Source organism: Pseudonocardia lacus (genome assembly GCF_018531445.1).
Lineage (GTDB): Bacteria > Actinomycetota > Actinomycetes > Mycobacteriales > Pseudonocardiaceae > Pseudonocardia > Pseudonocardia lacus.
In genome coordinates this window covers 1-55,228 of sequence record NZ_JAHDTH010000029.1, presented here as the reverse complement: position 1 = coordinate 55,228, position 55,228 = coordinate 1, and the positions used below count along the sequence as shown (strand labels likewise).

The window sequence follows — 55,228 nt, the reverse complement described above, 5'->3', positions numbered from 1 at the left end:
GGCAGCAGCAGCACGACCCGCGCGGCGTGCTCGGTGGCCAGCCCGCCGTCGCGGGCGGCCCGGTCGGCCGCGGCGCGCAGCAGCTGGCGGCGGGGGACGCCGTCGGCGGAGAGCACCAGCACGACGTGCGGCACGCGCAGGTCGAGCCCGCCGGAGCGGCGCGCCCGCCGGTCGAAGGTGGCCCAGTCGGGCTCGCGCTCGGCCAGCAGGTCGTCGATCAGTTCGCCGCGCACCCGCTGCTCGGCGGTGGAGACCTGGCGCTCCATCAGCTGCAGCAGGGCCGCGGTCTGCGCGGCCCGCTCCAGGGTGCGCAGGTCGGCGTCGGGCGGCTGGCCGTCGGCGACCAGCACGAGGTGGCCGAACGACTCGCCGCCCGCGCGCACCGGCACCGTCCACGTCCCCGGCGCCTCGGGCGCCTCGCGGGCGCCCAGCTCGGCATCGACCGAACCGGGGTGCGGGACGGGCGTGGGCAGCTCGACGTCGCCGGCGACGGCCGAGACCGCCCCGTCGGCGCCGACGGCGGCGACGCCACCGCCGAGCATCCCGGCCACCGTGGCCACCAGCTCGCCGATGTCGGCCCGGCGCAGGGCCAGCGGCATCAGCTGCTCGTGCGCGTCCGCCGCCCGCTCCAGCGACCGGCCCTGGCGGGCCAGCTCGTCGTTGGCCTCGCGCAGCCGCTGCGCGGCCGCCTCGGCGTGCCCGAACAGCCGGGCGTTCTCGATCACCACCGACGCGTGGTCGGCCAGCGAGGTCAGCAGCTCGACCTCGGCGTCGTCGAAGGCGCGCCGGTAGCGGTTGGCCACGAACAGCGCCCCCACGACGTCGTCGCGCACGCGCAGCGGCACCCCGGCCATGCTGACGATGCCGTCCTCGACGACGGCGTCGGTGACCGTGGGATCGCGGTCGAGCCGCGGGTCGGTCAGGTAGTCGGCGGTGGCGAACGGCTGCCCGGTGGCGATGATCCGGCCGCCGACGCCGCGCCCGAGCGGCTGGCGCACCGACTCGATCGCACGGGTGACAGTGCCCAGGGTGATCCGCATGTAGACGTCGCCCGCCGCCGGGTCGCGCAGGGCCAGGTAGGTCGCGTCGGTGCCGAGCAGCTGGCGCGCCCGGCGCACGATCGCCTCCAGCACCTCGTCGACGTCGCGCAGCGTCGCGAGGTCGCGGGCGGTCTCGACGAGCGCTGCGGTCTCCTTCTCCCGCCGCTTGCGCCGGGCCAGCAGCTCGCGCACCCGGCCGGCGCGCCCGATCGCGACCAGCATCTCGTCGCGCTCGGGGCCGGGCTCGCCGGCCTCGACGATCTCCGCGAGCTGGTCGAAGGCCTCGCTGGGGGCCTCGGTGGCCAGCAGGTGCAGCAGCCGCGCCATGGTCTGGTCGGGCGCCGGGGTTCCCATCCCGCCCAGGATCACGCTCGCCTCCCACGCCCGACGACTGCGCCGGACCCAGCCACGTTAGGTCATCCGAACGCCGTCCAGCACCCGTGCGGTGGGACGGGGACGCACGCGCCTCCGTCCCACCGGCCCCTCACACCGGGAGTCCGGCGCCGTTGCCGAACTTGGCCGCCACCCGCTCCTGGCTGACCTTCGGGGTCCAGCGGTCCTCCTCCTCGCCCCACACGTCGCGCAGCTTGGGGATCACCTGGGTGCCGAACAGCGTGTTGTTCTGCGCGGCCACCTCCTCGGGCAGGTCGCCCACGTGCATGCAGGTGATGAGCTGGCCGATGCGCAGCTCGGTGGCCAGCTCGCGGACGCGCTGCTCCACCCGCTCGGGGGTGCCGGCGATGATGTAGCCCAGCTCGTCGTACTCCCAGAACGACAGCTCGCCGCGGGTGGCCTTGAGCCGCTCCTCGGCCGACTGCGTCTTGGCCCGGGTCAGGTTGGCCTTGATCGCGCTCGGCGTGTTGTACCCGGGCGGGGTGGCGAACTCGATCGCGGTCGGGTTCTGCCGGTAGAAGTACTTCACCGCGTCGGAGTACTGCCGCTCGGCCTCGGCCTCGCTGTCGGCGGTGCAGATGATCTGGGTGAACGCCATCCGGTTCGGGTTCATGTCGGCGCCCTGGGACTGCGTGTAGTCCCAGAACCCGCCGACGATCGGCGCCGCGCTCTGCTTGCCCGAGAACGACAGGTAGCCGTAGCAGTAGTCGTTGTCGTTGACCACGTCCCAGGTCTCCGGGCTGCCGCTGCCCGGGATCCAGATCGGGACGTCGTCCTGCACCGGGCGCGGCCAGGTGTTGACGTAGCGCAGCTGGGTGTACTTGCCGTTGAAGGCGAACGGCTCGGGCTCGCGCCAGGCCCGCAGGATCAGCTCGCGGGCCTCGTGGAAGCGCTCGCGCAGCTCGATCGGGGGCACGCCGTAGGAGAACGCGGTGTCCATCGGGGTGCCGAACACGATGCCGGCGATGAGCCGCCCGCCCGACAGCGCGTCGAGCATGGCCATCTCCTCCGCCACCCGCACCGGCGGGTTGTACAGCGCCAGCGAGTTGCCGCACAGCGTGATCGCGGCGTTCTCGGTGGTGGCGGCCAGTACCGCGGCCAGCAGGTTGGGCGAGGGGGTCATCGCCAGCGAGGTCTGGTGGTGCTCGTTGAGCAGCAGCGAGTCCCAGCCCAGCCCGTCGGCCTGCTGCATCAGCCGCAGGTACATGTGGTAGTCCTCGCCGACCTGCGTCGGGTCGGCGACCGAGGCCGGCGGCGTGACCCACGAGCTGCGCACGGTGTCGCCGAAGTCCTGCGGCAGCTTCGTGTAGTAGTGCTGGGCGAACCAGTGGAACTTCACGGTCAGTCCTCCACGTTCCCGACGAGGTGGGTGGCGGGGGTGCCACCGAGGTTGACCACGTCGGCGCCCAGCGCCTTGCCCTCCGGCGAGCCCAGCCCGGCCTGCATGGCCGCGGCGTCGGCGAAGTACAGCTCGGCGAGCAGGTGGTAGGGCGGCGCGGAGCCGTCCGGGCCGGGGCCGAAGCGGGTCACCTCGACCCGCTCGATGCCCGGCACCTTGCGGGCCAGCGGCACGTGCGTGCCCAGGTAGTGCGCGTCGAACGCGGCGACGTCGGTCGGGGTGTCGTACAGCACGGTCAGCTTGATCATGTTCTCTCTCCGGGTCGGGGGGTCAGCGGGAACCGGCGGTCATCGCGCCGCCGTCGACGCGGTAGACCTCGCCGTTGACGAACGCCGACTCGTCGGAGGCCAGGAACAGCACCATGTTGGCGATGTCGAAGGGCTCGCCGACCCGCGGCGCCGCGACCCCGGCCAGCGCCGCCTCCGGCAGCTGCGGCACCGCGTCGAGCAGCTGCTGGGTGCGGATGACGCCGGGGGCGACGGCGTTGCAGCGCACGCCCTGCTTGCCGTGCTGGGCGGCGACGAACCGGGTCAGCCCGATCACCGCGGCCTTGGTGGTGCCGTAGGCGGTGAGCGCGGCGCTGCCGCGCATCCCGCCGACCGAGGCCATGTTGATGATCGACCCGCCGCCGTTGGCGACCATGTGCGGCAGCGCGTGCTTGCACACCAGGAAGATGCTGCGGACGTTGGTGGCGAACGCCCGGTCCCACATCTCGATGGTGGTGTCGATGACCGAGCCGTCGGTGAACCAGGCGTCCGGTCCGACCAGCGCGGCGTTGTTGTGGATGATGTCGACCCGCCCGTGCTGGGCGATCACCGCGGCGACCAGGTCCTCGATCGACTTCGGGTCGGTGGCGTCGAAGTGGACGGCCGTGGCGGCGTCCCCGATGCCCTCGGCGGTCTGCTTGGCGCCGTCGAGGTTGATGTCGGCGATGACGACCTGCGCGCCCTCGCGCGCCAGCGTGCGCGCGGTCTCCGCGCCGATCCCGGCCGCACCGCCGGTGACCAGCGCGATCTTGCCCTCTACTCGGCCCATGGTGGCTCAGCCCTTCAGGAAGTCGGTGACGGCGGTGACGAACTCGTCCTCGCGCTCGACCATCGGGTAGTGGCCGGCCCGCTCGATCGGGGCCAGGCGCGCGTCCGGGATGAGGCGCACGAACTCCTCGGCGTAGGCCAGCGGCAGCAGCCCGTCGGAGGTGCCGTGCACGACGAGCGTCGGCGCGTCGATCAGCGGCAGCCGCCTGCGCAGCCCGCGGTCGGCGATCGGCCACATGAACTTGGTGGCCGATCCCAGGTTCTGCGCGGCGAACAGGATGGCCGCGTGCGGGTCGTCGGGGTCGGGCTCGAAGTTGGTCGGCTCCGACTTGGGCGCCTCGCCGTGCCACTTGGCCGCCTTGACCTCGTCGGCGGCGCCGAACGGGTCGGGCGCGGGCTGCTCCTCCAGCCACAGCCCGAACGCGTTGACCAGCACCAGCTTGCGCACCAGGTGCGGGGCGACCACGGCCAGCTCGGCGGCGAACATCCCGCCCAGCGAGTGCCCGACGACGTCGATGCCGTCGACGCCCCACGACTCCACGAGCTCGCGGTAGAACAGGGCGACGTCGAGCACGTCGGTGAACGACTCGACGCCGGTGGAGCGGCCGTAGCCGGGCTGCTCGGGGGCCAGCACGCGCCGGTCCTCGGCCAGTCGCCGCAGGAACCCTGCGCCGCCGGGGTGGCGCTCGTAGCCGTGCAGGTAGAGCAGCGGCTCGCCGCTGCCGGACTCCCACACCTGCACGTCGAACCGGCCGACGTGCGGGATCTCCAGGGTGGTCACGTGTCTCCTCCTAGCGGGGACGGGATCGCTGTGCTGTGCGCGTGGACGCTGTGCGCCGGGACGCGGGGTGCCGCGGCGGCCACCTGCTGCCGGCTGGCCGGCGGGGTCCACGGGTCGTCGTAGGAGGCCCACAGGTCGCGCAGGTACGGCGCGACCCCGGTGCCGAACAGCTCGTTGTTCATGGCGGCCACGTCCTCGGCGAGGTCGCCCATGTGCATGCAGGTGATCAGCTGGCCGACCCGCAGCTCGACGGCCAGCTCGCGCAGCCGCTGGCGCACCCGCTCCGGGGTGCCGGCGACGATGAAGCCCAGCTCGTCGTACTCCCAGAACGACAGCTCGCCGCGGGTCGCGCGCAGCCGGTCCTCGGTCGAGACGCCCTTCGCCCGCTCCAGCACCTCCCGCTGGGAGGCCCGGGAGGTGTAGCCGGGCGGGTTGGCGAAGTGCAGCGGGGCCCGCTGGCGGGTGAAGAAGTAGCGGACCGCGTCGCCGTAGAGCCGCTCGGCCTCGGCGTCGGTGTCGGCGACGCAGACCAGCTGGGTGAAGGCCATCCGGTTCGGGTTGGGTTCCAGGCCGCGCTGCTCGACGCGGTCCCAGAACCCGCGCACGATCGGGCGGGCGTTGGCCAGCCCGAAGAACGACAGGTAGCCGTAGCAGTAGTCCTCGTCGAGCACCAGGTCCCAGGTCTCGACGCTGCCGGTGCCGGGCACCCAGATCGGTGGGCGCGCCTGCACGGGCCGGGGCAGCACGTTGACGTAGCGCAGCTGGTTGTACCGGCCGTTGAAGGAGAACGGCTCCGGCTCGGTCCACGCCCGGGTGATCAGCTCGCGGGCCTCGTGGAAGCGCTCGCGCAGCTCGGAGGGCGGCACGCCGTAGGCGAACGCGGTGTCCATCGGGGTGCCGAAGACGAACCCGGCGATCAGCCTGCCCCCGGACAGGCAGTCCAGGTAGGCCATCTCCTCGGCCACCCGCAGCGGCGGGTTGTACAGCGCCAGCGAGTTGCCGATCACCAGCAGGGCGGCGTTCTCGGTGGACGAGGCCAGGCTGGCGGCCAGCAGGTTGGGCGAGGGGGTCATCGCGAACGTGGTCTGGTGGTGCTCGTTGACCGCCAGCCCGTCCCAGCCCAGCCGGTCGGCCTGCTGCATGAGACGGATGAACATCCGGTACATCTCGCCGGCCCGCTGGGAGTCGACCAGGCTCGCCGGCACGTCGACGCCCGCGCTGGGGTGGCGCTGCGGGTAGGTCGCGGGCAGCTCGGGGTAGGTGGCCTCGGCGAACCAGTGGAACTTCACGCCGACCGCCTCAGAAGTCCGGCCCGAGGCCGCCGATCGGCGGCATGCCCGAGTGGGCCCACAGCCCGCCGTCGGCCACGATGTGGCTGCCGGTGATGAACGACGACTCGTCGGAGGCCAGGAACAGCACCACGTTCGCGATCTCCTCGGCCCGGCCGTAGCGGCCCATCGGGATCGCGTCGCGGATGTCGTCCCAGATCCGCGGGGCGGCGTCGTGCAGCCGGTCGATCGGCGGGGTGGCGATGGGGCCGGGGCACACGGCGTTGCAGCGCACGCCCTTGCGCGCGTACTCGATCCCGGTGACCCGCGACAGGTTCACCACCCCGGCCTTGAGCACGTTGTAGGCGCCCAGCCCGAAGTCGCCGGCCAGCCCGGAGACCGACGCGGTGTTGACGATGGAGCCGCGCCCGGCGGCCAGCATCGGCACCAGCGCCAGCTTGATCGCGTACCAGTAGCTGGTCAGGCCGACGTCCAACGAGCGGCGGAAGCCGTCCAGCGTCAGGTCGCCGATCCGGCCGGACTCGAACGAGACGTGGTTGTTGTGCAGCACGTCGAGCCCGCCGTGGGTGTCGACCGCGAACGCGACCAGCTCCTCCAGCGCGGTCGGGTCGGAGGCGTCGGCGTGGCGGAAGTCGATGGTGGCGCCGCTCGCGGCGATCTCGTCCGCGACCGCCTTCCCGGCCGCCTCGTCGATGTCGGCGATCACCACGCGCGCTCCCTCGCGGGTGAACGCGCGGGCGGTGGCCGCGCCGATCCCGGAGCCGCCTCCGGTGATCAGGGCGACCCTGCCGTCCAGGCGCATGGCTGTCCTCTCGGTGCTGGCGTGAGTGCTGGCGTGAGTGCTGGCGTGAGTGGTGCGGGAGTACCGCCGGGAGCGGAGCTCGACCGGCCGGTAGGAGAAGTCTGCGATCGCGGCGGGCGGTGGACAACGGTGGGATGTCCACACCCGCGCCGGATCTCGTGGACGTCCTCCCACCCCGTCCGCCGCCCCCACCGGAGTTCAGGAAAGCCACGTTCCTGCCCTCAGCGGGCAGGATCGTGGCTTTCCTGAACTCGGGGGCGGGGTCAGCGGGCGGGGTGGGTGGGGATCAGCCGGCGGTGACGCCGACGCCGCGGAAGGTCGGGGCGTAGGCGGGCTGGTAGCCCTCCGGGAACACGGCCTTGTCGGTCCAGGCGCTCGGCGGGAAGTGCGCGTGCAGCGGGAACGACTTCCGGATCTTCTTCTCCTCCTCGATCATCCGGTGCATCGCCGGCAGCCGCTCCTCGCGGGTGGCGCCGGTGAGCGCGTCCAGCCAGGCCTGCTGGAACTCCGGCGTGGTGGTGTTCCACGGGTTGGCGAACTGGCCGGGCAGGCTGGCCTGGTAGACCGTGGTCGGGTCCTGGAAGGGCGCCCCCATGCCGGGGAAGGCGTTGCCCTCCTGGCGGGCGTAGAACGTGGTGGGGGTGGTGGGCGACTCGATGACCCGGGTGCTGGCCCGCAGCCCGACCTCGGCCAGCATCGGGACCAGCGCCTCGGCCACCGCGCGGTGGTCGTCGAGGCTGGGCACGAGCATCTCGAAGTCGACGCCGTTCGGGTAGCCGGCCTCGGCGAGCAGCTGGCGGGCCTTGGCCGGGTCGTAGTTGTACTGCGGGTCGTCCGGGGTCACCGCCGGGTCGTAGGCCCAGTACTCCGGGGGCATGTACTGCGCCACCGGCTGACCGATGCCGAAGAAGACGCCGTCCACGATCGCCTGCCGGTCGACGGCGTGCTCCATGGCCTCGCGGACGCGGATGTCGTCGAAGGGCGGCTTGCCGGTGTTCATGTACATCGACATGATCGACAGGCTCTTGCTCGGCGCGGAGTTGAGCCCGGCCGCGGCGGCCTGCTCGGCCTGCGACGGGTCGAGGTAGGTCAGCTCGGCCTGCCCGGTCTGCAGCATGTTCATCCGGGTCGGCGCCGAGGTCTGCACGTAGATCTCGTAGTGCGCGGCCTTCGCGGCCTCGGGGTCCCAGTAGTTCGGGTTGCGGTCGTAGCGGCTGACCTGGCCGGGGATGAACTCGGCCAGCGTCGCCATGCCGGAGCCGACGGGGTTCTGGTCGAGGTCGGGGTTGGCCAGCGCGGCGGGGCTGATCATGGTGCCGGCGGTGCCGGAGAACAGCGCGGGCAGGTTGCCGCCCGGGCCCTTGAGGTTGACCCGCACCGTGGTGGGGTCGACGACCTGCACGTCGTTGACCCGGGCCAGCGCGCCCTTGAGCGTGCTGCCCTCCATGGTGATCGCCCGGTCCAGGTTGGCCTTGACCGCGGAGGCGTCGAACTTGGTGCCGTCGATGAAGGTGACGTCGTCGCGCAGCGACAGCACCAGCGCGGTGTTGTCGTCGACGAACTCCCACTTCGTGGCCAGCTGCGGGACCAGCTCACCCGCCTCGTCCTCCATGATCAGCTGGTCGTAGACCAGCCGGAAGAAGATCATGTCCCAGGGGTTGGCCGACTTGTGCGGGTCGAAGGTCGAGGGGTTCTGCACGAACACGTAGCGGAACGTGCCGTTGGGGTCGATCTCGCCGGTGCTCCCGCCCCCGCCGCCGGAGCGGGCCCCGCCGCCGCAGGCGGCGAGGGCCAGCATGGCGAGCACGGCGAGCAGGCTGACCAACAATCGAGGGCGCGAGCGCAGTCTCGTCTGCGCTGACGGCGGTGCTGTTCTCACGGGTGTCTCCAGGGTGTGCGGATCGGTCAGTCGGTGAACTGGCCGCCGGCCGGGTGCAGGATCTGGCCGGTCATGAACGACGACTCGGCGGAGGCGAGGAACAGGCAGGCCGCGGCCTGCTCCTCGGGGGTCCCGTTGCGGCCCATCGGGGTGATGCTCATGGCCTGGCGGTGCGCGGGGCTGTCCTCGGGGACGTCCCACATCGGTGTGGTCGTGTAGCCCGGGCCGACGGCGTTGACCCGGACCCCGGTCCTGGCCAGCTCCAGGGCCATGACCTTGGTGAGCATCCAGACGCCGGCCTTGGACACGCAGTACGGCGAGGCGCCGGCCAGCGGGATCTTCCCGGCGGTCGAGGCGATGTTGATGATCGATCCGCCGTGGCCCTGGGCCAGCATCTGCCGGGCGAGCGCGCGGTCGGTCTGCAGGACGCCGATGACGTTGACGTCCATGACCCGGCGGAAGGCGTCGGTGGAGACGTTGACGACGTGCCCGGCGTCGCTCTCCACCCTGGCCTGGCGCTCGGCGGCGTTGGCGGCCGAGGAGATGCCGGCCGAGGCGACCCCGACGTCGACCCGCCCGAACTCGGCGACGGCGGCGGCGACGAGCGCGTCGCAGTCGGCCTCGCTGGTGGTGTCGGTGCGCACGTAGTGGGCGCGCCGGCCCGCTTTCTCCACCAGCGCAACGGTCTCGTCGCCGGGGGCGAGGTCGCCGATGACGACGTCGGCGCCCTCCTCGGCGAACCGAACGGCGGTGGCCCGGCCGATCCCGCTGGCCCCGCCGGTGATGACGGCGACCCGGTCCTGCAGTGCTCCTGCCATCCCGTGCTCCCTGCTGTCGGTCCCTGTTTGTCCACGTGGACGATTGCGGTGCGGCGCCGCGGGCGTGCTGCCCGGGCCGGTCGGTCAGCCGGTGAACTGGCCCCCGGCGGGCAGCAGCAGCTGCCCGGTGGTGAACGTCGACTCCGCCGAGGCCAGGTGCAGGCAGGTGGCCGCGATCTCGGCCGGTCGGCCCAGCCGGTTCATCGGCGTGATGCTCATGGCCGAGGCGAACGCGGCCTCGTTGTCCTCGATGCCGTCGATCATGGGCGTGGCGGTGTAGCCGGGGCCGACGGCGTTGACCCGGATGCCGGTCCTGGCCAGCTCCAGGGCCATGACCTTGGTGAGCATCCAGACGCCGGCCTTGGACACGCAGTAGGGCGAGGCGCCGGCCAGCGGGATCTTCGCCGCGCTGGAGGCGATGTTGATGATGGAACCGCCGTCGCCCTGGGCCAGCATCTGCCGGGCCAGCGCGCGGTCGGTCTGCAGCACGCCGATGACGTTGACGTCCAGCACCCGCTGGAACGCCGCGACGTCGAGGTTGACGACGTTCGTCGCGCCCTCGGACGCCACCCGGGTCTGCACGTTGCTCGGCCCGGCCGCGGTGGCGATGCCGGCCGAGGCGACCCCGACGTCGACCCGCCCGAACTCGGCGACCGCCGCGTCGACGAGCGCGTCGCACTCGGCCTCGCTGGTCGTGTCGGTGCGCACGTACAGCGCCCGCCGGCCGGCCTTCTCCACCAGCGCGACCGTCTCGTCGCCCGGCGCGAGGTCGGCGACGACGACGTCGGCGCCCTCCTCGGCGAACCGGGCGGCGGTGGCCTGCCCGATGCCGCTCGCGCCGCCGGTGATGACGGCGACCTTCCCCTCCAGCTTCCCGTTCAGCGCTGTCCCCATGTCTCCTCCTCAGAACGTGAGCACGAGCCGGCCGCGCACGCCGCCGGCCTCCAGCCGGCGGTGCGCCTCGGCGGCCTCGGCGGCGGGCAGGGTGTCGGCGACCCGCGGCGTGAGCCGCCCGGCCAGCACGAGCTCGGCGAGCCGGGCGATGCCGGCGCCGTCGTGCAGGTGGTCGCCGACCCTGACCGGGTGGATCCGGATGCCGCGCTCGGAGGGCCCGGGCCAGAACCGCACGGTGGCCAGCGCCCCGCCGTCGCGGACGATGCCCAGCGCCGCGGCGTCCAGCACGGCCGCGTCGATCAGCCCGTCGACGCCGCCGGGCACCGCCTCGCGGAACGCGGCGACCTCCTCGGCGGCATCGCGGGAGGCCGGCACGACGACGTCGGCGCCCAGGCCCTCGACCAGCGCGCGGTCCGCGGGCTTCGCGTCCGCGACCACCCGCAGCCCGGCCACCTTGCCCAGCTCGATCGCGTACCCGCCGACCGCCCCGGCGGCCCCGGTGACGCCGAGGGTGTCGCCGGGGGACAGGGCGAGGTGCGCCAGCGCGGAGACGACGGTGAGCCCGTTCATCGGCAGCGTCGAGGCCTCGGCGTCGGACATCGGGTCGGGCACGGCGGCCACCGCGTCGGCGGGCACCACGACCTTCTCCGCGTACGACCCGCCCTGCGGGCGGCGCGGCATGACGATGGCCATCACCCGCTGCCCGACGGCCCACCCGGCGCCTTCCCCGACCGCGTCGATGACGCCGGCCAGCTCCATGCCGGGGATCCACGGCGGGGCCAGGCCCTCCTTCGGTCGCGGCCCCGTCAGCCGGTACATGGTGTCGGTCGGGTTGACCGCCGTCGCCGTCGTGCGGATCCGCACCTCACCCGGGCCCGGCTCGGGCACCGCCAGCTCGAACCGCTCCATGACCTCGCAGCCGCCCGTGCGGGCGAAGCCCACGGCCACCATCGTCCCGCTCACGGGATCACCACCACCTTGATCGAACCGTCGACGGCGTGCTGGGCGGCGAACGCCTCGGCCACCCGGGCCAGCGGCACCCGGTGGGTGACCAGGTCGTCGACCCGGACGTGGCCCTCGGCCAGCAGCCGGAAGGCCTCCGCGGCGTCGTCGGCGGTGTAGGCGAAGCTGCCGCGCAGGCGCAGTTCCTTCTGCACGACCGTGTTGACGTCCAGCGGGGGAGTGCGGCTGGTCAGCCCGGCCACGACGATCGTGCCGGCCGCCCGGGTGACCGCGGTGGCCAGCTCCAGCATCGGCAGCGCCCCCGAGCACTCGACGACGGTGCCGGCGTTCCCGCTGCCCAGCTGGTACGGCGAGGTCGACGTGCCCCAGCGGTCGAGCAGCCGGGCCTTCAGGGCGTCGACGCCGTCGCGGGCGTCCAGGACGGTGGCGCCCGCGGCGGCCCCGGCGGCCAGCCGCGGCGGCGACACGTCGATGCCGACGACGTCGGTGGCCCCGTAGGCGAGCAGCGCCCGCAGCGCGCACTGGCCGATCGAGCCCAGCCCGGTCACCAGGATCGGCTCGTCGAGCGCCGCCGAGCGGACCGCGCGCACCGCGACCGACAGCGGCTCCAGGAACGCGCCCTCCTCCAGGCTGAGCCCGTCGGGCAGCCGGAACACCCGCCGGCCCAGCAGTGCGCGCGGCACCAGTACCCGGTCGGCGAGCCCGCCGCCGGCACCGTGCACCGGGGCGGCGCACAGGTTCGTGTTCCCCACCGCGCACTGGGCGCACCCGCCGCACGGGCCCATGGGGTTGACCGCCACCCGGTCGCCGACGGCGATGCCCCTGACCTCGGCGCCGACCGCGCGCACGGTGCCGGCGAACTCGTGGCCCATCCGGGAGCCGGGCGAGATCCACGCGCCCTCGGCGAAGGCGTGCACGTCCGAACCGCAGATGCCGCAGGCGCCCACGTCGATGACCAGGTCGGCCGGGCCGGGCTCCGGGTCGGGCAGCTCGGCCAGCCCGACCGAGCCGATGCCCTCCCACAGCGCCGCCCTCACGCCGGCACCCGCTGGCGCCGGGCCGCACCGAGCGAGCGCACCGACGCCCCGGCCAGCGTCGGACCGCTGGTGTGCAGGTGGCAGGCCACCTCGCCGGAGCCGTGGGCGCGCGTCGGCTGCGGCACCTCGGTGCGGCAGAGGTCCATCACGTAGGGGCAGCGGGTGTGGAACCGGCACCCCGACGGCACCCGCGACGGGTCCGGCGGGTCGCCGCTGAGCACGATCCGCTCGCGGGAGCGCTGGACCCGCGGCGAGGGCACCGGCACCGCCGACAGCAGCGCCTCGGTGTAGGGGTGCGTCGGGGAGTCGAAGACGCGCGCGGCGTCGCCGTGCTCGACGATCTGGCCCAGGTACATCACCGCGACCCGGTCGGAGATGTGGCGCACCACCGACAGGTCGTGGGCGATGAACAGGTACGTCAGCCCGATCGCCGCGGACAGCTCCTCCAGCAGCCCGATCACCTGGTTCTGGGTGGACACGTCCAGCGCGCTGACGGCCTCGTCGAGCACCAGGATCTTCGGGTCGGCGGCGATCGCCCTGGCGATCGTCAGCCGCTGGCGCTGCCCGCCGGAGAACTCGTGCGGGTAGCGCATCATGTACTCCGGCGGCAGCCCGACCCGGCGCAGCAGCTCACCGACCCGCTCGGCCTTCTCCTGCCGGCCCAGCTGCAGGTGCACGTCGAGCGGCTCGCCGATCGACTCGCGGATCAGCATCGACGGGTCCAGCGACGAGTAGGGGTCCTGGAAGACCATCTGCACGTCGCGGCGGGCCGCGCGCAGCTGCTTGGGCGGCAGCCCCAGCAGCTCGCGGCCCTGCAGCCGCACCGACCCCTCGGCCGGCTCGATCAGCCGCATCACCCCGCGGGCGGTGGTCGACTTCCCGCAGCCGCTCTCGCCGACCAGCCCGAGCGTCTCGCCCTCGTGCAGGTCGAAGCTGACGCCGTCGACCGCGCGCAGCGGCGGCGGCGCGGCCCGGAACGGGCGGCGCCGGCCGGGGAAGCTGACGACCAGGTCCCGGACCTGCAGCAGCGCCGTGGCGTCCGGCGCGGTGCCGTTCGCGGCGCCCTTGTCCGTGTCGACCGGGCTCACGGGGTACCTCGCAGGGTCAGCTCGGGGTGCCGCAGGCACCGGGTGGAGTGGGTGGGGCCCAGCTGCACCAGCTCCGGCGAGCCGCCGCCGGTGCAGCGGTCGTCGGCGTAGCGGCAGCGGGGGTGGAACCGGCAGCCGTCGGGCATCGCGCCGACCCGCGGCGGGTGGCCGGGGATGCTGGCCAGCTCGCCGGCCGGCTGGTCCATCCGCGGCATCGCGGCCAGCAGGCCCTCCATGTAGGGGTGGCGGGGCTGCTCGAACAGCTCGGTGATCGGCGCGCCCTCGACGATCTGCCCGGCGTACATCACCAGCACCCGGTCGCAGACGTCGGCGACCACGCCCAGGTCGTGGGTGATGAAGATGACCGACATCCCGTGCTCGCGCTGCAGCTCGCGCAGCAGCTCCAGGATCTGGGCCTGCACCGTGACGTCCAGCGCGGTGGTCGGCTCGTCGGCGATGATCACGTCCGGGTGGCAGGCCAGCGCGATCGCGATCATCACCCGCTGCCGCATGCCTCCGGAGAACTCGAAGGGGTACTGCCGGTAGCGCCGCTCCGGGCTGGGCACGCCCACCCGGTCGAGCAGCGCGATGGCCCGCTCGCGGGCCGCCCGCCGCGACAGCCCCTCGTGCCGGCGCAGCACCTCGGCGATCTGGTCGCCCACGGTGAACGCCGGGTTCAGGCTGGTCATCGGCTCCTGGAAGATCATCGCGATGCGCGGGCCGCGGATGTCGTCCATCTGCTTGGGCGTGAGCGCGGTCAGGTCGTGGTCGAGCACCCGCAGCGTCGTCGCCCGCACGCGGGTCTGCCGCGCCGGCATCAGCCCGGCGATCGACAGGCACGTCACGGACTTGCCGGAGCCGGACTCGCCGACGATGCCGAGGGTCTCGCCGCGGGCGACGCGGAACGACACGCCGTCGACGACGGTCGCCCAGCCGTGCTCGGTGAGCACCTCGACGACCAGGTCCTCGACCAGCAGGGTCGTGTCGGTGTCGGTGGTCGGACCCGGGGCAGGGGACGGGGGCAGGGTCTGGGTCATGGGTGCGTCCTCCCGGACTTCCTCGCGCTGGCGGGTCACGACTCGGTGCGCTCCTCGCGGCCCAGGGCGTCGCGCAGGCCGTCGCCGAGGGTGACGAAGGTGAACACGGTCAGCGCGATCAGCACCCCCGGGAAGATCCCCAGCCAGGGCGAGCGGCCGTAGTACAGGAAGCCTTCGCGGATCATCGAGCCCCAGCTGGCGTCCGGCGGCTGCACGCCCAGCCCGAGGAAGCTCAGCCCGGCCTCGGAGAGCATCGCGTAGCCCGCGGTGACCGCGACGGCGACGGTCAGCGGGGACAGCGTGTTGGGCAGGATGTGCCGCAGGATGATCATCCCGGTCGGGGTGCCGATGCTGCGCGACGCCTCGACGAAGGTCTCCTCCTTGAGCCCGAGCACCACGCCGCGCACCAGCCGCAGGAACCGCGGGGCCATCAGGATCCCGACCGCGAACATCGCGTTGCGCAGGCTCGGCCCGAGCACCGCGACCAGTGCGATGGCCAGCAGCAGCGGCGGGAAGCTCATCGCCGCGTCGGTCAGCCGCATGACGACGGCGTCGAAGCGGCCGCCGATGTAGCCGGTCAGGAAGCCCAGCGGCACCCCGATCACCATCGCCACGGCCAGCGCCAGGCAGATCGCCAGCAGCGAGACCCGGGTGCCGACGATGAGCCGGCTGAGGATGTCGCGGCCCAGCTGGTCGGTGCCCAGTACGTGCCCGGCGGTGAACGGGTCGAGCAGCACCCCGCGCAGGTTCTGCGCGTTGGGGTCGGCGGGGGTGATGAACGGCCCGATCGCGGCCACCACCGCCAGCAGGGCGAGCACCCCGAGCGCGATCATCGCGCCGCGGTTGCGCCCGACGCGGCGGCGGAAGTCGGCCCACGCGCCGCCGCCGTGCACGACCGCCGCGGTCGCCTCGGCGGGCACCGTGCCCGCCGGCAGCGCCGAGGCGCCCGGCGCGGCCGGCGCGACGGCGAGGTCGGGCTTCGGCTCGGTGGTGGTCGGCTCGGTGGTCGGCTGGGTGGTGGTGGGGTCGGCGGGCGCGGTCGGGGACGGGCGCTCGGACGGGGTCATCGGGGCCGCACCTTCGGGTTGAGGTAGCCGTACGCGAGGTCGACGAGCAGGTTGCAGACCACCGCCACCAGCACCGCGACCAGCACGATCCCCTGGATCACCGGGATGTCGCGGGTGGTCACCGCGTTGATGGCGATCTGCCCGAGGCCGGGCACGCCGAAGATCTGCTCGACCAGCACCGCGCCGCCGAGCAGCCCGGTGATCTGCAGGCCGAGCACGGTCACCAGCGGCACGCTGGCGTTCTTCATGACGTGCTTGCCGATCACCATCCGCGAGCGCAGGCCCTTGGACCGGGCCGTGCGGATGTAGTCCTGCTGCAGGACGCCGATGATCGAGCCGCGCAGCTGGCGGGTGCTCTCGGCGGCGCCGGCGATGCCGAGCGTCAGGGCGGGCAGCAGGATGTGCGCCAGCCAGGCCGCCGGGTCCTCCTCGATGGCCACGTACCCGGTCGCCGGCAGCCAGCCCAGGCCCAGGCTGAAGATCAGCACGAACACCAGGCCGAGCCAGAACGACGGCAGCGCGATCCCCAGCGACGAGCCCACCGTGGCGAACCGGTCGAGCCAGGTGCCGCGGCGCAGGGCGGACAGGATCGCGGTCGGCACCGCGATCAGCAGCGAGATGACCAGCGCCGTCCCGGCGAGCGCGATGGTCACCGGCAGCCCGTCGGCGATCGAGGTCGAGACCGCGCGGCTGGTGAACAGCGAGGTGCCCAGGTCGCCGGAGAGCGCCCCGGTCACCCAGTCCCAGTACTGCACCACGACCGGGCGGTCGAGGCCGAGCCGCTCGCGGACCGCGGCGACCTGCTGCACCGTGGCGTCCGGTCCGGCGATGGTCACCGCCGGATCGCCCGGGATGAGCAGCACGAGCCCGAACGCCACGAATGTGACCAGGACCAGTACCGGCACCGTGGTCAGCACCCGCATGGCGAAGAACTTGAGCACCGTCGGCGACCTCCTCGAGGACAGCTGTGTCGTTCAGGGGGTGTCGTTCAGGGGGTGTCGTGCAAGGAATGCGTCGTGCGGGTCGTGCGGGCAGCCGTCAGCGGACCGGGATGTGCCCGGTGCGGGTGGTGGGCTGCGCGCCGGTCCGGGAAAGAGCCCCGGAAGCGGGTCGGCGTGGTGGCGCCGGTGCCGGACGCTAAGCGCTGCCGCCCGGCGGCCGCAATGGTTCACCCGGGAAAACAGCGGATAACGATGCGATCACGCGGGTTTTCGGCGGGGTTGTGTGGAGGTGTCCATCCCGGGCCGGGGCGAAGTGTGCGGATCTCCATTGCCGGTCCCCGGGGGTCGACTGACGATAGCCGCGTCCCCGACCGTCCCGATCCGAGGGTGGTGCACGAACGGTGAAGTTCCACTGGTTCGCGGAGGTCACCTACGACGACCTCCCCGCGGGCTTCCCGGCCGCCGGCCAGGGCGCCTGGGTGGACAGCCCGATCGGGCTGGCCGACCCGCGCCGCGTCGGCGAGAACTACCGGATGTTCCTGCGGCTGATGCAGCAGGCCGACCGCGACGGCTTCGACGGGCTGGCGGTCAACGAGCACCACCAGACCCCGTTCGCGATGACGCCGTCGCCGAACCTGCTGGCCGCGGGCCTGGCCGGGACCACGGAGAAGGCCGCGATCCTGGTCATCGGCGACTCGCTGGCGCTCTACAACCCGCCCACCCGGGTGGCCGAGGAACTGGCCTACCTGGACTGCCTGTCCGACGGGCGGGTCATCGCCGGGTTCGTCTTCGGCACCCCGATGGACTCCGCGTTCGCCTACGCCCGCCCGCCGTCGGAGCTGCGCGAGCGGTTCCACGAGGCCCGCGAGCTGATCACCCGCGCCTGGCGCGAGCCCGAGCCGTTCGCGTTCAACGGCAAGTACACGCAGTTGCGCTACGTGAACCTGTGGCCCCGCCCCGTCCAGGCCCGCCCGCCGATCTGGGTGCCCGGCTCGGGCAGTGTGGAGACCTGGGAGCTGGTGACCCGGGAGAACTACTGCTACGGCCACCTCTCGTTCTCCGGGCTGCGCGCGGCCAAACCGGTGGTGGACAACTACTGGAACTACGTCGCCGAGAACGGCGGCGACATGAATCCGCACCGGATGGCGTTCACCCAGCTGATCTGCGTCGCCGATTCCGACGCCGAGGCCGAGCGCAAGTACGCCGACGCCGTGCGCTACTTCCAGCGGGTCAAGGACCCGGCCACCCGGTTCGCGACCCCGCCCGGGTACACCTCGCCCGAGTCGCTGCGCGGCATGCTCGCCCGCGGCACCTCCCCGCAGGCCGCCGAGGACCGCAGGCGGGCCACGGCGGGCGAGATGAGCTTCTGGGAGTACGACGAGAAGGGCTACATCATCGCCGGCACGCCCGACCGGGTCGCCCAGCGCGTCCGCGAGCTGGCCACCGAGCTGCGCGTCGGGCAGCTGATCGCCTGCCTGCACATGGGCGACCTGGCCGAGGAGACCGCGGCCGAGAACACCCACCTGTTCGGCACCCGGGTCATCCCGCAGCTGCGGGACCTGTGGGCCGACCAGCCCGACCACTGGACGCCGACCGCCACGCACCGGGACGCACCGACGACCGCCGCGGCGGGCGCCGGAGCGCTCGTGGGAGGGGACTAGATGTCGACCGCCACCACCCCGGGCTCGGGGACCGCCACCGTCAACGGCGTCTCGCTGCGCTACGACGTGCGCGGCGACGGCCCGCCGCTGCTGCTGATCTCCGGGCTCGGGGCCAGCTCGCTGGCCTGGGCACTGCTCGCGCCCCGGCTGGCCGAGCGGTTCACCGTCATCACCTTCGACAACCGCGGCACCGGGCGCAGCGACGTGCCGCCCGGCCCGTACGCGATCGACGACCTGGCCGACGACACCGCGGCGCTGGTCGATCACCTGGGCGTCGGCCCCGTCGCCGCCGTGGGCTGGTCGCTGGGCGGCTCGGTGCTGCAGTCGCTGCTCATCCGGCACGCCCGGGTGCTGTCGCGGGCCGTGCTGGTCACCGCGTTCCCGTCCTACACCCCGGTGCAGGACGCCTGGCTCGACACGGGCCTGGCGCTGCGCCGGGCCGGGGTCGACCCGGTGGCCATCGGCATCACCGGGATGCCGTGGGTGTTCACCCCGCGGCTGCTGGTCGACCACGCCGCCGCGGCCGCCCAGGCCGAGCTGGCCCGGTCCGACCCGCACCCCACCACGCTGGCCGGCTTCGAGGCCCAGGCCGCCGGGCTGCGCGTCTACGACTCCCGTCCGCAGCTGCCCTCGGCGACCACGCCGACGCTGGTGCTGGCCGGCGCCGAGGACGTGCTCACCCCGGTCTCGCAGTCGGTCGAGATCGCCGAGCTGATGCCGAACGCGACCCTGCAGGTGCTGCCGCGCGGCGGGCACGGCCTGCCCGTCGAGTACCCGGACGACACCCTGGCCGCGATCACCGCCTACCTGGACCGGACCGCACCATGAGCGAGCCGGCGAGCGGCCCGACTGCGCCCCGGCCGCTGCACGTCGTCGGCATCGGCGGCACCGTCCGGCCGGGGTCGTCGAGCGAGCAGGCCCTGCGCATCGCGGTGGAGCGCGCCGCCGCCGCGGGCGCCACCACCCGCGTGTTCGCCGGCGCCGAGCTGGCCCAGCTGCCCATGTACGCGCCGGAGGCCGGCGACGGCGGCCCGGTGGCCCGCGAGCTGGTCGAGCACCTGCGCCGCGCCGACGGCGTGCTCATCGCGTCGCCGGGCTACCACGGTTCCATCTCCGGGCTGGTCAAGAACGCCCTGGACTACACCGAGGACATGCGCGACGACGCGCTGCCCTACCTGGCCGACCGCTCCGTCGGGCTGATCGTCACCGCCTACGGCTGGCAGGCCGCGGTCACCACCCTCACCGCGCTTCGCGCCATCGTGCACGCGCTGCGCGGCTGGGTCACCCCGTACGGGGCGGCGGTCAACTCGCTGCAGACCGGCTTCCGCGACGGCGCCTGCGGCGAGCCGCGCGTCGTCGACCAGCTGCGCACGGTGGCCGACGAGGTGGTCCGCTTCGCCGAGCTGGTGTCGGCCAGCCGGCACGAGGTGCTGTCCGGGCCGCAGCCGGGGGAGGGGTGAGCGCCCCCGCGGAGCAGCGGCTCGTGGCGCTGCCCGCGACGACGCCGAGCGCCGCACCGGACCCGGTCGCGGCCGCCCACCGGGCGCTGCGCGAGGGCCGCCCGGTCCTGCTCGTCGACGACCTGCGCGACGGGCCGGCCGCGGGCGCCGGGGTCGTGGTGACCGCCGCCGAGCTCACCGACACCCGCACGATGGCGTTCCTCGTGCGCGAGACCAGCGGCATCGTGTGCGTGGCGATGACCGGGTCCCGGCTCGACCAGCTCGCCGTCCCGCCGATGGGCGGCGACGGCACCGACCCGGACGCCTCGGCGTTCGCGGTGTCGGTCGACCTGCGCGCCGGCACCACCACCGGCATCTCCGCGGCCGACCGCGCGCTGACCGTCCGCGCGCTGGCCGACCCTGCCACCGGGCCGGCCGACCTGCTGCGCCCGGGGCACGTGCTGCCGCTGCGGGTGCGCGACGCCGGGGTGCTGGAGCGGGCCCGCCCGGCCGAGGCCGCCGTGGACCTGTGCCGCGGGGCCGGCCTCGCCCCGGCCGCGGTGCTCGCCACCGCCGTCGACGGCGCCGGGGAGCTCGCCGGCCGGGAGCAGTTGCTCGCCATGGCCGAGCGCCACGGCCTGGCGCTGCTGGCGGTGTCCGACGTGCTGGCCGACCGGCGCCGCCGCGAGCCTCCGGTGCGGCGGGGGGCGACGACCGCGCTCCCGATGCCGCACGGCCGGTTCCGCGCCGTCGGCTACGGCGCGACCGCGCAGGCGCCCGGATCCGGATCCCGCCACCGCGACGAGCACCTGGCCCTGGTGCGCGGGGACGTCGCGGCCGGTCCCGGGCCGGTACTCGTCGGCGTGCACCGCGAGTGCGCGCTGGGCGACGTGTTCGGGTCGCTGCGCTGCGGGTGCGCCGCCCGGCTGGACGCCGCGCTGGCCAGCATCGACGCGGCCGGTCGCGGGGTGCTGGTCTACCTGCGCACCGCGCACGCCTTCACCCGTCCCGCCGCCGGGGCGAACCCGACCGGCTGCGGCGCGCCGGCCGAGCGCGAGGACCTCGTCGCCGCGCACATCCTGCGCGACCTCGGCGTCGGCACGGCGCTCGTGCTCTCCGACGACCCGGCCGAGCCGGGCCGGCTGGCCGGGTGCGGCCTGGCCGTCGCCGGGCGGCGCTGCCTGCTGGGCACGGCCGAGGCCGACGTTGTCTGACCGGCTCGCCGCAGCACCGACCCCCGCACCATCCGCGCCCGCACGGCCGGACACCCCGGCCGTGCGGCGCGGGCCGTTCCTGGCCCTGGTCTGCAGCGTGCAGTTCATCCTGCTGGTCGGCGGCACGGTGGTCACCGTGTCGCTGCCGGCCATCCGCGCCGAACTCGCGCTGTCGGCGGCGCAGCTGCAGTGGGTGCTCACCGCGTTCGCGCTGACCTTCGGCTGCCTGCTGCTGCTCGGCGGCCGGGCCGCCGACGTGCTCGGCAGGCGCCGGCTGTTCCTGGTCGGGCTGGCGGTGTTCGCGGTCGGCTCGCTGCTGTGCGCGCTGGCCACCGCGCCCGGCCCGCTGATCGCGGCCAGGGCGCTGGCCGGGGTGGGCGCGGCCATGGCGTCCCCGGCGGCGATGTCGCTGCTCACCGGCGTGTTCACCGAGCCGCGCGAGCGCAGCCGGGCGCTCGGGGTGTGGGCCGCGGTCGGCGCGGGCGGCGCCACCCTGGGCAACGTGCTCGGCGGCCTGCTCACCGCGGCCGGCGGCTGGCGCTGGATCTTCCTGGTCAACGTGCCGGTGTGCGTGCTCGCCTTCGCGGGGGCGTTCGCGCTGGTGCCCGCGGTGCGCGGGGCGGCGCGCCAGCGCCTTGGCCTGCTCGACGGGCTGCTGGCCACCGCGGCGGTCGCCGCGCTGATCCTCGGCCTCACCGAGCTGCAGACCGGCGGGGCGGGCCCGCTCGCGCTCGGCGCGCTGCTGGGCGCGCTCGTGCTCGGCGTGGCATTCGTGGTGCTGCAGGCGCGCTCCGCCGACCCGCTGCTGCCGCTGGCGCTGTTCCGCACCCGCACGTCGGTGGCGTTCCTGCTGGTGCTGGTGGGCTCGGGCGCCGGCATCGGCGCCTACTTCGTCAGCTCGCTGTTCCTGCAGGAGGTGCTGGGCTGGAGCGCGCTGCAGGCCGGCGTGGCGTTCGTGCCGTGGGCCCTGCTGATCGCGCTCGTCTCCCAGGTGGTCTCGCGCAACCTGCACCGCGTCGGGCCGCGGCTGCTGGTGCCGCCCGCGCTGCTGTGCGTCGCGGCCGGGGCGGCGCTGCTGGCGCTCGCCCTCGACCCGGCCGCCGACTACGCCACCGGGCTCCTGCCGGCGTTCCTGCTGCTCGGCCTGGGCACCGGCACGGCCGGCGTGAGCTGCACGGTGACCGCGGTGTCCGGCATCCCCCGCCACCGCCACGGCGTCGGTGCGGGGGCGCTCAACAGCACCCAGGCGGTCGGCAGCGCGCTCGCCATCGCGCTCGTCGCCCTGCTGTCCGGGGCGGTGGCCGGCCACCTGCTCAGTACCGGGACCGCGGCCGTCACGGCCACGCTGGCCGGCTACCGGGCCGCGCTGCTGGCCGCGGCGGGCGTCGCGGTCGCCGGTGCGCTGCTGGCCGCGCTCGTGCTGCCGAGGCGGGTGCCCGTGCCCGAGGATGCGGAGGAGGACGTCGCGCTGTCCAGCCCGGCGTCCGCCCCGCTGACCTGATCCCGTTGTTCCCGAGGAGGACCCCCGTCGTGGACCCCGCAGTGGACCCCGCAGTCGCCGACCCGGCGTCGCTTCCCGTGCTGGAGGCGCTGCACTCCACACCCGCCCGGCGCTACCTGGCGCCCGACCCCATCCCCGACGGCGTGCTGTGGGAGATCCTCGACGCCGCCGTGCGCGGGCCGTCGGGCGGCAACGCCCAGCAGTGGGGCTGGGTCGTGGTCACCGACCCGGACGTCAAGCGCACCGTCGCGGCCTGGTACCGGGAGAACTGGGAGGCCGCCTACGGCGTGCGGCGGGCGCAGATCCTGGCCGGCGAGGTCGACGGCGGGCTCACCCCGCGCGGCTACCTCGGCGCCGAGCACCTGGCCCACCACCTCGCCGACGCACCCGTCTGGGTGTTCCCGGTGCTGCGCGGCGCGGCGGGCGCGACCAGCCCCCGGGTCGGCTCGTCGATCTACGGGGCGGTCCAGCACCTGTGCCTCGCGGCCCGCGCCCACGGCATCGGCACGTCGCTGACCACCCTCTACGGCGGCCACGAGGACGAGTTGCGTGCGCTGCTCGGGCTGCCCGAGGACGCGCTGACCATGGCCCTCGTCCCGCTCGGCTACCCGTCGAAGGGGCGGTGGGCGCAGCCGAAGCGGCGCCCGGTCGAGGAGGTCGTGCACTGGGAGAAGTGGGGCGCGCACCGCGAGCGCGGCGGGGTGGCCCGGTGAGCTCGCCCACGCCCGCCCAGCTCGACGCGCTCTCGTTCGAGCCGCTCACCCCGACCGCCTACCTGGACCGCGCGGCCGCCGCGCACGGCGACCGCATCGGCGTCGTCGACGGCGAGCGCCGGTTCACCTACGCCGAGCTGCACGAGCGGTGCACCCGGCTGGCCGGCGGCCTGGCCCCGCTCGCGCAGGGCCGCCCGGTGGCGGTGCTGGCGCCGAACACGCACGTGCTGCTGGAGGCCAACTACGGCGTGCCGTGGGCGGGCTCGGCACTGGTCGCGGTGAACACCCGGCTCTCGGCCGGCGAGGTGGCCTACATCCTCGAGCACTCCGAGGCCGCGGTGCTCGTGCACGACCCCGCCTTCGACGACCTGGTCGACACCGCGCTGGCCCGCCTCGCCTCCCCGCCTGCCCGGATCCGGGCAGGCGAGGAGTACGAGCAGCTGCTGGCCGGCGCCCGGCCGCGCCACGACACCCCCACCGACGAGCGCGCCCTGCTCTCGGTCAACTACACGTCCGGGACGACCGGGCGACCCAAGGGCGTGATGTACCACCACCGGGGCGCCTACCTGCAGGCGCTGGCGATGGTCGGGCACACCGGGCTGACGCCGTCGGCCGTGCACCTGTGGACGCTGCCGATGTTCCACTGCAACGGCTGGTGCTTCCCCTGGGCGGTGACCGCCGCCGCGGCCACCCACGTCTGCCTGCCCAAGGTCGACCCGGCCGAGGTGTGGCGGCTGATCCGGGCCGAGGGCGTCACGCACCTCAACGGCGCCCCCACCGTCCTGTCGATGATCGCCTACGCGAAGGACGCCGCACCGGTCGAGACGACCGTGCGCATCGCCACCGGCGGGGCCCCGCCGTCACCGGCGATCCTGCGCCGGATGGCCGAGCTGGGCTTCGACGTCACCCACCTCTACGGGCTGACCGAGACGTTCGGCCCGGCGATGATCTGCGACTGGCGCCCGGAGTGGGACTCCCTCGACGGCGATGCGCAAGCCCGGCTCAAGGCCCGCCAGGGCGTCGGCAACATGATCGCCTGCGCGGTCCGGGTGATCGACGACGACGGCCGCGACGTGCCCGCCGACGCCACCACGACCGGGCAGATCGCCCTGCGCGGCAACAACGTCATGCTCGGCTACCTCAAGGACCCGGAGGCGACCGCGGCCGCCGCCCCGGACGGCTGGTTCCGCACGGGCGACATCGGCGTGCTGCACCCCGACGGGTACGTGGAGCTGCGCGACCGGAGCAAGGACGTGATCATCTCCGGCGGGGAGAACATCGCCTCGGTCGAGGTCGAGCAGGCGATCATGGACCACCCGGCGGTGCTGGAGGCGGCGGTCATCGCCGTGCCCGACGAGCGCTGGGGCGAGGTGCCGGCCGCCTACGTGACGCTGCAGGAGGGCGCGTCGGTGACCGAGGCCGAGATCGTCGCGCACGTGCGGGAGCGGCTGGCCCGGTTCAAGGCGCCCAAGACCGTCACGTTCGGGGAGCTGCCCAAGACCTCCACCGGCAAGATCCAGAAGTACGTGCTGCGCGACAAGGCCTGGGCCGGGACCGACCGGCGCATCCAGTGACGGCCCGGTCAGCCCGCCCCGACCAGGCGCAGCGCGAACTCGGTGTACTGCCACGCCACCTCGTTCTCGGAGAGCTCGCCGTCGGCGCGGTACCACGCGGCGATGCCCATGCCGAGGTCGAGGATCGCGTAGGAGGCCAGCCGGACCGACTGCACCCGGAACCGGCCGGCCTCGGCGCCGTCGTGGACCAGCCCGCGGAAGCCGCGCTCGTACTCGTCGCGCCTGCGCAGCACCGCCTCTCGGTGCGGCTCGGCCAGGCTGCGCAGCTCGCGGGCCCCGACGAACGCCTCCAGCCGGTGGCGGGCGTGGTAGCGCACGTGCGCGTCGACGGCGCGCCGCAGCCGCTCCACCGGGTCGGAGGTGGTGGCCACCGCCGCGCGGTGGGCGGCCAGCAGCGCGTCCATCGTGCCGGTCATGATCTGCACCAGCAGGTCCTGCTTGGACGCCACGTGCTTGTAGAGGCTGGGCCCGCGCATGCCGACGGCCGCGCCGATGTCGGCCATCGTGGTGGCCGTGTAGCCGTTGCGGGTGAACAGTTCGAGCGCCGCGGCCCGGATGTCGTCCGTGCGCGTGCTCGCGGCCACCGTCATCGCGTCCCCTCCCGCCGGCTAGGTGAGCATAGCGAGCCGATCGGTGGGGGCGCGCACGGAGCGAATCCTGGGCCGGCAGGACCCCTACCCTGCGGGCTAATGACTGTTAGCCTGGGAGCACCATGAGCGTCGACCTCGATCCCGGCCCGGCGATGGCCGGCCTCGACCTGCCCGCCCTGGAGGCGTTCTTCGCCACCGAGGTGCCCGGCACCGGCCCGCTGCGCGCGGAGCTGATGCACGGCGGCCGGTCCAACCTCACCTACCGGCTCACAGACGGCCGGTCCACCTGGGTGCTGCGCCGACCGCCGCTGGGCGGGCTCAACCCGTCCGCGCACGACATGGCCCGCGAGTACCGCGTCGTCGCCGCCCTGCACGGGCGCGGGGTGCCGGTGGCCCGGCCGGTGGCGATGACCGAGGACCCGGCGGTCATCGGCGTGCCCTTCGCCGTCGTCGAGCACGTCCAGGGCACGGTGCTGCGCACCCGCGGCGACCTCGACCCGTTCTCCGACGACGACCTCGCGCGCTGCGCGCGCGGCCTCGTCGAGGTGCTCGGCGCGCTGCACGCGGTGGACCCGGCCGAGGTCGGGCTGGCCGGGTTCGGCCGCCCCGAGGGCTACCTCGCCCGCCAGGTGCGCCGCTGGTACGGCCAGTGGACCCGGATCGCGACCCGGGAGCTGCCCGACGTCGAGGCGCTGCACGAGCGGCTGGCCCGCGACTGCCCGCCGGAGAGCGGCGCGGCCATCGTGCACGGCGACTTCCGCATCGACAACGCCATCCTCGACCCCGACGATCCGGGGGTCGTCCGCGCGCTCGTGGACTGGGAGATGGCCACGCTCGGCGACCCGCTGGCCGACCTGGGCCTGCACATCGCCTACGCCGACCCGGCCTTCGACCCGGTGCTCGGCGGCGCCGCGGCCTCCACCAGCCCCCGCCTGCCCCGCCCCGACGACCTCGCCGCCCACTACGGCGCCGTCACCGGCCGCGACCTGAGCGGACTGGCCTTCCACATCGCCCTGGGCTACTTCAAGGCCGCAGTGATCGCCGAGGACATCCACGCGCGCTACCTGCGCGGCGACACCGTCGGGGCGGGCTTCGACCAGGTGGGGGCGGCGGTGGCCCCGCTGGCCGCGACCGGGCTCGCGGTGCGGTGGTAGTCCGGTCAAGGCGCGGCGGCTCCGTCCGCATCCGGGACCGCGCGTCGGGCGCTGTCGGCGGGTCCGCTCCGCATGGCGCGGATGATGTCGGGTCGCTCGGTCGGGGTCGTGCCGCGGAGAGCGAGCCACCAGCGGATCTCCGCGAAGACGGCGCGCAGGCACACCGTGCCGGCGGACGCGGCGGCCAGGAGCGTCGCGACCTCCGTCATGCCCGGACCACCCTTCCGCCGGCCCGCTCCTCGCCGACCGCGACGTACGGGCCGGCCGGGAGCTGACGGGGTCGTTCGTAGGCCCCGGCGTGGGCCCGTGGAGGGTCGTCGATCTGCGGTCGGGCGACCAACGTGCACGATCCGTGGGTCACCGTGTAGTCGCGGCCGGATCTGCTGAGACCGGTGCCCGGCAGGCCGATGGCGTGATCGGTGAGGGACGAGACGACGTCGATCCCGTAGGGGAGGCCGGACCACCGCAGTTCCCACGAGTCGCCCTCACCCCACAGCCGACGTCCGGCGTCCCGCGGCGCACCGATCGGGTCCGGCCGGGGAAGGGGGTCGGAGAACCAGGTCCCCAGCGCCCAGTTCGCGTTCGGGTCTGCGGTGCAGATCCGCACGATGAGCGCCGCGAGGAGCTGTTCGGCATCCGGAGACACGGGTGGGAGGCCGTCGAGCGCGGCTCGCTCGGAGTCCGTGACGTCCACGTCCGTGCCGCACCAGCGGGAACCCGGCCACCACGATTCCGGGTCCGGTGCCGGGATGCCCGAATGGTGGCCGGACTCGTCGGTGATGGTCAAGGTCGCGCCGGTGGGGAGATGGAGCATCTGGAAGGTGCTGCGGCCGGGTCGACCGACCATGCGCATGCCGGGCAGACCGTCGTCGGGATGGGAGTTGACGAGGTACGCCGCCACGTTGCGCGGTGCTTCGGCCACGACGACGAGGTCGTCGTGGCGAGGGGACAAGATCATTGTGTAGCGGGTGATGGTGTCGACCCGCGTGTCGGCCGGTGCTTCGACCCCCATGCGCCCACCGTTGAAGACGTGCAGGGCCAGCAGCGCTCGCAGCTTCCGCTGCCTGTCCGAGCAGGTGTCGAGCCCGTGCGAGCCATCGGTGCCGAGACCGGCGGCCGCCGCGCGGCGGCGTTCCTGCGTGTATCCGGCGCGCTCGTCCGCTCGTCGTGCGGCCGTGCGGGCCAGGCGCCGCCCGGTGGGCGAGTCCAGCCACGTCCGCCACGGCGCGTCCTCGAGCCCTTCCACCCGTCGTCGCAGATCGAGGTCGTGCTCCGGCCGCACCGGTGTCTCGCGCCGGAGGGACAGCTCGCCGTCGGCGTTGACCAGCAGCGCGGCGTCGGCGTTCGCGAAGCGCACGGTCGAGGTCCCGGGCAGCCCGAAGACGGGGTGCCGCAGGTCTGCGGCGACGGCGGCGGCTTCCAGGTGCCCGGTCCACTGGATCTTCCACGAGCGGGCCTGGAAGAAGGCGTCCGCGAAGAGCGCGTGACGGAGCAGGGGGAGCCGCCGGAGCAGGCCGCTGCCCAGGCCGACCAGGTCTGGCGGGACGGGTGCCTGGGCGTGGTGCCGGTGTTCTGCGGAGGTGATCCGATCCGGGGAGAGATCCCAGAGCCGTCGGCCGCGATCGTCGTCGAACGCGTCCGTGAGGTACGCCATCGCGGCGGCCCTGACCGCCGCAGGGACGTTCCTGATCACCGCGGTGGCGTTCGTACCGAGGAGCTGCAGTTCCAAGTGGTCGCCGTGGGGGCGGACGCGCAGGCCCGGCGTGCCGGACACGCCGTCGTCGCCCCGGTGCGGCAGTGCCTCGGCGAGGAACGGACCGAGGACGTCGGGGCCGGTCAGCGCCAGCGCGATCCCGCCCGGTCGCGTCGCACGGCCCGGGAGGACGGCGGCGACCACCTGCGCGGGGCGCAGCAGCGTCCCCGGCGGGCGCCAGTGCAGGTGGCGGACGGCCGCGGCGGCGGCGAGCAGGAGCGAACTCTCCAAGGCCCGCTGGTCGGCGTCCTCGGCGTCGGGCATCAGCAGCGCCCGCGCTCCGGCGATCTCGTGGTGGGTGACGACCAGCGGTGTCGCGAAGGGATCGCGGCCGTGCGACCGGAGAGCGTCCACCAGGAGCCGGCGATCCGACGCCGTGAACCCGGCCAGCGCCGCACTGATGGCGGGCGCGGCCTCGGAGATCCGTTCGCGGGTGTACCACCGCCGCAGATCCACGAGTTCCTGCTGCAGGCTCGTCCGGCCCATGGCTGTCCTTGTCCCTGCTCCCGGTGCGCAGAAATAAGGACGGCGAGGTGCGCGCGTCTGACGTCAGTGGTTGGTGCTCGAACGGTGAGTACCCCAACTCTGCGGCGGCGGTGTCGCTCCGGTGCCGGGGGAGCGCTGCCTGCCAGGCGCCCGCTCAGGCGCCACCGCGATAGTAGCGCAGATGCGGGGCCCGGTTTCACGGAGTCGCCGTCCCGCCACGCGCCGCTCGCCATCGACGCTCGAACGGTCGAGTTCGAGGAGTTCGGTCAGCGGTACGTGCCGCTCGACGTACCCGCCGTGGGGCAGCCGCCGGATGAGGCCGGTCTCGACGCCGTGCTCGCGCACGACGCGCTCGGCGTGCTGCAGCCCGAGGCACAGCCGGTGGGTCACCCGGTGGGCGATCACGGGTAGCACCAGGACGCCGACCCGGCCGGCCCAGAACAGCGCGTCGCTGGACAGGTGGAAGGTGAGGGCCAGGACGTCGGTGGCCGCGGCCAGCTGCAGGCAGGCGTAGAACGTGACCACCGCGGCGCCGAACGCCGTCCGTCCGGGGGTGTCGCGCGGGCGCTGCAGGACGTCGTGGGGCGCGGTGTCGCGGCGGAACCGGGCCTCCAGCGCCGGGTAGAGGGCCAGCGCGAGGAACGTCAGCGGCAGGAACACCATCGACGGCCAGAACCACGGCGCGATGGTGTACTCGCCGATCCGGATCTCCCAGGCCGGCCACAGCCGCACCGCGCCGTCGACCCAGCCGAAGTACCACGGCGACGTCGAGCCCCCCGAGACGTGCGCGGGGTTGGCCGGGCCGTAGGTCCAGATCGGGTTGACCTGGAACAGGGCGGCCATCGCGGCCAGCACGCCGACCGTGGCGGCGAACAGGGCGGCCGAACGGGCCGCGTGGTCGGGCAGCACCCGCACGCCGACGACGCCGGCCCCGGACCACGCGCGCCCGCGGTGCCGCGGGTGGCCGTGCCGGGCGTGCAGCGCCGCGCGCCACGCGAGCAGCCCGCCGATGACGAGGGGGAGCAGCAGGTGCGCGGCGTGCAGCCGGGGCACGACCTCGGTGCCGGGGAACTCCCCGCCGAACAGCGCCCAGTGCAGCCACGTGCCGATGACCGGGATCGACAGCAGGTAGCCCGAGATCATCCGCAGGCTCGTCCCGGACAGCAGGTCGTCGGGCAGCAGCACGCCGGTGAAGGCGGCCAGCACCCCGACCACCAGCAGCAGCGCGCTCGCCACCCAGATCCGCCGCCGCGGGTGGCGGAACGCACCGGTGAAGAACGCGACGGCCAGGCCGGCCAGCAGCGAGGCGATGAACAGCGACGACGCCCAGTTGTGCAGCTGTCGCACGAACAGCCCGCCGCGGACCTCGAACGACAGCGCGAGCGCGCTGTCGTAGGCGTGGCTGACCGGGACGCCTTGCAGGTTCCGGTAGGGACCGTCGTAGACGGTCTCGGCCATCGAGGGGTCGAAGAACAGCTCCAGGTAGGCCCCGGTGAGCGCGAGCACCACGAAGCTGCCGCCCGCGACCTGCCCGAACAGCACCGACCATCGTCTCGGCACGACGGCGTGCAGCCGTCCCCGCACGACCGCAGCGAGGCCGGGCCGTTCGGTGCCCGGGCCACCTCCGTCGCGGGACCGGTCCGGGCCGTCGGTCGTCGTGGTGTCCATCGCGCACCCCTGTCCGGGTAGCGTTGCCTCTACTGCCTGTAGAACTTCTACAGTACGTAGAAATGCGCGTCGCGGCCAGCCTCCCGGAGGATCAGCCGGAGGCGCGGGCGGACACCGTGATCGTCTTCGGGGAGCCCTCGGCGCCGGCCGGCCAGACCGTGTAGGTGTGCGTGGTCGTGCCGGTGGCCCCGCAGGGGAAGGACAGCGTCAGCGACCCGCTGGCCGGGTAGTCGCGGCCGTAGGCGCCGTAGCGGCCGGGGTCGTCGACCGCGACCGCGGCCCCCGACGCCCCGCTGACCGACCAGGCGATCTTCACGTCGGTGCCCGGCTGCGAGAACGGGGCGTCCGGGGTGCCCTGGATCGGGCAGCTGGGCTGCTGGGCGACCTCCAGGGAGGTGACCTTCGGGGCCGGCTCCGGTGCGGGCGCCGGCGCTCCGCCTCCGGACGGGTTGCCGCCGCCCTGGGCGGGGCGGGCGGACGCGGGACCACCGGTGGCGGCCGCGCCGGCCTCAGGCGCGGGGGTCGCAGCGGGAGCGGGGCCGGGCGTCGCGGTCGAGGCCGCCGCCACGGTGTCCAGCCCGATCGGCTCCGGAGCGTCCCCGGCGTGCGCGCTGCCGCCGACCGGGCCGCAGCCCGACAGCGAGAGCACCGCTGCCGCGGCGAGAGCGGCGAGCAGGGGCGTGGACGGGCGTCGGGACATCGGATCCTCCGGGCGTGTCGATGTCGGCGAGTCTTCGCCGCCGCCGGCCCCCGCACGCTCCCCGCGACCGGGACGATCCGCCGCCACCGGAGTCAGCCTTCCCTAACGGTCCGGCAACCCACCCCACCCGATCATCACCCGGTCGTCCTCCGCCGGCGGACCGGCGGGGCGGAACAGGTCGTCGAACATCCGGGTCCGCTCGAAGGCGGCGGCGTGCTCGCGCCCGCGCCGTTCGAGCAGGCGACGTTCGTGCTCGGACATCTCCAGCACCACCCGGTCCAGCGCCGCCGCCAGCGCGGCGACGTCCCCGGCGCCCACCACGACCGCGGCGTCGCCGACGGCCTCGCCGGTGCCCCCGGTGGGCGTCGTGATCACCGGGCCGCCGCCGGCCAGCAGCTTCTCGGTCAGCGCGATGCCGAACGTCTCGAAGTAGCCGGTCGGGTAGGCGCCCGAGTAGGCGCACGCCGAGACCATGCCCAGCGGCGACGTCGCGCCGGGGTGGGTGTTGCCGACCTGGGGCTTGGGGAACCACCACGTCGCCGCCAGACCGCTCGCGGGGGGCAGGTGCGTGGCGGCGGTCCCGATGAAGGGATCCACTTCGGTGTCGATGCCGAAGTATGCGGTCGGGTCCCGGCCGGAGCGGTTGCGCCGGTGTGAACGCTCCGGTGCGGGTCCGTTACAGCTTGCGCAGCCCGCCGATCCGCGTCGGTCGGCCGTCCGGGTTGGGGCCGTAGATCGCCAGCATCCGGGCCCGGTCGGGGGCGGAGTACGTGCCGGTGGAGCCGGCCGGCACGCGGACGACGCTGCCCGCGGTCACCTCGACGGTGACGTCGTCGCAGGTCACGTACAGGGTGCCGGCCAGCACGTAGGTGATCTCGTCGAAGGGGTGCTCGTCGACCCACTCCTCGCCGATGAGCTCCCACTCGGTCAGCGCGACGGTCTGCCACCCCTCCGCGGTCGCCGGGATGAAGGCGTGGCTGCGGGTGGGTCCGCCGCGGTCACCGGCGGGGTGGACGACAGGCGGCACGGTGCGCTCCCTCGGTCGACGGGTCCACCGCCGACCCTCGCACCGCGCGCGGCCCTGGTCGAGCCCGGCGTCCGGTCCGCCGGGACGGACGTCGGGTTCCGCGCCGGGTCCGCCGGCCCCGTCAGGTGGCCAGGCCGTGGCGGTACGCGTACACGACGGCCTGGACGCGGTCGCGCAGGTCGAGCTTGGTCAGGATGCGCGAGACGAAGGTCTTGACGGTCTCCGGGCTCAGCTGCAGGGTCGCGGCGATCTCGGCGTTGGACAGGCCGTCGGCGATGAGCCGCAGGACCTCCAGCTCTCTCGGGGTGAGGGCGGGGTCGCGCGCCATGCCGTCGACGGGGCGGATCCGGGCGGCGTAGCGGCCGACGAGCCGGCGGGTCACCTCGGGGTCGAGCAGCGCCGCGCCGCCGGCCACGACCCGGATGCCGTGCAGCAGGTGGGCCGGCGGGGCGTCCTTCAGCAGGAAGCCGCTGGCCCCGGCGCGCAGCGCCTCGTAGACGTACTGGTCCAGGTTGAACGTGGTCAGCACCAGCACCGTGACCGGCTGCGGCACGCCGGCGCCGGCCAGCCGGCGGGTGGCCTCGATGCCGTCGAGGACCGGCATGCGCACGTCCATCAGCACGACGTCGGGGCGCAGCCGGCCGGCCAGCTCGACCGCGGCCTTGCCGTCGCCGCACTCGCCGACGACGTCGAGGTCGGGCTGCGCGTCGATGATCGTGACCAGCCCGGTGCGGACCAGCAGCTGGTCGTCGCAGACCAGCACCCGGAGGGGCCCGTTCACGAGCGGCCGCCGGTGGGGATGCGCGCCCGGACGAGGAACTCGCCGCCGGAACGCCGGCCGGCGCTGAAGTCGCCGCCCAGGACGTCGACCCGTTCGCGGAGCCCGGCCAGGCCCCGCCCGCTGCCGATGGCGGAGGCAGCGCGGGACGCGGTGGGGGAGTCGGGGCTGTCCGTGCAGACCTCGACGGTGATCTCCCGGCCGCCGTGGTGCACGCGCACCGAGGTGCGGGTGCCCCAGGCGTGCTTGAGGGCGTTGGTCAGGGCCTCCTGCGCCACCCGGTAGGCCACCAGGTCGGCGCTGCCGGTGGGCTCGGCCGGCGTGCCCTCCTCGGTGAACTCCACCGGCTGCCCGGTCCGGCGGGTGTGCTCCACGAGGGCGTGCACGGTTCCCGGGGCCAGGGTCCCGTCCGCGCTGCCGTAGTCCGGGTCGAGCAGCTCCAGTACGTGGCGCAGGTCGCTGATGGCCCGCCGGCCGGTGTCGGTGACCGCGGTCAGGGTCCGGTCGAGGCGGTCGGGGTCGGCGGTCAGGTACCGCGCGGCCTCGGCCTGCACGACCATCGCCGTCACGTGGTGGGTGACCACGTCGTGGAGCTCGCGGGCGATGCGGGTCCGCTCGGCGGCGCGGGTGTCGTCGGCGATGCGGAGGCGCAGCTCGGCCTCCGCGGCCCGGGTGGAGCGCAGCCACGACCCGGCGCCCCAGATGAGCGCCAGCGCCAGCAGGAAGGTGAGCACGTCGACCGGGGGTTCACCGGCGCCGACCATGGCGAGCGCGACCGCCAGCCCGAGGAACGCCACCGCGCCCAGGACGGCGGTGGCGCGCCGGTACCGGCGCAGGTGGGCGCCGGCGCTCAGCAGCGCGACGGGCAGCGCCATGGTGGCGATCGAGTGGTAGCCGCCGAGCTGGTCGACGGCGAAGCCGACCGACACCAGGGCGAGGCAGGCCGCGGGCCAGCGCCGCCGCACGGCCAGCGGGAGCCCCAGCAGGACGACGGCGGCGACGCCCAGCGCGTCGAGGGGGCGGGTCGGCACGCCGCCGAGCTGCGTGCCGTTGCTCTGGAACACCGGCAGCAGCGACGTCGTCAGCAGCAGCAGGCCGAGCGGGAGGTCGCGGACGGTGACGTCGAGCCGGTGCCACCGCTGCACGGCCCACCGGCGGTCGATCACCGGCGCAGCGTAGTGGCGACGGTGTCGCGCTCGGAGCGGCGGCGGGGCACCAGGTTGGCGCGCCGGCGCGCCAGCCACAGGAACGCGGCCGTGGCCAGCAGGCAGAACAGCAGCGCGTACGGGCTGCCCTCCGGACCGAAGTCGCCGCCGGTGAGGATCGCCGGGCCCGACATGCTGGCGTCCAGCAGCCCCAGCGGGGTGTCGTTGCCCGAGACCTCGGTGCTGAAGACGGCGCCCGCGGCCAGGTTCCAGCCGAGGTGCACGCCGATCGGCAGCCACAGGTTGCGCGCCGCGATGTACGCGGCGGTCAGCAACCCGCCGCCGGCGATCCCGACGGCGACGGCGCCCCAGGCGGTGGCGTTCGGGTTGAGCAGGTGCATGGCGCCGAAGACCGCGGCGGTCACCAGCAGCGAGATCCAGGTTCCCGTCCACCGCTCGACGAACCGGAACAGCACCCCGCGGAAGAGCAGCTCCTCGGACACCACGGCCGCGGCGGTGAAGCCGAGCAGCCCGACCGCTCCCGGCACCGAACCCAGCCCGTGCACCTGGTAGTACTCCAGGAACCAGAGGTTGGCGATGACGGCCCCGAACAACGCGGCGCCCAGTAACACCCCCCGGGTGAGCCCGGACCCGGCGCTCCCGCCGGCCAGTTCGGTGACCGGGCGGCGCTCGGTCAGGCCCACCACCCACCGGTAGGCCAGCAGCGCGACCACGGCCGTCGCGAGGCCGATGGCGAGCGTCAGCCACGGATCGCCCTGCACCGCGGCGATGCCCTGCTGTCCCGCCGCGGAGATCACCAGGACCGTGAGGAGCTGCCAGACCACTCGCATGAGAACCCTTCCGTCGAAGATCCGCGAAGGCTAGGGATCCGCCGGTCGGGTCTCGTCCCCTCACGGAGGACACTTGCCCGTAGCTCGGACGGGGGACGTGTGACGTGATCGCGCCATCACCGCACGGGTCTTGGAAGGGGTCGCCTGCTGGCATACGGTCGAAGGGAGCGACGCGAGGGGGCGGCGGCGGTGGACCTGCTGGACGAGGGCCTGGTCGCCGTGGTCAAGCGCGACTGCCCCACCTGCCAGCTGGTCGAGCCCGTGCTGGCCGACCTGAGCCGGGCGCCGGGGCTGCGGGTGTTCACCCAGGACGACCCGGCCTTCCCCGCGGGCGTCGCCGACCGCCGCGACGACACCGCGCTCGACGCCAGCCTCGCGCTCGACATCGAGACCGTGCCCACGCTCGTCCGGTTCGCCGGGGGAGTCGAGACCGGCCGCGTCGTCGGCTGGAGCCGGGCGCAGTGGACCGAGCTGACCGGCGTCGCCGACCTCGGCGAGGGCCTGCCCGAGCACCGCCCCGGTTGCGGATCGCGCACGCTGGACCCCGACGTGGCCGACGAGCTGCTGGTCCGCGCGCGCGGCGGGTCGCTGCGCTCGCGCCGGCTGGAGATCAGCGCGCTGGAGGACGAGGCGGAGGCGCTGTTCGACCGCGGCTTCTCCGACGGGCTGCCGGTCGTGGCGCCCACCCCGGCCCGGGTGCTGCGCATGCTCGACGGCACCTCGCGCAAGCCCGACGAGGTGGTGGCGGTCGTCCCGCCCAACCTGGTCGAGGCCACCGTGGAGAAGGTGGCGATCAACGCCGTGCTGGCCGGCTGCCGCCCGGAGTACCTGCCCGTCGTGCTCGCCGCCGTCGAGGCGGCCTGCACCGACGAGTTCAACGCCCACGGCCTGCTGGCCACCACCTGGGCCGCCGGGCCGGCGATCGTGGTCAACGGGCCCGTTCGCGCCGAGATCGGGATGAACTGGGCCGGCAACGCGCTGGGCCAGGGCAACCGGGCCAACTCGACGATCGGCCGGGCGCTGCAGCTGGTGATCCGCAACGTCGGCGGCGGGCGCCCGCAGGGCGTCGACCGGGCCGCGCTGGGCAACCCCGGCAAGGTCGGGTTCTGCTTCGCCGAGGACGAGGAGGGCTCGCCCTTCGAGCCGCTCGCGCAGAGCCGCGGCGTGCCGGCGGGCCGCTCGGCGGTCACCGTGTTCGCCGCCGAGGGGCCTCGCGGCGTCGTCGACCAGATCTCGCGGCGGCCGGAGTCGCTGGCCCGCTCGCTGGCGCTGGGCCTGCGCGGGGTGGTGCACCCCAAGCTGGTGCGCGGGTTCGACGCGACGCTCGTCGTGTGCCCGGAACACGCCAGGGTCTTCGCCGATGCCGGGTGGGACCGGGCGCGGCTGGAGGCGGCGCTGGACGAGGCGCTGCTGCTCGACCGCGCCGAGATCACCCGCGGCGCGGGCGGCATCGACGAGGGCGTCCCGCCGGGCGGGTCCGACCAACCGCTGCCCAAGTTCCGGCCCGGCGGGTTGATGATCGTGCACGCCGGCGGCGGAGCCGGCATGTTCTCGGCCGTGATCGGCGGCTGGGCCGGTGGACCGGGCGGGAGCGCGCCGGTGACGAGGGAGGTCGAGCCGTGGCGGTGAACGGGACGCGAGGACCGGGGTCGCTGGTGATCCTGGACCCGACCGACGAGTCCTCCCCGGACGTGCGCACGGCCATCGAACGCCCGGCCTCGCTCGACGGGCTGCGGGTCGGCCTGCTCGACATCGCCAAGCCCCGCGGCGACGTCTTCCTCGATCGGCTCGCCGAGCTGCTCGCCGAGCGCGGGATCACGGTGCGCCGCTACGCCAAGCCGACGTTCACCAAGCCGATGCCCCCCGACCTGCGCCGCGAGATCACCACCGAGTGCGACGTGGTGATCGAGGCGCTCGCCGATTGAGGCTCGTGCACGTCGTGCAGTGTGCACGACTTCGTCGCCCTCGAGGGCCGGGGCGTTGTGGCGGCCTTCCTCGCCTCCTCGGAGTTCGTCCAGGCGGCCGACGCGCAGGCGCGGGCGCTGGGCTACCGGGAGGTGCCGTCGGTGTTCGTGCCGCACCCCATCCAGGACCGCACGGACGAGGAGATGCGCGCGCTCGCCGATGCCGCGCTGGAGGAGGTGCTGGCCCGGGTGACGCGGTGACGGCGCGCGGGCGCCGACGACCACCGGACGGAGATCCACTAGCGTCCGCGGGGTGGCTTCCTTCAACGACACCGTGATCGAGGACTTCCGGGCGCACGACGGCGTGCTCGGCGGTCACTGGGAGGGCAAGACGACCCTCCTGCTGCACACCCCGGGCCGCAAGTCCGGGAAGGACTACGTCAACCCGCTGGTCGCGGCGCCGCACGAGGGCTCGTACATCCTGTGCGGCAGCGCGGGCGGCGCCCCGCGGGACCCGCAGTGGATCGCCAACCTGGAGGCGATCGACGGCCCGGTGACGATCGAGCTGGGCGCGGACACGCTCAAGGCCGACCACCGGGTCGTGCGCCCGGGCCGCGACGACGACTGGGACGAGCTGTACGCGGTGTGGCGCGCGTACTGGCCCGACGCCGCCGACTACGAGACCAAGACCGACCGCCGGTTCCCGCTCGCAGTGATCACCGTCGGCTGAGGCGGCCGTCCGCGACGTCACGGCCGGATCGGGGCCTGGCTCAGGCTCCGCTCCGGCCGGGCCGGCGGCCGTGCAGCCGCTCGACGTAGCGGTGCGCCGAGCGCGCCACCACGTCGGCGCCCGCGTCGGTGACCACGTGGCCCCACCACCCGCCGTACACCCTGGCGAAGTCGAACCGCGCGACCCGCCGCGCGATCCGGTCGACGTCGGGCGCGCCGAGCGGCAGCAGGTTGGGGTAGCTCCACATGAAGCTCACCCAGGCGCGGTCCTCGACGACCATGATCGTGTCCCCGGTGAGCAGCGCTCCGCGCCCTCCGGCGCCGCCGGCCCAGTGCAGCACCGCCGATCCGTCGAAGTGCCCACCGACGCTCAGCGCGGTCACCCCGGGGACGGGCTCGATCTCGTCGTCGAACAGCTCGACGCGGGGGGAGGGCCGCTGGACCCACTCCGCGTCGGCGCGGGCGATGAGGATCCGGGCACCGAACGCGTCCGCGACGTCCACGCACGCGCCGTAGAAGTGCGGGTGCGAGGGGCAGATCGCCGCGATGCCTCCCCACCCGGCGATGGTGGTCCGGGCGGCGTCGTCGAGCAGCGGGACGCAGTCCCACAGCACGTTGCCCTGCGGCGTGCGGACGAGCAGGGCCCGCTGGCCGATCCCGAACGACGGCGCGACGCCGACGCCGACCAGGTCCGGCTCCTCCTCGCGCAACTCCGTCACGTGATCGGCCGCGAGCTCGTCGGCGGTGGTCCACCGCTGGCCCCCGTCGAGCAGGGCCTCCCGCTCGTCGGCGCAGACGGGGCAGCCGTCGGGCGGGCGGGGCGTGTCGGGGGACTGCACGCCGCAGCGCACGCAGATCCAGGCGGGCACGACGTTCCTCCCCTCGGCGGAGGGCCGACCGTACCCGCCGCCCCCGCGCGACCTGACCGTCTGGTGACAAAAGCCGGTACCCCGGGACCGATGAACACCACCTCGACGTCGAGTCCCCACTGCAGTGGCGGCGACCACACTCGTCGCACACCGCCGATCCGACCACGAGGTGAACCCCCATGACCACGCTGCTCGACACCCCGCTCACCACCGCCTGGGCCGCGTCGGTCGCCGACGAGACGGGTGGGTGGACCGCCCTCCGCCGCGAGGTGATCGACCGCGACGCCGGGACCTGCGCCCTCTGCGGCCGGCGCGCCGCGGACACGGCGTTCCACAGCTGGGAGGCCGGCGATCTCGTCGCCGCCCACACGCGGTGCGTCGTCGGGCTGGGCCCACCGGTGGCCGCGTAGCGGTCGCGGCCCGCTCAGCGCCCGACGAACACCGGCACCTCGCGGGCCAGGTTCGCCGCGACACCGATCGCGCAGTCCTCGGTGGCCCACAGCCGGGTCTGCTCGGCCAGCTCGCGCTCGGTCGCCGCGGCGACCTCGTCGGCCAGGCCGGCGCGCAGGGTCTGCTTCATCGACCGGACGGTCAGCGGCGCCGACGCGGCGATCTCGTCGGCGAACGCGAGCGCGGCCGGCAGCGGGTCGGCCCCGTCGGCGAGCCGGTCGGCCAGGCCCAGTGCGACGGCCTGCGCGCCGTCGAGCTTGCGGGCGGTGTAGAGCAGCTCCGCCGCTCGCTGGGGGCCGACCAGCCGGGGGAGCGTGGCGCTGAGCCCGAAGCCCTGGTGGAAGCCCAGCGCGGCGAAGTTGGCGTGGAACCGCGCGCCGGCCACGGTGACCCGGAAGTCGGCCGCGCAGGCCAGCCCCAGCCCGCCGCCGACCGCGGCCCCGTGCACCGCGGCGATCACCGGGACCGCCACCCGGAACAGCCGCACGGCCTCCCGGTACAGCCGGCGCGAGCTGTCCACCCGCTCGCTCGGCGCGCCGCCCCCGCCGAAGTCCGCGCCGGCGCAGAAGTGCTTGCCCTCCGAGGTGAGCACGGCCGCCCGGCAGTCGCCGTCGTCGAGGGCCTCGAAGGCGTCGGCGAGGTCGTGGATGAGCGCGAAGTCGAAGTAGTTGGCCGGTGGCCGGTGGATGGTGACGACCGCGGTGTGGTCGCGGCGCTCGACGGTCACGTCGGTCACGGGGCTGCCTCCAGCCGGGGGTCGGGGTCGGACGGGTCGCGCGCCCTGTCCCGCGCGACTTCCGCGATCACCTCGGCGGTGTGCTCCCCGATCAGCGGCGCCGGCCGGCGCACCGAGGCGGGCGTCGCCGAGAAGTTCGCCATCGGCGGGATCACCCGGTACGGGCCGGTCACCGGGTGCTCGGCCAGCGGCAGCTCGTCCACCAGGTCCTGCAGCGAGGCGACGCGGGTGGCCGGGATGCCGGCCGCGTGGCAGAAGTCGAGCCAGTCCTGCGTGGTGCGGGTGGCGCAGACGGCCCGGACGTCGCGGTAGAGCGACTCGGCGTTGGCGATGGTGGCGCGCTGGTCGACGTAGCGGGGGTCGTCCGCGGCGCCCTCCCGGCCGGCGGCGGCGAAGAGCGCGGCGTAGTGCACCGGGCGGTACGGGAAGATGTGCACGAGCCCGTCGAGCGTGGGGTGCGGGCGGCGCTCCGGGCTGAGGATGCGCGGGTAGCCGGCGGCGGGCCGGCCGGGCGCGGACACCGGCGGCTCCGGGATCGCCCCGCTGCCGTGCTCGGCCAGCATGAACGCCGACATCGCCTGCACCATCGCCACCTCGACGTGCTGGCCCTGCCCGGTCCGCTCGCGGTGCACCAGGGCGGCGGTCACGGCCTGGGCCATCACCAGCCCGCAGACCTTGTCCGCGAAGATCGTCGGGAAGAGCCCCGCGGTCCCCGAGACCCGGGCGAGCACGTCGGAGACGCCGGTCGCGGCCTGGATGATGTCGTCGTAGGCGGGTTCGTGCGCGCGCTCGGAGGCCAGCGGGTAGCCCTGGCCCTGGCAGTAGACGACGTCGGGCCGGATCGCCCGCACCGCCGCGTAGTCCAGGCCGAGCCGCTCCAGCGCCTGCGGCCGCATGGTGGCGACCACGACGTCGCAGGTGCGCAGCACGTCGTGCACGACCGCCCTGCCCCGCGCGGTGGTGAGGTCGACGTCGACCGAGCGCTTGTTGCGCAGCATGTTGAGCGCGACGCCGGACAGCTGCGGGTGCGGGCCGGGACCCATCACCCGGTTCGTGTCGCCGCCCTTCGCCTCCATCATGATCACGTCGGCGCCCTGGTCGCCGAGGACCTGGGTGGCCAGCGGCCCCATCACGACCCGGCTCAGGTCGAGCACCCGGATCCCGGCCAGCGGCCCGGTCATCGGGGCGCCGGGCCGTCCGCCGTGGACTCCATGGTGTCCTCAATACCCCCCGGACCGGCGGCGTGTCTACGTGATCGGGAACCACGCCCGGTCCACGGCGTCGACTCACCGGCTCGGCCGGTGTCGAGCGCGACCCGGGCGGCCGCGGCGAGCTCGGCGTGGGGGACGACGTGCCGGCCCTCACTTTCCACCGCCGGCGCAATTCGCGGGTTACGCTCTTTCCGCAACGGGATCGACGGTCTGCGGAAAGGTGTGCGCAATGCAGCGACAGAATGCCGGTATCGAGGCGCCCGACATCGTCAGGCCACCGGCCGACCTGGTCGCCGGGTTGGCCGCGGTCGGCAGCGCGACGGCGAGCAGCGAGCTCAGCCGGCTGGGCGTGCGCAACGCCCACATCCAGGGGCCGGTCTCCTTCAGCCCCGGCAAGACGATCGCCGGACCGGCCTTGACCTTGCAGTTCATGCCCAAGCGGGAGGACCTGTACGACGTCGACGAGTACGCCGACCCGGAGCGGCAACTGCACCGGCACGTGCTCTACCACACCAAGCCCGGCGACGTGGTCGTCGTGGACGCGCGGGCCGACATGGCCAGCGGAGTGTTCGGCGAGATGATGATGACCTATTTCATGGGCCGCGGTGGGGCCGGGGTGGTCATCGACGGCTGCGTGCGCGATTTCGGCGAGGTGAAGAAATTGGGCATCGGGCTGTGGCTGCGCGGCGCGACGCCGAATTTCCACACGCAGACCGATATCGTCCCGCACGCGGTGAACGTCCCCATCGCCTGCGGGGGGACGGTGGTGGAGCCCGGCGACATCATCGTGGCCGACGACGACGGCGCGGTCGTGGTGCCGATCGGGCTCGCGGAGGCGCTGCTGGCGAAGGCGAGCGAGCACGCGGCGTGGGAGGTGTTCTCCCGCGAGCGCCTGGCGGAGGGCGGGGACATGCGCCTCTACTACCCGCTGTCCGACGAGGCCCGCCCCGAGTACGAGGAGTGGGAGCGGGCCCGGCGCGGCTAGCGCGCGACCCGGCCGCGCGGGCCGTCACCCGGCGCTCTCCGCGGGGGAGAGCGCCGGGTGCTCGTCGCAGGCGTCCCAGCCGAGGACGTCCTTCGCGGCGTCGGTCGCGTAGAACCCGGTGCACCCGGTCAGCGCCCGCTCGACCGGGACGTCGGGGTACCAGCGGCGCGCCAGCTCGACCGACGGGGTTTCGCTGGTGGTCCGTGCGGCCACGACGTGGCAGACCGCGTGCCCCGGGGTGCTGCGGTGCAGGGCGAGCAGGCACGCCGCCGCGGCCGAGTCGAACGACGTCCACCCCCACAGCTGGCTGACGCCGTGCAGCTCGTTCATCGTGGCCCGCGCGTGCGCGTGGTCCTCGCGCAGCGCGTGCAGGCGCAGCGCCGTGAACGCCGCCTCCGGCCGGCGCCGGGCGCACGCCGCGGACTCCTGCTCGAGGATCCACTTGGACAGGCTGTAGGAGTCCTCGCAGTAGGTCGGGTGCTCCTCGGTCACCGGGAACTGGTCGTAGCGCGCGGCGGCGCTGAACACGCCGCCGATCGCGTTGACGCTGGAGGCCAGGCAGACCGCCTCGATCCCGTGCTCCTCGGCGGCCACCAGCACGTGGTGGGTGCCGTCGACGTTGGTCCGGAAGACGTCGGGCTCCGGGTGCCGGGGGTGGGTGAGCGCCCCCAGGTGCACGAGGCCCTGCGCGCCCTCCAGTGCGGTCCGCACCTGGCCGAGGTCGGTCAGGTCGGCCGTGCGCCACTCGACGGCCGCGGCGCGGTCCGGGACGGCGAGGTCGACGGCGATCACCTCGTGCCCGGCCCGCACCGCCCGCTCGACGACGCGGCGGCCGAGCCCGCCCGCCGCGCCGGTGATCACGATGCGCACCGCGTCAGCTCCACAACCGGTCGTGGCTGGCCTCGCCGTCCCAGTGGCCGGTGTCGGCGAAGAACTCCGGCGCGCGGGGGTCGAGCTGGCGGCGGAACAGCTCCTCGTTGATGTCGCCGAAGCCCAGGCCCGGGGTCTCCGGGACGGTGATGGAGCCGTCCCGGATGAGCGGCCGGGGCAGGTCGGTGACCAGGTCCGACCAGAAGTCCACGTCGGCGGCGTGGTGCTCCAGTGCGAGGAAGTTCTCCGTCGCCGCGGCCAGGTGCACGCACGCCATCGTCGCGATCGGCGACGCCGCCAGGTGCAGGGCCATCGCGACCCCGCGCTCCTGCGCGTAATCGCCCAGCCGCTTGGTCTCGGTGATCCCGCCGGAGGTGGCCGGGTCGGGGTGCACGACCCGGATCGCCCCCGCGTCGAGCAGCGGCTTGAAGCCCTCGGTGAGGTAGATGTCCTCGCCGGTGCACGTCGGCACCGCGATGGCCTCGGTCAGCTGGCGCCACTGGTCGGTGAACTGCCACGGGATCATGTCCTCGACCCAGGCCAGCGTGAACGGCTCCAGCGCCCGCCCGATCCGGATGCACGAGTCCAGCGCGATGTGCCCGAAGTGGTCGGCGGCCAGCGCCACGTCGTAGCCGACGACCGAGCGGACGGTCTCCACGTAGGCGGCGAGGTGGTCGACGCCCTTCGCGGTGACCTGGATGCCGGAGAACGGGTGCATCGTGGAGCTGTCCTCGCGGGCGCCGGCCGGGGCGATCAGCGCGCCCGGCACGTCCCACAGCAGGTTCACCCCGACGTCCATCTTGAGCATCGTGAAGCCGCGCCGCTTGCGTTCGAGCAGCCGCTCGCCCATCTCGCGCGGGTCGAGCAGCGACGGGGTGTCGGCGTAGCACCGCACGGTGTCCCGGAACCGCCCGCCGACCAGCGCGTACGCCGGCACGCCGTAGGCCTTGCCGGCCAGGTCCATCAGCGCCATCTCCACCCCGGAGACGCCGCCGCCCTGGCGGGCGTGGTGGCCGAACTGCTTGATCTTGCGGAAGATCTTGTCGACGTTGCACGGGTTCTCGCCGACCAGCCGGCTCTTGAGCATCAGCGCGTAGGTCGCGCTGGCCTGGTCGCGCACCTCGCCGTAGCCGACCAGGCCCTGGTTGGTGTCCAGCCGGATGATCGACGAGCGGAACGGGACCCCGTGCAGGTTGGCCACCCGCAGGTCGGTGATGCGCAGGGCGCTCGGCCGCGAGGCGGTGCTGACGTGCTCCTCGGTGAGGACGGACTCGACGGTGCCGGACGGTTCGCTCGCACGCTCGCTCACTGCGTGGCTTCCTCTCGTCATCCCTTGACCGCCCCGGCGGTGAGCCCCTCGGTGAGGAACCGCTGCCCGAACGCGTACATCAGCACCACCGGGATGCTGATCAGCAGCGACGCCGCCGCCAGTTGGCCCTGCGGCACCACGTCGCCGAAGATCATCGACTGCATGCCGACCGGGAGCGTCTTGTACTCGTCCTTGGTGATGAACACGAAGGCGAACAGGAACTCGTTCCACGCGTTGGTGAGGGTGAACAGCGCGACCGCCAGCAGCCCCGGCTTGGCCAGCGGCAGCACGACCCGGCGGAACGCCTGCAGCCGGGTGCAGCCGTCGACGAGCGCGGCCTCCTCCAGGTCGATGGGGATCGACTTGAAGTACCCGACCAGCAGCCAGGTCGCGAACGGCAGCGTGAACGTCGGGTAGGCCACCACCAGCGACCACAGCGAGTCGGTCAGCCGGAAGCCGCTCATGATCTGGTAGAGCGGGATGAACAGCAGCGCGCCCGGCATCACGTAGGTGAGCAGCACGGTGACGGTGAACGACTGCGACCCGCGGAAGCGCAGCCTCGCCAGCGCGTAACCGGCCAGCGCCGAGCAGATCAGCGCGATGATCGTGGAGGCGACCGACACCAGGATCGTGTTGAGGTACCAGGTGCCGAACGCCTGGCTGGTGAACAGCTTGGTGAACTGGTCCATGCTCCACGGCGTGGGCCACAGGTCGCTGCTGCGCATGGTGATCTGGGTGTCGGACTTGAACGCCGTGACGAAGATCCAGTACAGCGGCCCGAGCACGAAGCCGAGCAGCAGGAACAGCGCGAAGCCCGACCCGACGCCGGTCGTTGTGCGCGCGGCCCGCACCCGCCCGCGGGCGGCCAGCGTGGAGATCAGCCGCCCGACCAGCGCGGCGACCAGGACGCAGGCGCCCAGCACGACCCCGGCCTTCCAGAAGATGTGCGGCGACGACCAGGCCAGCAGCGCGGTGAACGCCGCGGCGGCGACCCACAGCAGGATGCGGCGCTGGGCCCGGTTCAGCAGGGGGCGGCGCCCCCCGGAGCCGAGCACTTCCGCGGTGGGGGTGTCGCCGCTGCGCATCATCCGCACCAGGATCACCACCAGCACCGCGATGACCGGCACCATCACCAGGGTGACCGCCGCGCCCGCGCCGAACTGCAACTGCGCGATCGCCTTGGAGTAGGCGACCATCACGTAGGGCGCGGTGGCGTCGCCGGGCCCGCCCTGGGTCATCAGCCAGATCAGGTCGAAGTTGTTGAACGTCCAGATGGACGACAGCAGCACCGTCACGATCATGACGTAGCGCAGCCCGGGCAGCGTCACGTGCACGAACCGCTGCCACGGCGAGGCGCCGTCGACCATCGCCGCCTCGTGCAGGCCGGAGTCGATGGCCTTGAGCCCGGCCAGGAACGTCACCGTGAAGAACGGGATGCCCTTCCAGACGTTGACCAGGATGACCGACGGCATGGCCAGCGACGCGTCGGACAGCCAACCGGCCGGCCAGGTGTCCACCAGCCGCGCGTCGGCCAGCAGCGGGCCGATCCCGGACGCGGTGAGCAGGGTGTTGACGCTGCCGAAGATCGGGTCGAACAGCGACCGCCAGCTGAACGCGGTGACCACCGTGGGCACGACCCAGGGCAGCAGCAGGATGCCGGCCAGCACCGCCCGGCCGCGCTTCATGTGGTGCAGCATCAGGGCCGCGATCAGCCCCAGCACCACCTTGAAGACCTCGGCGTAGGCGGTGAAGACGAACGAGTTGACCACGCCGGTGTGGAACTGGCGGTCGTCGACCAACGCGGTGTAGTTGTCCAGCCCGACGAACACCGTCTCGGCGCCGTGCCGCTCGGTGGTGCTGGTGATCACCGAGTCGATGATCGGGACCAGGATGAGCCCGGCGATCAGCAGCACCGTCGGGGCCATGAAGACCGCCGCCATGCGCCAGTCCCGACCGAGCGTCCGCTGGGTGCGGGTGAGCGAGCCGGCGCCCGGCGGCCCGGCGGCCGCCGGGGCCGGACGCTTCTGCAGGGTCGTCACTGCGGGACGCCCTGCTGCTCGAAGATATCCACCATCCGGGTGTGCGCCTCGGCCACCGCCGCCGCGGCCGGGGTGCCCTGCACGACCTGCTGCATCATGTCGGTCAGCAGGTAGGCCGCGACGGCGGCCTGGGCGCCGGGGCTGGGCGCCTGGGGGAACGCGTTGCCGGTCTTGGTGGTCAGCGGCAGCGGCGCCTCGGTGATCTTGCGCAGGGCCGGGAAGGCCGGGTCACCGCTGGTGTAGAAGGGGTCGGAGTCCCACACCTTCTGCCACGCCGGCATCGCCAGGCCGGTGGCCTCCTTGGCGATCCCCAGCAGCGGGGTGCCGCTGACCAGGTACTTGGCCAGGACCTTGGCCAGCTCGGGGTTGGCCACCCCCTTGAAGACCACGAACGCCTGGGACTGGCCGAACAGCAGCGGCTGGTCGGTGGCCGGCCCGATGCAGTCGATGAAGGGGTGGGTCTGCTCGTAGACCGGGTTGCCCTTGGACTTGGAGTCGGCGTAGACGCTGTACTGGTTGCGGGTGTAGCCGAGGATGCCGGCCAGCCAGTTCTCGTTGTTGCTGGAGTCGGTCCAGCTCTCGATCCCGGGCGGGAGCATCGGCTTGTACTTCGGGTTGGTGTAGATGTCGCCCAGGAACGTCACCGCCTCGACGGTCTCGGGGGTGTTGAAGGTGACCTTGGTGCCGTCGTTCGAGGTCAGCGCGCCGCCGTAACCGTTGATGATCGATTCGATCATGCCGTTGGCGTCGCCGGAGCGGTTGATCGTCATGCCCCAGCCGAAGCGGCGCTGGGCCGGGTCGGAGATCTCCAGGGCGATGTCGCGCATCTCCTCCCAGGTGTAGAAGTCCTTGAGCGCGATGCCCTTCTCCTGCATCCAGTCCTTGCGCGCGAACGACCCGACCCCGATGAAGTGGTAGGGGATCGCGAACCACTTGCCGTCGAAGACGCAGTAGTTCTTCGACTCCGCGGTGGGCTCGCCGAACTCGGCGGTGAGTTCGGTGACGACGTCGGTGAGGTCGGTGAGGATGCCGAGGTTGAAGAACTGGGCGACGAACCGGCTGTCGGTGGCGAAGGCCAGGTCGCGGGCGGTACCCGCCTTCACCTCGGCGTCGATCTTGGCGACCATGTCGCCCGCGTCGGCCTGGACCAGGCTGTTCTCGATGGTGGTGCCGGTGGCCTCGGCGAACTTCTGGACCGACCGGTCGAGCGCCGCGTTGGCGGCCTCGGAGTAGAGCTTCTGGGACAGCATCCGCACCTGCTGCCCGCGGAACGGCGCCGCGGCGTCGATGACCGACTGCGGCACCTCGACCTGGACCTGCGGCGCGGCGGGCTGGCTCGCGCCGCCGCACGCACTCAGGCCCAGGGCACCCATGGCGGTGGCGCTCGCGCCGAGGAACTTGCGCCGGGACCAGACCGGGGACTCAACCATGACCGCTCCTCCCGCACCCGACCCTGCGGGCGCGTGCTGTCTCTGAGCGGGGGCCGGGAGGCGATGGCCTCCTCCGGTGGTACGAGGACGGACCCGGTGCCGGGGAACCGGGGCGGCGACGGTCTGCGGCCCCCTTGCCGGAGAGAGCGTCGCCTCGTGCGCTACGTGCTGGGAGGACTCGGATCGATCAGCCGCGACCCGGGGGTGGGGCACGGCCGCGTTCGGGGAGCGGTGCGGCCGGTGCCGATATCGATTTCGACCTTGCCTGTGCCATGCCTTGCCCGTCCTCGTCGTCGGGTTCGCTGCGCCGTGCGGTCTACTGCGGGGCGGGTGCCTCGGGGTGCTCCCGCCCGGTCAACGCGGTGTAGTTGTCGCGCAGGTGGAACCGCATCGCCGCGCGGGCGGCGGCGGGGTCGCGGGCCTGCAGCGCGGCGTGGATGCGGGCGTGGTCGGCGGTGGCCCGGCGGAGACCGGCCGGCTCCGCGCTGGTGATGCGCCGGCTCGCGGTGCCCAGCCAGCGCGCCGAGTGCATGATCCGGTCGAGGATGCGGTTGTCCGCGGCCCGGCAGATCTCCATGTGGAACTCCTGGTCGACCTCGAGGTAGAGGCCCGGGTCGTCCTGCAGCAGCGCCATCCGGTCGAGCGACTCCCGCATGCGGGCGAGCGCCTCGTCGGTGACGCTGGCGGCCGCCATCGCCGCGAGCTCGGGTTCGAGCAGCATCCGCATCCCGTGCAGCTCGCGCAGGAGTTCCTCGACGAGCTCGTCGGGCAGCCACTCCAGCAGTTGCGGGCTCAGGTAGTCCCACTCGTCGCGCGGGCGCACGACGACGCGGCGGCCCTGCGCCACGTCGACGATGTCGAGCGAGGCGAGGATCTTGATCGTCTCCCGGGCCACCACCCGGGACACCCCGAACTCCTGGCAGATCTCCAGCTCGGACGGCGCGCGGCCGTCGGGGAACTCCCCGGCGACGATCCGCCGGGTCAGCCGCGCGGCGACCTGCACCGGGAGCGTCCGGACCTTGACAGCACCCTCGGATGCTTGTCTGCTGGGCACCTCATCAGCTTATCGGACAAGTTGGCAAACGTGACCAGCCCCACTCGGTGAGCGGTCACTGCCGACGGAGGAGTGGACGTGCGGATCGTCGATGTGAAGACCGCGGTGGTCGCGTACCACGGCCAGGCGACGCTCGTCAGGATCGACACCGACGAGGGCCTCAGCGGCTTCGGCGAGGCCAATCCGGACGCGGGCGCGGGCGCGGTCGTCGGAATGATCGGGTTCCTGCGCGACGAGCTGATCGGCGAGGACCCGCGCAACGTCGAGCGCGTCTGGGAGAAGCTGCGCAGGCGCAAGGTCTTCGCGGGCCCGCAGGCCGGCGTGTTCGTCATCGCCCTGAGCGGGATCGAGCTGGCTCTGTGGGACGTCGCCGGCAAGGCCGCCGGCCAGCCGATCTACCGGATGCTGGGCGGCAAGTACCGCGACCGCATCCGGCTCTACGCCGACTGCGGCGACGGCGACGACCCGGCCGGCTCGGTGTCGGGCTGCGTCGACCGCGCCCAGCGGATGGTGGAGGCCGGGTTCACCGCGCTCAAGTTCGACATCGACGACGTGCACCACGCGGCCAAGTTCGACGCCTTCAACCACACGGTCAACGGCGCCGAGCTCAAGACCATGGTCGACCGCGTGGCCGCCGTCCGCGAGGCGATCGGGCCGAACGTCGACCTGGCGATCGACCTGCACGCCCGCTACGACGTGCCCAGCGCCTGCCGCATCGCCTGGGCGCTGGAGGACTTCGACCTGATGTGGCTGGAGGAGCCGCTGCCGGCGGAGAACGTCGACGCGCTGGTGCGGGTCCGGTCGCAGACGCGCACGCCGATCTGCGCGGGGGAGAACCAGTACCTGCGCTGGGGCTTCCAGCGCATGCTCGAGGCCGGGGCCGTCGACGTCATCGAGCCCGACATCCCCAAGTGCGGCGGGCTGGCCGAGGCCAAGCGCATCGCCAACCTGGCCGAGATGCACTACGTACCGTTCGCGCCGCACCTGGTCTCCACCCCGCTCGGCACGATGGCGGCCTCGCACCAGTGCGCCGCGATCCCGAACTTCTACGTCCAGGAGTGGCACGCCCTGGAGGAGCGCGAGGTGTGGGACAGCTACGTGGTCGCGCCCGACGGCAGCGGCTCGATCGTCAAGGACGGCTACATCACGGTGCCGGACGGTCCCGGGGTCGGCGTCGAACTGGACATGGACGCGGTCCGCGCGCACGCGGTGCCCGGCTACGGGGTGTTCGAGTAGCCCGGGCCCGTCACGCCCGGCTCGGGTCGTCTTCGCAGGGGCGGCGTGGTCTTCGCAGGTGCGGTGGACCCTGCGAAGACCACGGAGACCCTGCGAAGAGCTGGGGAGAGCTGGTGAGGCCGAGGCCAGGGCGGCCCCGTTGCCCAGCACGAAACCGAGGCTGCACAGGGCCAGGAACAGCACGACCAGCACCGGCCAGCGCGGCGCCCCCAGCCCGACGACCACGAGGAACGCCACGGCGAGCACGGCCAGCGTCGAGATGCCGGCGACCAGTTGGGTGCGCGCGGGCACGCGGGCGACCAGTCGCCCGGGCCCTGCGGCTGCAGACGAGCAACGTGAGCACCACGGTTCGCGCGCTCACCCGCCGCGGCCTGCTGCGCCCCAGCGCGAGCGCTGGAGCACCGCGGGCTGCTGGAGCGGGCCTGGGCCCGGTCGATCGAGCGGGCGCTCGACGCACTCGACCCGGCCGACGCCCGGGCGGTCCGCGCCGCGGTGCCCGGGCCGGCCCGGCTTGCCGAGGTGGTGCTCGACAGCGGCGCCCCCTGACCGCGGGGACGGGACGAGCCCCGCTCAGCCCCAGCGGGGTGTGGCGTCCGGGTCGATCCCCAGGCAGAGCTTGCCGATCAACTCGTGCGCGAGCAGCGTGTTGCCGGGGTGGAAGCGGCCCATCCGGATGTCGCGGAAGAGCTGCTCGAGGCGGCTGCGGCGGAACGCGCCGCCGCCGCCGCTGACGTCGAGGGCGCGGTCGACGATGTCGAAGGCGTGGTTGATCACGGTGAACCGGGTGCCGACCAGCCGGACCGGCCAGTCCGGGTGCTCGACGCCCGCCGTCCAGTCGGCGACGGTGCGCTCCAGCAGCGCCTCCGCGGCGTCGTAGGCCATGCGCATGTCGGCGATCTGGTGCTGGACGCCCGGGTGGTGGGCCATCGAGCCGCTCAGCGCGATCGACGTGCGCCGTCCCGCCGACTCCACCGCCAGGTCGAACGCCCGCTTCGCGGCCGCGAGGTAGATCGAGGCGAAGCCGAGCAGCGCCCACGCGAAGATGCTCACGTGGAACGGCCCGGCCCCGGCGAAGCCGGCCGGGCACACCTTGACGATGAGCTCGTCGGGGGCGAACGCGTCGGTGAGCACCGTGTCCTGGCTCTGGGTCGCGCGCATGCCCAGGGTGTCCCAGGTGTCCACGACCTCCACCCCGGGCGCGTCCCGGACCACGAACCCGTGCACGATCTGCGGGTTGTCCGGGTCGGAGGCGTCCATCGCGTGGAACCCGCCCAGCGTCCAGACCGGGGCCAGGCTGCCGAAGATCTTGCGGCCGGTGATCGACCAGCCGCCGTCGACGCGCCTGGCCGACGCGGTCGACAGCAGCAGCGGCATGTCGTTGCCGCGCTCCCCGTGCAGGGCCGCGAGGATCTCGCCCTGCCGCACGCGTTCCAGGATCGGCCGGCAGGAGTCGTCGCCGGCACGCAGCAGCTCGGCGGCGACGCCGGTCCAGTAGACGTGCATGTTGAGCGCGAGCGCGGTGGCCGGCGCGCGGTAGGCAAGGCGGCGCACCAGGCGCGAGTACTCGTCGAGCTTCGCGCCGGCGCCGCCGTACTCGACGGGCATGGCGACGTCGAGCAGGCCGCTGGCGCGCAGCTCGGCGAAGTCCTCGTCGAAGAAGCGGTTGTCGCGGTCGTAGGCGGGCGCGCGCTCGTCGATGCGGGCGAGCAGGTCGTCGGGTAGGACGGTGGCGGCGCTGCGCGCGCCGAGGTCGGTCGTGGTCATGGCGGGTCTCCAGATCGGCCGGTCGCGGTGGCGACCGGGCGGATGGTGCGGCGTTCACCGCGCGACGTCCGGCGGGACGTACTGCTCGACGGGCACGACGACGTCGGCCGGGATCCCGGACCGGGCCGCCGCCTCGCGGATCGCCGCGGCGCTCGGCGCCTCGTAGAGGCAGTAGGACTTCTTGCGGTCGGCGGACAGGAAGGAGTACACCCAGCGCACGCCGATCTCGTCGTTGACGAGCGCGATGCCCTCGACGTCCAGCTCGTCGGGATCGAGCTGCTCGGCGAAGTGCCGTTCGATGAGGTAGAGCCCCACGACGGTCTCCTCCCGCCCCGTTGCCGCCGCCAACGGTAGGGACGGCGGGCGGCCGTGTCATGACCTGTTCGCGCTGTTCCGGTGTATCGGGGCGGGGGGCGTTGCGCTCACTCGTATGGTCACATCTGACTACCGGGGAGAGGAGTCGTGCCGACCCCGCTGACGATCCTGCGCATCGACGCCGGCCCGCCCGACGCCGCGGCCGCCGCCATGCCCGCCGTCGTGCCCGCCCTCGTCCCGCAGACCCTCCGGCGACACGGCGGGCGGGTGCTGGCCGCCGGCGCCGCTGCGGTGACCGCCGAGTTCGACGCGGCCGCGCCCGCGGTGCTCGCGGCGGTGGAGCTGGTGGGTCGCCGGGTGCCGGTGCGGGTCGGGATCGCCGTCGACCCGGCCGCCGCCGACGCCCTGCTCGACGCCGCGGCCGTCGGGCAGGTGCTGGTCTGCGACCGGGTGCGGCTGCTGGTCGGCCCGCGCGCCGACCTGCGCTTCGACGAGCTGGGCGGCGGCTGGGAGGTCAGCCGGCGCGGCGCTGCCGGGCCGGTGTTCCCGCAGGTGCTCGCGACCGCGGTCGGGACGGCGTTCGTGGGGCGGTCCGCGGCGGTGGCGGTGCTGGCGGACGCCTGGCGGCGGGCGTGCGCGGGAGCCGGTGGCGTGGTGCTCGTCGGGGGAGAGGCGGGGGCGGGCAAGACCCGCCTGGCCGCCGAGTTCGCGCGCGGGGCGCACGCGGACGGGGCCGCGGTGCTGCTGGGCAGCTGCGACGGCGACCTCGCCCTGCCGTACCAGCCGTGGGTCGAGGCCGTGCAGCAGGTGCTGGCCGCCCGGCCCGGGTGGAGCGACGACCCGGCCCGGGTCGCCGGGCTCGCGCCCCTCGCCCAGCTGGTGACCGGCGTCGAACCACCTGCGCCCGCGCACCGCCCGCCGCGCACCGACCCGCGCGCCGAGCGGCTGCGCCTGCACGAGGCGTTCGGCCGCGCCCTCGCGCTGGCCGCCGACCGCTGGCCCACCCTGATCGTGCTCGACGACCTGCACTGGGCCGGCGCGCAGACCGTCGAGCTGCTGCGCCACCTGGTCCGCACCGGGCTGCCGCGCGGGGTGCTCGTCATCGGCGCCTTCCGCGACACCGGCGACGAGGTGCCCGAGTCGCTGGCCACCGGCCTGGCCGACCTGCGCCGCCACGCCGGGGTGACCCGGCTGCGGCTGGAGGCGCTCGACCGCACCGCCGTGGAGCGGTTCGTCGCCGAGGCGGTCGGCCACCCCCTCGACGACGACCTGCGCGCGCTGGCCGGCGAGCTGCGCACCGGCAGCGGCGGCAACGCCTTCTACCTCGGTGAGCTGTGGCGCCACCTGGTCGACGCCGGCGCGGTCGCCGCCGTGGGCGCCCGGTGGGTGGTGCACGACCCCGCCGGGGCCTGGGTCGTCCCGGACGGCGTCCGCGAGGTCGTCACCGCGCGGCTGCTGCGGCTCACCCCCGATGCGCGGCGCGCGCTGGAGGTCGCCGCGGTGGCCGGCCAGCGGGTCGATCTGGAGGTGGTCGCCCGCGCGCTGGACGCGCCGGCGCAGCGGCTCGACGCCCCACTGGGTGAGCTGGTCGCGGCGGGGTTCCTGGAGCCCGTCGAAGGGCCGACGCTGCGCTACCGGTTCACCCACGCCATCGTCCGCGACACGGTGGAGGCACAGACGGGGCCGATCGAGAGGCGCGGCCTGCACCTGGCCGTCGCCGACGCGCTGGAGGAGGTGCACGCGCTCGACCGGCGCCCGGTGCTCGCCGACCTCGCCCGGCACCTGGTGAGCGCCGCGCCGCTGGCGCCCATCGACCGGACGGTGCACTACGCGCACCGCGCCGCCGCGCAGGCCACCCGGTCCGCGGCCTACGACGAGGCCGTGTCGCACCTGCGGGCGGTGCTGGCGCTGCGCCCACCGCCGTCGCGGCGTGCCCAGCTGCTGCTGGAGCTGGCCGTGGTGCGGCTGCGCGCGGGCGCCTACGCCGAGAGCCGCGCCCACAGCCGGGAGGCGTTCACGCTGGCCACCGCGACGGGCGACGCCGTGCTGGCGGCCGAGGCGGCGCTGCAGTTCGAGCAGGGCACCCAGGTCCCCGGCCTGCCCGGCGGACCGGCCGTCGACCTGCTGCGCACCGCGGTCGAACGCACCGCGGACGGCCCGGAGGCCCTGCGGGTGCGGCTGCAGGCCGCGCTCGGGCGCGCGCTGGCCAACTCCGGCAACAGCGGCGAGGCCGGCGCCATCGTCGAGGTCGCCCTGGAGCGGGCGCGCCGGATCGGCGACGTCGAGGCCGTGCTCGTCGGCCTGCAGACGGTGATCACCTCGGTGCACGCCGACCCCCGTCGGGTCATCGCCCCCGCCGAGGAGCTCGAGGCGCTGGCCGCCGCGCGCGGCGACCTGTGGAACGCCGCCTACGGCTCGGCCTGTCGCTGCCGCGCCCACATCGCGCTGGGTGAGCTGGGCGCGGCCGCCGCGGCGCTCGCTCAGCTGCGGGCGACGAACGAGCGCGGCCGGTTCGCCGTCTTCGAGTCGCTGTCGCTGGACATCGAGGCCGTGCTGGCCGTGGCCGCGGGCGACCTCGCCGGGGCGGAAGCGCTGGCGGCGCGCAGCGTGGCCGTGACGGCCGACGGGCTCGACGCGTTCGGCCCCGGTGTGCACGGCGTGCAGATGTTCGCGATCCGGCGCGCGCAGGGCAGGCTCGCCGAGGTCGCCCCGGTGCTGCGGCTGCTCGACGGCGCGGCGGCGCAGCCGCCGGTGTGGCGGCCGGGCCTGGCCGCCCTGTCGGCCGAGCTGGGCCTGCTCGACGAGGCGGCCGCGCTGCTCACCGATCTCGCCACCGATGGGTTCGGCGCCGTCCCGCGCGACGCCCTGTGGCCTGCCTGCCTGGCCTACCTCGCCGAGACCTGCGTCAGCGTCCGCGACCGCGAGTGCGCCGCCCGGCTGGTCGGCGAGCTGGAGCGGTACACCGGCACCGCGCTGACCGCGGCGTTCACCATGTCCTTCGGCCCGGCCGACCGCCTGCTGGGCGCGGTCAACGAACTCTGCGGCCGCCCCGCCGCCGCCGACCGCGCCTTCGCGGCCGCCCTCGCCCTGGCCGAGCGCAGCGGCTCCCCGCTGTGGACCGCCGAGGTGCTGTTCGAGCACGCCGCGGTGCTGGCCGGGCGCGGCGACGACTCCACCGCGGCGGCCCTGCGGCGCCGCGCCGAACACCTCGCCGACTCCATCGGCATGGGGTGGCGACGCCGGACGGGCCGCCCGGCGGTGCCACCCGCCGCGGAGGCCCTGCCCGGTGGGTTGTCGGCGCGGGAGGCCGAGGTGCTGCGCTGGGTGTCGGCCGGGCTGTCCAACCAGGAGATCAGCGCGCGGCTGCACATCAGCCGGAACACGGTGGCGAACCACGTGCGGGCGATCCTGCGCAAGACGGCCTGCGCCAACCGCACCCAGGCGGCGGCTTACGCGCACCGGGCGGGGATCAGCGAGCGCTAGCTGTACTGACCGGACAGGTTGGTCAACCTGGTGATAGGCGGGACCCGTCCGATGGCGGTGTGGGGCCGGTGATGGTTGTACTCGTGCAACCAGCCCGGTAGCGCCTTTCGGCGTTGCGACTCGCCGGT

At 74.1% G+C, this 55,228-nt stretch carries 52 protein-coding genes; 15 read left to right on the top strand and 37 right to left on the bottom strand.

Annotated features, from left to right (window positions below):
• From KIK08_RS09035 to KIK08_RS08960, 16 genes are all read right to left on the bottom strand, one after another.
• Window positions 1-1,394: GAF domain-containing protein (locus tag KIK08_RS09035; protein WP_214402574.1), on the bottom strand; the 1,394-nt coding region annotated here is incomplete at its 3' end.
• Window positions 1,395-1,524: 130 nt separating this feature from the next.
• Window positions 1,525-2,772 carry an LLM class flavin-dependent oxidoreductase gene (locus tag KIK08_RS09030; RefSeq protein WP_214402573.1) on the bottom strand — a complete coding sequence of 416 codons (1,248 nt, stop codon included), beginning with the start codon at window positions 2,770-2,772 and terminating at the stop codon, window positions 1,525-1,527.
• 2 nt (window positions 2,773-2,774) lie between these two features.
• Window positions 2,775-3,080 (bottom strand): EthD family reductase, encoded by a 306-nt coding sequence (locus tag KIK08_RS09025; RefSeq protein WP_214402572.1) that lies wholly within the window; start codon window positions 3,078-3,080, stop codon window positions 2,775-2,777.
• A 22-nt stretch (window positions 3,081-3,102) separates the two neighbouring features.
• Entirely contained in the window at window positions 3,103-3,867 is a 765-nt protein-coding gene (locus tag KIK08_RS09020) for an SDR family NAD(P)-dependent oxidoreductase (protein WP_214402571.1), read from the bottom strand.
• 6 nt (window positions 3,868-3,873) lie between these two features.
• Window positions 3,874-4,647, bottom strand: coding sequence for an alpha/beta fold hydrolase (locus tag KIK08_RS09015; RefSeq protein WP_214402570.1), 774 nt, complete (start codon window positions 4,645-4,647; stop codon window positions 3,874-3,876).
• Complete coding sequence (locus KIK08_RS09010) at window positions 4,644-5,936, bottom strand: LLM class flavin-dependent oxidoreductase (protein ID WP_214402569.1); 1,293 nt, start codon at window positions 5,934-5,936, stop codon at window positions 4,644-4,646. Before KIK08_RS09010 ends, KIK08_RS09015 begins: the two co-directional genes overlap by 4 nt.
• A gap of 10 nt (window positions 5,937-5,946) precedes the next feature.
• A complete protein-coding gene (locus tag KIK08_RS09005; protein WP_214402568.1) occupies window positions 5,947-6,738 on the bottom strand; it encodes an SDR family NAD(P)-dependent oxidoreductase in 792 nt (263 codons plus the stop codon).
• Between the two features lie 286 nt (window positions 6,739-7,024).
• Complete coding sequence (locus KIK08_RS09000) at window positions 7,025-8,563, bottom strand: ABC transporter substrate-binding protein (RefSeq protein WP_214402567.1); 1,539 nt, start codon at window positions 8,561-8,563, stop codon at window positions 7,025-7,027.
• Window positions 8,564-8,643: 80 nt separating this feature from the next.
• Window positions 8,644-9,435, bottom strand: coding sequence for an SDR family NAD(P)-dependent oxidoreductase (locus KIK08_RS08995; protein ID WP_214402566.1), 792 nt, complete (start codon window positions 9,433-9,435; stop codon window positions 8,644-8,646).
• Between the two features lie 84 nt (window positions 9,436-9,519).
• A complete protein-coding gene (locus KIK08_RS08990) occupies window positions 9,520-10,329 on the bottom strand; it encodes an SDR family NAD(P)-dependent oxidoreductase (RefSeq protein ID WP_214402565.1) in 810 nt (269 codons plus the stop codon).
• Between the two features lie 9 nt (window positions 10,330-10,338).
• Window positions 10,339-11,292: an alcohol dehydrogenase catalytic domain-containing protein gene (locus KIK08_RS08985; protein WP_308257512.1), complete on the bottom strand. Its 954-nt coding sequence runs from the start codon at window positions 11,290-11,292 to the stop codon at window positions 10,339-10,341.
• Window positions 11,289-12,329, bottom strand: a complete 1,041-nt coding sequence (locus tag KIK08_RS08980) for a zinc-dependent alcohol dehydrogenase (RefSeq protein ID WP_214402564.1) — start codon at window positions 12,327-12,329, stop codon at window positions 11,289-11,291. Before KIK08_RS08980 ends, KIK08_RS08985 begins: the two co-directional genes overlap by 4 nt.
• Entirely contained in the window at window positions 12,326-13,417 is a 1,092-nt protein-coding gene (locus KIK08_RS08975) for an ABC transporter ATP-binding protein (RefSeq protein WP_308257511.1), read from the bottom strand. Before KIK08_RS08975 ends, KIK08_RS08980 begins: the two co-directional genes overlap by 4 nt.
• Complete coding sequence (locus KIK08_RS08970; protein WP_214402563.1) at window positions 13,414-14,454, bottom strand: ABC transporter ATP-binding protein; 1,041 nt, start codon at window positions 14,452-14,454, stop codon at window positions 13,414-13,416. Before KIK08_RS08970 ends, KIK08_RS08975 begins: the two co-directional genes overlap by 4 nt.
• Before the next feature lie 35 nt (window positions 14,455-14,489).
• Window positions 14,490-15,521: an ABC transporter permease gene (locus tag KIK08_RS08965; RefSeq protein ID WP_214402562.1), complete on the bottom strand. Its 1,032-nt coding sequence runs from the start codon at window positions 15,519-15,521 to the stop codon at window positions 14,490-14,492.
• Entirely contained in the window at window positions 15,518-16,462 is a 945-nt protein-coding gene (locus KIK08_RS08960) for an ABC transporter permease (RefSeq protein WP_214402561.1), read from the bottom strand. The genes KIK08_RS08965 and KIK08_RS08960 overlap by 4 nt, the downstream gene beginning before the upstream one ends.
• Before the next feature lie 401 nt (window positions 16,463-16,863).
• Here KIK08_RS08960 and KIK08_RS08955 point away from each other — a divergent pair, with 401 nt between their 5' ends.
• From KIK08_RS08955 to KIK08_RS08925, 7 genes are all read left to right on the top strand, one after another.
• Window positions 16,864-18,123 carry an LLM class flavin-dependent oxidoreductase gene (locus tag KIK08_RS08955; protein ID WP_214402560.1) on the top strand — a complete coding sequence of 420 codons (1,260 nt, stop codon included), beginning with the start codon at window positions 16,864-16,866 and terminating at the stop codon, window positions 18,121-18,123.
• Window positions 18,124-18,951 carry an alpha/beta fold hydrolase gene (locus KIK08_RS08950; protein WP_214402559.1) on the top strand — a complete coding sequence of 276 codons (828 nt, stop codon included), beginning with the start codon at window positions 18,124-18,126 and terminating at the stop codon, window positions 18,949-18,951. It begins immediately after the preceding gene.
• On the top strand, window positions 18,948-19,583 hold the full coding sequence (locus tag KIK08_RS08945) for an NADPH-dependent FMN reductase (protein ID WP_214402558.1): 636 nt from the start codon (window positions 18,948-18,950) through the stop codon (window positions 19,581-19,583). Before KIK08_RS08950 ends, KIK08_RS08945 begins: the two co-directional genes overlap by 4 nt.
• Window positions 19,580-20,776, top strand: a complete 1,197-nt coding sequence (locus tag KIK08_RS08940; RefSeq protein ID WP_214402557.1) for a 3,4-dihydroxy-2-butanone-4-phosphate synthase — start codon at window positions 19,580-19,582, stop codon at window positions 20,774-20,776. The genes KIK08_RS08945 and KIK08_RS08940 overlap by 4 nt, the downstream gene beginning before the upstream one ends.
• A 61-nt stretch (window positions 20,777-20,837) precedes the next feature.
• Window positions 20,838-22,277 (top strand): MFS transporter, encoded by a 1,440-nt coding sequence (locus KIK08_RS08935; RefSeq protein WP_214402556.1) that lies wholly within the window; start codon window positions 20,838-20,840, stop codon window positions 22,275-22,277.
• A 29-nt stretch (window positions 22,278-22,306) separates the two neighbouring features.
• Window positions 22,307-22,990 carry a nitroreductase family protein gene (locus KIK08_RS08930; protein WP_308257510.1) on the top strand — a complete coding sequence of 228 codons (684 nt, stop codon included), beginning with the start codon at window positions 22,307-22,309 and terminating at the stop codon, window positions 22,988-22,990.
• Window positions 22,987-24,564 carry an acyl--CoA ligase family protein gene (locus tag KIK08_RS08925; protein WP_214402555.1) on the top strand — a complete coding sequence of 526 codons (1,578 nt, stop codon included), beginning with the start codon at window positions 22,987-22,989 and terminating at the stop codon, window positions 24,562-24,564. The genes KIK08_RS08930 and KIK08_RS08925 overlap by 4 nt, the downstream gene beginning before the upstream one ends.
• 8 nt (window positions 24,565-24,572) lie before the next feature.
• On the opposite strand, the gene KIK08_RS08920 is transcribed toward KIK08_RS08925, so the two are convergent.
• The gene (locus KIK08_RS08920; RefSeq protein WP_214402554.1) at window positions 24,573-25,154 is read right to left on the bottom strand and encodes a TetR/AcrR family transcriptional regulator; all 582 of its coding nucleotides are present in this window, start codon (window positions 25,152-25,154) and stop codon (window positions 24,573-24,575) included.
• A gap of 122 nt (window positions 25,155-25,276) precedes the next feature.
• Between KIK08_RS08920 and KIK08_RS08915 the strand changes: the two genes are divergently transcribed.
• On the top strand, window positions 25,277-26,308 hold the full coding sequence (locus tag KIK08_RS08915) for a phosphotransferase family protein (protein ID WP_250556605.1): 1,032 nt from the start codon (window positions 25,277-25,279) through the stop codon (window positions 26,306-26,308).
• Window positions 26,309-26,313: 5 nt separating this feature from the next.
• Here KIK08_RS08915 and KIK08_RS08910 read toward each other — a convergent pair whose 3' ends face one another.
• The 9 genes from KIK08_RS08910 to KIK08_RS08870 form a co-directional block, all read right to left on the bottom strand.
• Window positions 26,314-26,517 (bottom strand): hypothetical protein, encoded by a 204-nt coding sequence (locus tag KIK08_RS08910; protein ID WP_214402553.1) that lies wholly within the window; start codon window positions 26,515-26,517, stop codon window positions 26,314-26,316.
• Entirely contained in the window at window positions 26,514-28,547 is a 2,034-nt protein-coding gene (locus tag KIK08_RS08905) for a hypothetical protein (protein ID WP_214402552.1), read from the bottom strand. Before KIK08_RS08905 ends, KIK08_RS08910 begins: the two co-directional genes overlap by 4 nt.
• A 63-nt stretch (window positions 28,548-28,610) precedes the next feature.
• Complete coding sequence (gene qcrB / locus KIK08_RS08900; RefSeq protein ID WP_214402551.1) at window positions 28,611-30,215, bottom strand: cytochrome bc1 complex cytochrome b subunit; 1,605 nt, start codon at window positions 30,213-30,215, stop codon at window positions 28,611-28,613.
• A gap of 91 nt (window positions 30,216-30,306) precedes the next feature.
• Window positions 30,307-30,915, bottom strand: coding sequence for a hypothetical protein (locus KIK08_RS08895; RefSeq protein ID WP_214402550.1), 609 nt, complete (start codon window positions 30,913-30,915; stop codon window positions 30,307-30,309).
• Between the two features lie 102 nt (window positions 30,916-31,017).
• Window positions 31,018-31,512 carry a glycosyltransferase gene (locus KIK08_RS08890; RefSeq protein WP_214402549.1) on the bottom strand — a complete coding sequence of 165 codons (495 nt, stop codon included), beginning with the start codon at window positions 31,510-31,512 and terminating at the stop codon, window positions 31,018-31,020.
• A 79-nt stretch (window positions 31,513-31,591) separates the two neighbouring features.
• Window positions 31,592-31,942: a cupin domain-containing protein gene (locus KIK08_RS39710; protein ID WP_214402548.1), complete on the bottom strand. Its 351-nt coding sequence runs from the start codon at window positions 31,940-31,942 to the stop codon at window positions 31,592-31,594.
• 121 nt (window positions 31,943-32,063) lie between these two features.
• Window positions 32,064-32,723: a response regulator gene (locus KIK08_RS08880; protein WP_214402547.1), complete on the bottom strand. Its 660-nt coding sequence runs from the start codon at window positions 32,721-32,723 to the stop codon at window positions 32,064-32,066.
• Window positions 32,720-33,886, bottom strand: a complete 1,167-nt coding sequence (locus KIK08_RS39705; RefSeq protein ID WP_214402546.1) for a sensor histidine kinase — start codon at window positions 33,884-33,886, stop codon at window positions 32,720-32,722. The genes KIK08_RS08880 and KIK08_RS39705 overlap by 4 nt, the downstream gene beginning before the upstream one ends.
• Window positions 33,883-34,716, bottom strand: a complete 834-nt coding sequence (locus KIK08_RS08870; protein ID WP_214402545.1) for a CPBP family intramembrane glutamic endopeptidase — start codon at window positions 34,714-34,716, stop codon at window positions 33,883-33,885. The genes KIK08_RS39705 and KIK08_RS08870 overlap by 4 nt, the downstream gene beginning before the upstream one ends.
• 189 nt (window positions 34,717-34,905) lie before the next feature.
• On the opposite strand from KIK08_RS08870, the gene KIK08_RS08865 reads away from it, so the two are divergent.
• From KIK08_RS08865 to KIK08_RS08850, 3 genes are read left to right on the top strand one after another with little or no spacing between them, the layout of a single operon-like run.
• Window positions 34,906-36,345 (top strand): thioredoxin family protein, encoded by a 1,440-nt coding sequence (locus tag KIK08_RS08865; protein ID WP_214402544.1) that lies wholly within the window; start codon window positions 34,906-34,908, stop codon window positions 36,343-36,345.
• A 23-nt stretch (window positions 36,346-36,368) separates the two neighbouring features.
• A complete protein-coding gene (locus KIK08_RS41325) occupies window positions 36,369-36,881 on the top strand; it encodes a UGSC family (seleno)protein (RefSeq protein ID WP_305849574.1) in 513 nt (170 codons plus the stop codon).
• Between the two features lie 52 nt (window positions 36,882-36,933).
• Entirely contained in the window at window positions 36,934-37,350 is a 417-nt protein-coding gene (locus KIK08_RS08850) for a nitroreductase/quinone reductase family protein (protein ID WP_214402541.1), read from the top strand.
• Window positions 37,351-37,390: 40 nt separating this feature from the next.
• Here KIK08_RS08850 and KIK08_RS08845 read toward each other — a convergent pair whose 3' ends face one another.
• Complete coding sequence (locus tag KIK08_RS08845) at window positions 37,391-38,218, bottom strand: MBL fold metallo-hydrolase (RefSeq protein WP_214402540.1); 828 nt, start codon at window positions 38,216-38,218, stop codon at window positions 37,391-37,393.
• Between the two features lie 179 nt (window positions 38,219-38,397).
• Between KIK08_RS08845 and KIK08_RS08840 the strand changes: the two genes are divergently transcribed.
• Window positions 38,398-38,628, top strand: coding sequence for an HNH endonuclease (locus KIK08_RS08840; RefSeq protein ID WP_214402539.1), 231 nt, complete (start codon window positions 38,398-38,400; stop codon window positions 38,626-38,628).
• 14 nt (window positions 38,629-38,642) lie between these two features.
• On the opposite strand, the gene KIK08_RS08835 is transcribed toward KIK08_RS08840, so the two are convergent.
• Window positions 38,643-39,404: an enoyl-CoA hydratase/isomerase family protein gene (locus tag KIK08_RS08835; RefSeq protein WP_214402538.1), complete on the bottom strand. Its 762-nt coding sequence runs from the start codon at window positions 39,402-39,404 to the stop codon at window positions 38,643-38,645.
• Complete coding sequence (locus KIK08_RS08830) at window positions 39,401-40,585, bottom strand: CaiB/BaiF CoA transferase family protein (RefSeq protein ID WP_214402537.1); 1,185 nt, start codon at window positions 40,583-40,585, stop codon at window positions 39,401-39,403. Before KIK08_RS08830 ends, KIK08_RS08835 begins: the two co-directional genes overlap by 4 nt.
• Window positions 40,586-40,844: 259 nt before the next feature.
• On the opposite strand from KIK08_RS08830, the gene KIK08_RS08825 reads away from it, so the two are divergent.
• Entirely contained in the window at window positions 40,845-41,600 is a 756-nt protein-coding gene (locus tag KIK08_RS08825) for a ribonuclease activity regulator RraA (RefSeq protein ID WP_214402536.1), read from the top strand.
• Between the two features lie 24 nt (window positions 41,601-41,624).
• Here the strand turns inward: KIK08_RS08825 and KIK08_RS08820 are convergent, their stop codons facing one another.
• From KIK08_RS08820 to KIK08_RS41625, 5 genes are all read right to left on the bottom strand, one after another.
• A complete protein-coding gene (locus KIK08_RS08820; RefSeq protein ID WP_214402535.1) occupies window positions 41,625-42,470 on the bottom strand; it encodes an NAD-dependent epimerase/dehydratase family protein in 846 nt (281 codons plus the stop codon).
• Between the two features lie 4 nt (window positions 42,471-42,474).
• Complete coding sequence (locus KIK08_RS08815; RefSeq protein WP_308257507.1) at window positions 42,475-43,779, bottom strand: mandelate racemase/muconate lactonizing enzyme family protein; 1,305 nt, start codon at window positions 43,777-43,779, stop codon at window positions 42,475-42,477.
• Between the two features lie 17 nt (window positions 43,780-43,796).
• Window positions 43,797-45,818 carry an ABC transporter permease gene (locus tag KIK08_RS08810; RefSeq protein WP_214402533.1) on the bottom strand — a complete coding sequence of 674 codons (2,022 nt, stop codon included), beginning with the start codon at window positions 45,816-45,818 and terminating at the stop codon, window positions 43,797-43,799.
• Window positions 45,815-47,248, bottom strand: a complete 1,434-nt coding sequence (locus KIK08_RS08805) for an ABC transporter substrate-binding protein (protein WP_214402532.1) — start codon at window positions 47,246-47,248, stop codon at window positions 45,815-45,817. The genes KIK08_RS08810 and KIK08_RS08805 overlap by 4 nt, the downstream gene beginning before the upstream one ends.
• 316 nt (window positions 47,249-47,564) lie before the next feature.
• On the bottom strand, window positions 47,565-48,251 hold the full coding sequence (locus KIK08_RS41625) for a FadR/GntR family transcriptional regulator (protein ID WP_214402531.1): 687 nt from the start codon (window positions 48,249-48,251) through the stop codon (window positions 47,565-47,567).
• Between the two features lie 129 nt (window positions 48,252-48,380).
• On the opposite strand from KIK08_RS41625, the gene KIK08_RS39695 reads away from it, so the two are divergent.
• On the top strand, window positions 48,381-49,538 hold the full coding sequence (locus KIK08_RS39695; protein ID WP_214402530.1) for a mandelate racemase/muconate lactonizing enzyme family protein: 1,158 nt from the start codon (window positions 48,381-48,383) through the stop codon (window positions 49,536-49,538).
• Window positions 49,539-50,108: 570 nt separating this feature from the next.
• On the opposite strand, the gene KIK08_RS08790 is transcribed toward KIK08_RS39695, so the two are convergent.
• On the bottom strand, window positions 50,109-51,302 hold the full coding sequence (locus KIK08_RS08790) for an acyl-CoA dehydrogenase family protein (protein ID WP_214402529.1): 1,194 nt from the start codon (window positions 51,300-51,302) through the stop codon (window positions 50,109-50,111).
• Window positions 51,303-51,356: 54 nt separating this feature from the next.
• Window positions 51,357-51,617, bottom strand: a complete 261-nt coding sequence (locus KIK08_RS08785) for a nickel-binding protein (protein WP_214402528.1) — start codon at window positions 51,615-51,617, stop codon at window positions 51,357-51,359.
• Between the two features lie 147 nt (window positions 51,618-51,764).
• On the opposite strand from KIK08_RS08785, the gene KIK08_RS08780 reads away from it, so the two are divergent.
• The gene (locus tag KIK08_RS08780) at window positions 51,765-55,100 is read left to right on the top strand and encodes a helix-turn-helix transcriptional regulator (protein ID WP_214402527.1); all 3,336 of its coding nucleotides are present in this window, start codon (window positions 51,765-51,767) and stop codon (window positions 55,098-55,100) included.
• Here KIK08_RS08780 and KIK08_RS08775 read toward each other — a convergent pair.
• Window positions 55,097-55,228, bottom strand: a 132-nt coding sequence (locus KIK08_RS08775; protein WP_214402575.1) for an integrase core domain-containing protein, incomplete at its 5' end; no start/stop codon positions are given. The genes KIK08_RS08780 and KIK08_RS08775 overlap by 4 nt on opposite strands.

Excerpts from the sequence above, each read along its gene's own strand:
- KIK08_RS08895 (WP_214402550.1), bottom strand. The coding sequence starts at position 30,915 with ATGTCCCGACGCCCGTCCACGCCCCTGCTCGCCGCTCTCGCCGCGGCA.
- KIK08_RS08840 (WP_214402539.1), top strand. The coding sequence starts at position 38,398 with ATGACCACGCTGCTCGACACCCCGCTCACCACCGCCTGGGCCGCGTCG.
- KIK08_RS08950 (WP_214402559.1), top strand. The coding sequence starts at position 18,124 with ATGTCGACCGCCACCACCCCGGGCTCGGGGACCGCCACCGTCAACGGC.
- KIK08_RS08905 (WP_214402552.1), bottom strand. The coding sequence starts at position 28,547 with ATGGGCCGGACGAGCCTGCAGCAGGAACTCGTGGATCTGCGGCGGTGG.
- KIK08_RS08870 (WP_214402545.1), bottom strand. The coding sequence starts at position 34,716 with ATGCGAGTGGTCTGGCAGCTCCTCACGGTCCTGGTGATCTCCGCGGCG.
- KIK08_RS08825 (WP_214402536.1), top strand. The coding sequence starts at position 40,845 with ATGCAGCGACAGAATGCCGGTATCGAGGCGCCCGACATCGTCAGGCCA.
- KIK08_RS08910 (WP_214402553.1), bottom strand. The coding sequence starts at position 26,517 with ATGACGGAGGTCGCGACGCTCCTGGCCGCCGCGTCCGCCGGCACGGTG.
- KIK08_RS08920 (WP_214402554.1), bottom strand. The coding sequence starts at position 25,154 with ATGACGGTGGCCGCGAGCACGCGCACGGACGACATCCGGGCCGCGGCG.
- KIK08_RS08790 (WP_214402529.1), bottom strand. The coding sequence starts at position 51,302 with ATGACCACGACCGACCTCGGCGCGCGCAGCGCCGCCACCGTCCTACCC.
- KIK08_RS08990 (WP_214402565.1), bottom strand. The coding sequence starts at position 10,329 with ATGGGGACAGCGCTGAACGGGAAGCTGGAGGGGAAGGTCGCCGTCATC.
- KIK08_RS08830 (WP_214402537.1), bottom strand. The coding sequence starts at position 40,585 with ATGACCGGGCCGCTGGCCGGGATCCGGGTGCTCGACCTGAGCCGGGTC.
- KIK08_RS08805 (WP_214402532.1), bottom strand. The coding sequence starts at position 47,248 with ATGGTTGAGTCCCCGGTCTGGTCCCGGCGCAAGTTCCTCGGCGCGAGC.
- qcrB (WP_214402551.1), bottom strand. The coding sequence starts at position 30,215 with ATGGACACCACGACGACCGACGGCCCGGACCGGTCCCGCGACGGAGGT.
- KIK08_RS08945 (WP_214402558.1), top strand. The coding sequence starts at position 18,948 with ATGAGCGAGCCGGCGAGCGGCCCGACTGCGCCCCGGCCGCTGCACGTC.
- KIK08_RS08915 (WP_250556605.1), top strand. The coding sequence starts at position 25,277 with ATGAGCGTCGACCTCGATCCCGGCCCGGCGATGGCCGGCCTCGACCTG.
- KIK08_RS08995 (WP_214402566.1), bottom strand. The coding sequence starts at position 9,435 with ATGGCAGGAGCACTGCAGGACCGGGTCGCCGTCATCACCGGCGGGGCC.
- KIK08_RS09020 (WP_214402571.1), bottom strand. The coding sequence starts at position 3,867 with ATGGGCCGAGTAGAGGGCAAGATCGCGCTGGTCACCGGCGGTGCGGCC.
- KIK08_RS08970 (WP_214402563.1), bottom strand. The coding sequence starts at position 14,454 with ATGACCCAGACCCTGCCCCCGTCCCCTGCCCCGGGTCCGACCACCGAC.
- KIK08_RS09025 (WP_214402572.1), bottom strand. The coding sequence starts at position 3,080 with ATGATCAAGCTGACCGTGCTGTACGACACCCCGACCGACGTCGCCGCG.
- KIK08_RS09005 (WP_214402568.1), bottom strand. The coding sequence starts at position 6,738 with ATGCGCCTGGACGGCAGGGTCGCCCTGATCACCGGAGGCGGCTCCGGG.
- KIK08_RS08965 (WP_214402562.1), bottom strand. The coding sequence starts at position 15,521 with ATGACCCCGTCCGAGCGCCCGTCCCCGACCGCGCCCGCCGACCCCACC.